Source organism: Shewanella sp. 10N.7 (genome assembly GCF_020806285.1).
GTDB lineage: Bacteria > Pseudomonadota > Gammaproteobacteria > Enterobacterales > Shewanellaceae > Shewanella > Shewanella electrodiphila.
This window is the reverse complement of sequence record NZ_JAJGZS010000010.1, coordinates 1-57,671: the sequence shown is the minus strand read 5'-3', so window position 1 is coordinate 57,671 and position 57,671 is coordinate 1. Positions and strand designations below refer to the sequence as shown.

Here is a 57,671-nt window from a genome sequence, read left to right as displayed (position 1 = left end):
ATGCTTAAGCCTGGTTGTGCCTATTTAGCGCCAGGTGGAATGCAGTTAATGGTTGAAAAAAGCGCTAGCTTAGGTCGCTTAAAAGTCATCGCCGGCAATGCTGATATGAACTATAAACCCAGTGTAGACATTACTTTTGCATCAGCATCAAAAGCTTTTGGTAGCGGTGTTATGGCGGTTGTGCTAACTGGCATGGGTGCAGATGGACGCGAAGGTGCTAGAATGTTAAAAACTGCAGGGGCAACTATTTGGGCTCAAGATGAAGCCAGTTGTGTTGTATATGGCATGCCTCAAGCTGTCGCATCAGCGGGTATTTCTAGTCATTCAATTGCATTAGAAAATATGGCAGAAGCGATTATAAAAGAGACGGCTCGTGGCTAGAGTAAAACAATCAATGACGACACAGCAAATGTTGCTGGTGTTTTTATTGGTTATTGCAGTGGTGTGCTTAGCGAGTTTATATTTTGATTTAGCGAAAAAAAACCGCGAACTTAATGCAGAAGTTATTGAATTAAAAGCATCCCAAGTATTGTTAATGGTACCGGATGAACAAGCAGAACAAATCGCGAATTGGTTAGCTAAATATCCTGAACAAACCAAAGCGATGGCCGCCAGAGCCGCAAAAGGTGAAGATATCACTATGGCATTTGGCCCTGGCACCGAGTTAATGAGTTCTGATACTGTTGAAAACTCTTCATCGAGTCATCAAGCATTAAATCCTGCACTTTCAAGTCAAGCTGTCACTGAAAATGCACAAGGTGTAAAAGTTATTACATTGCCACATGGTGGCATTAGGGTAACCACCCGAGAAACTGACACCGCTAATAAAAATAAATAGTGCGATTAATATTGAGTGGCGAGGCGTGATTTGAAAGTTTGGACAATAGCTAATCAAAAAGGTGGTGTGGGAAAAACCACGACAGTTGCCAGTCTTGCTGGTGCATTAGTTAAGCGTGGGAAGAGGGTATTGATGATTGATACTGACCCTCATGCTTCACTGGGTTATTATCTCGGTATTGATTCAGAGCAAGTTCCCAGCTCACTTTATGACATATTCCTGGCTCATAAAAACCTTACACTAGAAGGTGTTGAGAAACACATCGTGCCTACATCAATTGATGGGCTAGATTTAATTCCTGCTACCATGGCTTTAGCCACACTTGATAGAGCATTGGGACATCAAGAAGGAATGGGATTGGTACTTCGTAATGTCACCTTATTGCTTGAAGATAAATATGATGTTGCCATTATTGATTGCCCACCGATATTAGGCGTATTAATGGTTAACGCACTTGCAGCTAGCCAGCATATTATCATTCCTGTGCAAACAGAATTTCTAGCGATTAAAGGCTTAGAGCGTATGGTAAAAACAATGGGGCTAATGGGGCGTTCTAAAAAAACCTCTTATAGTTTTACTATTTTGCCAACGATGTTTGACCTACGCACAAAAGCTTCACCTACAGCGCTTAAGTCCTTAGAGGAAACTTATCCTGATACCTTATGGCCTGATGTTATTCCTGTGGATACTAAGTTTAGGGATGCCAGTTTAGCTCATGTGCCCGTATCTCACTTTTTCCCAAGCTCACGTGGTATGAAGGCGTACAACCGTTTATTGGATTTCTTGCTCGCGAAGGAGTTTAAGCATGTCAAAATCGGTTGACGAGACTGTTTTTGATTTTTTCTCTGTTCTACTACAAGAGCCCACTAAAGAGGTTCAAACACCGGCTGAAGATAAGCCAGTACCAATAGCGTCGAACAGTAATTCGGTTAGTTTAAAAAAACAACACAGTAAAACATTCAAAAAACCAAATATAAATAATAGCTTGGGTGCGGTGGTTAAAAAAGTGGCTCCTCAGCAGCAAGAAGTCAAAAAAGCGTTTGCTGAGCCTCAAGTCGATAAAGCTGCACTTTCCAAATTGTTGTCGGCTGTGTCAAAGCCAGAAGTTAAGCAATCTGAAAGCAAGCCTATACACATTGGCGAAGTCGATTCTGCGGCGTCTGATAAGTCGGCGCAACCAGTTCAAGATGAGATTAAATTAAAAGCTCAGCAGGTTAGATTGCAACTTGAGAAAGCCGTTGTTCAAGAGTCAGCGGTTGATGACGTTAAAATTATATCTTCGCAAAACAATAAAGAACCTGAAATATCAGCCGATATAAGCTTTGATAAAGCTGAAGTTAATGTCAGTGAAGTTGAGCTTAATGTTGAAGAACAACAGAAATCATCAGTACCACCCAGTATTACGGGAAATTTACAAGATGTCCTGGATGATGAGTTTCAAGTTTTATTTTTCAATGTTGCGGGGTTAACCCTAGCTGTACCATTGGTAAGTTTGGGTGGTATTGTTAAAATAGAACATATAAATCATTTGATTGGCCGCCCTAATTGGTTTTTAGGTGTGCAAACTCGACGTGAACAGAAAGTGAATGTTGTTGATAGTTGCCGCTGGGTAATGCCTGAAAAATATACTCAAGAATTGGCTGACAGTATAGATTATCAATATCTAGTGATGCTTGAAGACAGTAACTGGGGGCTCGCATGCGAATCCTTGGTGAATGCAGTAAGAATAGATAAATCACACGTAAATTGGCGTGAAAAACCTGGTAAGCGCCCTTGGCTTGCTGGTGTAGTAAAAGAACAAATGTGTGGTATTTTGAACGTGCAAGCGCTTATCGAAATGCTAGATGCAGGATTAGGTTGTCAAGATTCGATTGACTGAGGTTATTTATGACAGACTCAAGAAATGTTGCAGCTGTCGCTGCAGGTAAAGAAGATGTAGTACTACAATGGGTAACATTTAAGCTAGATAATGAAACCTATGGTATTAACGTAATGCAAGTTCAAGAAGTGTTACGTTATACCGAAATAGCGCCAGTGCCAGGTGCACCTTTATATGTACTAGGTATTATTAATCTTCGTGGTAATGTCGTTACCGTCATTGATACTCGTTCACGATTTGGATTAGATGCAGCAGAGGTTGATGATTCCTCAAGAATTGTAATCATTGAAGCTGAAAAACAAGTTATCGGTATTTTAGTCGATAGTGTTGCTGAAGTGGTTTATCTACGCCGTTCAGAGATTGATAATGCGCCAAATGTCGGTACTGAAGAAAGCGCTAAGTTTATCCAAGGTGTAAGCAATCGAGATAACGAACTATTGATTTTGGTCGATTTAGACAAGTTATTATCAGATGATGAATGGGCTGAAATTACCCAGTTATAATGATTTTTGATTGTCGATGAAAGCCAGCATTATTTTTTGCTGGCTTTTGTGTTTTAATACCTTAAATTAAATCCGTTTGATGGAATTGGTATTACTAAGGAAAATAAATGTCGCAAGAGTTGCTCATTGTTATCGCTGTTTATGTTGTTAGTTGTGCAGTCATTTGGATGTTCTTTAGTAAAAAGACAACAAAACTTCAGAGCAAAGTTGATGCGTTAACTGTATTAGTTAAAGAAAACGATCGACAACGTGAAACCGTCAAAAAGGAACTACAAGAATTGCGCAGTGGCACAATTGGTGTAGGCCGACGAGTGGTAGAGCTTGAACAGAAAATAGGTAAACAGTCAGAGTTAATTGAAGAGGCAAGCCAGCAAGACCCTCAGTCAAAAATGTACTCTAGAGCGCTTAAGATGGTTGGGTTAGGTGCTGGAATAGAAGAATTAATGCAAGAGTGTGAGCTACCAAAAGCTGAAGCTGAATTGATTATTCGTTTACATAAAAAATAATGCCATTAAGCAACTTATACATTAGTGAATTTAGGCTTTGTCGATAATTTTATGGTGTAAGTTGTTCCATTGCTCAGGGAATTTACCATCGAGCATATAAACAAATGCAATAAGCTCTGCAATTAACGTGTAGAGCTCTTCTGGGACTTCATCACCGAGTTCGAGTAACTGTAAAAAGTGACTGAGATGCTCATCTTGATGAATATATACCCCGGCTTCTTTAGCTAATGAGATAATTTCTTCAGCCACCAAATCTTTGCCTGTTGCTGTAATCGTTGGTGCACTATTACCATCAAAACTTAATGCTACAGCCTTTTTTACGTCAGTCATCTTAAATACCTTAAATATCAATTTGGTTAAGCATTGGTTTTGACCAAGTAATGATCGCCAGGTAAAAGAGTGGGGGGGACATGGTCAACCAAGGTCGATATTTCTCTTGCTTGTAACCCAGCTTGTTGGATTTTATCCATTAAAGAGGCTTGGAATTGCTCAACCTTAGATAATACTTGGGTGTCATTACCTGTGAATGTGAGGTCTAAGTATTCCCCTTGTTTATGCGCCATAACTAGAATAGGTCCTTGGGCTAAATTAAACTTCAGCTGCAGGCGCCAGTTTTGTTGTTTGTCTTCATTATCTTCACCTGGTTGTTTTTCGAACTTCCCTTCTAGCTGCTCGTCTCTTTGCCCTATTGAATAGGGTAAAGCAAAATACCAAGTTAAGTTTTGGTTAGCATCACTGCTTTGTTGATAAAGCGAAATGCTACTAGCCAGTTTTCCCATTGATTCAAGGCTGCCTGCTTTATCTAAAGCCGATAATAGCTGCGGCGCAAGTGATGCAGGCTTGGCTATCTTTTGTTGCAGTTTTGCCATGTATGACTGTAATCGCGGGCTTATGGATGTATTGTTTGCTGTTAGTTTAAAACCGAGTAAAAGCTGAAATAATGTGGTAATAGCACCACCAGAAAGGTTGATATTAGCTGGCGTGGTTTGAGCCAGATTTAAACTCGTCAGACTTTTGAGTTCAGCTTTAAGTAATGAAGGATTGGCAAGTTCAGTTAACGGCGATAGATTCAAACTTGGGATCAGTTTTATAAGTTGAGATGCTAGGTTTTGTTGAACTTCACTAGTTGCCTTTTGTATTGGCATCGCTCCAGCTTTAGATAAGTTTTGATTCAATACCTCAAAAGGTGATTTAACTGTCCCCCCAGGCTTACGTAACTCAGACGTAAGGGGGCTTGGGTTGAGTTTTGAGATGAGTAACTTAACTTCGTTTACTTGTTTCTCAGCCAATACACTTTCGGGTTTTAGTAAGTTTTGATTAACCAGTGTTTGTAATTGTTTAAACTGACTTTTAGTTAAGCTGTTATGGCCATTGTTTTGATGTGCCAATTGTTGAATAAGTTGCTGGCTTAATTGTTCAAGGCGTTGAGCTGTGAAAGGCTGTTGTACAAGCGCATTGATATTTTGTGGTAATTGACGATTCAACTCGCTGGCAATTGGCTTATTTTCTACTAAATACGGGCTTTTTTCATTAACCAAAGGGATGCGTTCAAGGTTTTTTAAATATTGCGTTAATAATTGAACAGGTTCGTGTTTACTGAACACCATATTACTCAATTGTGGTTTAACTTGTGTAACAGGAACATTGTTTGTAGGGCTTAGTGACACATTGTCGATTAACTTTATTGGGCTCAAGCTTAGTTGAAGTTGACCAGCTAATTGAGTCACTGTAGCAAGGTTAAGCCCTGATGGGAGTTTAGTTAAAGGCGACACAATCACATTCGTGCCATTCTCGAACATTAGCCGGTTTGCATTTAACTCAACTAAAGGTAATGGGTACCCTTGAGGGCGTGTGGCTAATGCTAACAGTTGTTGCGATGTTACCCCGTTTGATTGTGCTAAGTTAACAATCTCTGTGGGTAGATTTAACTTGATGGCTTGAGACACTAACACCAATTGAGCTGAAAGCTGCTGGCTAGAAGTATTAATTTTGTGAGAAACGATGTTTTGAAGCTGACTAATACTGTCAGTACTCAACAGCCCCTTAGCACCCGTTTGGATCAGTTTGATTATTTGCTCATTGGCTTTAAACTGAAAGTTATTGCCTTCAATAGTGATAGAGACGATTGCAGGTCTTTGGTTAAAGCTATCATCCGTTTTAGATAAGTTGGCCGAAGTGCTTGGCGTATTAATAAGCATTTTAACGGGTAATAATACTGCATTGGCTGGCAATGTACTTGAGTTATCTTTAACAGGCGATTGAGCTACAGATGTTTGTTCAGCGGGGCTAGATACATTTGAATTAGTCCCTTGATAGTTGAGCTGCGCTGTTTTGCTATTTGTATTCACTGTCGATTTTAAGACATGAGAAGCTTGCGAGTCTAACTTTGAGGCTTTAGACGCCGGTTTGTCTGTCGATGCTGGCAGTTTCATTGATGTCATTTTAAATCTACTATCACCTTTAAATATGTTCTATTACAAATTAATTGTTGATCTATCAAGCTTCAGCAGTATTCTTAGCGATAATTACTTAACAAGACTTCCTGAGTGTAATTCGCTTAATACCAACCTTTATCGACTTACAGTAATCAAGCTTTAACGTTTTGGGTTAATTACTATTATTTGCAACTTATGGTTTATAGGTTTGCTCTTGGGTTAATCATTGAATCAATTTTCTGTATTAGATAGTGATTCAGTAAAGTGGGTTAAACGTATTAGTACTATATTTATTGTAAAACGTTTACATAAATTGTTCCCGTAAAGAGAGATGTATGAAGTATAAATGGATGTTACTTTCTTTGTTGTTGGGTTGCTTTTCTGCATCAATTCATGCCGAAGAAATCGCTGCCAGTGAAGCGAGCCAAAAGCCTGCAGTAGAGATGGTCTATAATGACCCACGGGATCCGATTGAAGGGTTTAACCGTGCAATGTGGGACTTCAATTATCTTATTTTAGATAAGCATTTATTCCGCCCTATTGCTCATGGATACAATGATTATCTCCCATCACCTGTTAAGTCTGGCGTTAATAATTTTGTACGTAATTTTGAAGAACCTAGCTCATTAGTTAATAACGCTTTACAAGGTAAGTGGGGGTGGGCTGCCAATGCTGGTGGACGCTTTACTGTTAACACCACACTAGGACTATTAGGGGTTGTTGATGTCGCTGATATGATGGGCATGGTCAGAAAACAGGATGATTTCAATGAAGTCTTAGGCTATTACGGCGTGCCTAACGGGCCTTATTTTATGGCACCATTTTTTGGACCATATGTGACAAGAGAACTCGCGACAGATTGGGTTGATGGTCTATACTTTCCGTTATCAGAGTTCTTGTTGTGGCAATCTATTTTAAAATGGGGATTAAAGAATCTTGATTCCCGTGCTTCCGCTATTGATCAAGAACGCTTATTAGATAATGCGCTTGATCCATATACCTTTGTCAAAGAAGCTTATTTTCAACATATGGATTACAAAGTTTATGATGGCAATGTGCCAACTAAACAAGATGACGATGAGTTACTCGAAGAATATCTATCAGAACTTGAGTAACACTGCCGAAGCCTGACAACGTCTTCGGCAGTTAGCTGCCTAAGGAGTGGTATGGCATTAACAGATGTCTCAGTGCTTTTAGTTGAAGATGATTCAGTATTTAGACAATTATTGGCTGACTTTTTAATCCAACAAGGTGCGGTTGTATTCGAAGCTTGTGATGGCGACGAAGGGGTGAGTGAGTTTCAATCACATACCGTAGATGTTGTTATTGCCGATTTGAGTATGCCAAGGCTTGGTGGACTTGGCATGTTAAAACAAATTCTTAAAATAAACCCCGCAATCCCTTCGATTGTTATTTCTGGCAATAATGTTATGGCTGATGTTGTTGAAGCGCTGAGATACGGTGCGAGTGATTATCTGGTTAAACCTGTTGCAGATTTAAAAATTATTGAACAAGCAATAGAACAAGCTATCTCTCCAGCTAATACTGACTTAGGTGCTATCGATTTTAGTGATAGTCACGCTGTAATTAACTCCGCTGCCAATATGAGCCAAGATTTATCCTATCAAGAGTTAGCAGATAACTTTACCCTACTTGAACACAACGCAGAAGCGGCTAAAAGTGTTCAGCAGCAATTATTTCCAGCGTCTAATGTGAGTTATCCTACCGCTCAGACCCATTATAGCTTGTGTAAAAACAGTGAAGTCAGCGCTTATTTTATTGATTCAACCATGGTGGGTGATAACCATTTAATTATGTATATGGCGCATTTTCATCCTGAAGATAATCGCGCCGCATTTGGATGTGTATTACTCAGAAGCTTCGTTAATCAGAAGTTGAAACTGTTTCGTAATGGTTTGAGCACCACGTTAGTCGAACCATTTAGTATGTTGAGCTATCTCAATGACAGGATGGTTAACTCTGGTTTAAATCTCTATGTAGATATTGTGTATGTGGCTGTCGAGTTAACTCACTACAGAGCTGCGATAGGGCAGGCTGGTGGAGGTTTACGATGTTATTTGAGAAATGGCACAGGGTTGGCTCCGCTTGCTATTTCAGAGTCTTTACAGCTCGGTACAGTTGAGTGGAATAAACCTAGCATGCAGTTTAGAACCTTAATGCCAAATGAGAAAATTTGTATCGCCAGTAATATATCTCATCATCGTAACCGCTTAATGAATAACCAATTTGATGGTTTGTTTTATGATGAAGAATTACCTGCTGGTGGTTTTATTGAATTAGAATTCGTTTAATTATCTTCTTTTGATGGTTAAATGCCTGTACTTGATAGGGTTATTCTATTATCAAAGATAGCGTTAATAGGGTATTGGATAAAATCACAAACAATAATTCAAAAAAAACCTCGCAATTGCGAGGTTTTTTTAGTCAGCGTTAATCTAACAAGTTAGCTAGGTTTAATCGCTTCGTGCTCAGCAGTAACTGCAATTTCTTCAGCTAATGCTTCTTCTTCAGTTTCATTGTGCCCTTCAGCGCCATGCATCCAGTCAACAAGCTTGTCTGCCAAGAAGTAAAGAATGATACCTGATACAGCAGAGGTGATAGCAATACCAGCGAAGATAGCCATAGCATTTGCTAATTGTTCTTCTTTCTCACCACCATGTCCGATAAATGAACCGACGATACCACCTACTTTGTTTGCAATAGCAACGAATAGGAACCATGCGCCCATCATTAGCGAAGCAATACGCAGTGGAGCCAATTTAGTCACCATTGAAAGGCCGATTGGAGATAAACATAACTCACCCATTGTATGGAAGAAGTATGCACCGACTAACCACCACATGCTTGATTTAGCATCAGCGTCGCCGCCCATTTCAAGTACAGCGCCAATCATGAATAAGAAACCAATACCAAGCAGCACTAAACCGAGTGCAAACTTAACTGGCGAGTTAGGTTCATTTTTGCCAAGTCGAATCCAAATAGATGCGATAACAGGAGCAAAAATTACAATGAACATTGCGTTAAGAGACTGGAACCAAGTCGTTGGTACTTCCCAGCCGCCAATCATGCGGTCAGTAAAATCGTTAGTGAATAAGTTCATTAGACCACCGGCTTGTTCAAAACCAGCCCAGAAAATGATGGTGAATAAACCCATAACCATGATGACTTTAATACGGTCACGTTCGATTTTAGTTAAAGGTTCTTTACGTACTTCACCCAATTCTTGCTGTTTTTCTTTTTCAAGCTTAGCAGCAGGGTAACGACCAATGTCGCCTAATAACTTTTGCGCAAAAAGAAATTGGATAATAAGTGAAAGTACCATACCGATACCTGCACATAAGAAGCCCATTTGGAAGTTACCATCATAAGCTGCAACAACTGAGCCTACGATAATACCTGAGAGGAATGCACCAACGTTAATACCCATATAGAAAATAGTGAACGCGCCATCACGACGATGATCACCCTCTTCATACAAGTCACCAACCATAGTTGAGATGTTTGGCTTAAATAGACCATTACCAATAATTAGCGTACCAAGACCAATGTAAAATACCATGGTTTCAGAACCTGGGATCCAGCTGTGAGGCAGCGCTAGAATGAATTGACCCGCTGCCATTAAGGCACCACCAATCATAATCGCTTTACGTTGACCAAGATATGCATCAGCTAACCAACCACCAATGAGCGGGGTTAGATATACAAGACCAGTGAAAGTACCGTAAAGTGATATCGCATCACCTTGAGTCCAACCAAGACCGTGTCCACCTTCTGTTTGAACTTTATCTACTAGATATAGCACCAGAATGGCGCGCATTGCGTAATAACTGAATCTTTCCCAGAGTTCTGTTGTAAACAGCAGGAAAAGCCCCTTGGGATGACCAAGCATGGTCCCCTGTGGTTTTGCATTGCTCATTTAGTCTTCCACCTTAAGCTTGTGATTGCCTGCGGGACAAAGGTCGCCACAGAAATTGTTGTCTGCAATGGTAATTAATTTAAACGTATTGATATTTTCAGGCTGTGGCCTGTTATTGTTTCAATTTAGTTGCTATAAAATTAATCACTTTGTTGTTTATTTATTATATTAAATATCGTCTTTTTACAGTTTTAATCATTAAAACCATAAAAAGCTCACCTTATATACCCTTTAAAGCCCTTATAAGTCAATGGTAGTGGGGTATTCGGCGAACTAAATACTTGCTCTAAATCACCTTTGTTCGCAAAATTGTTGATACGTATGTTGAGGTTTGGGTTTTATTGTGAGTGTTAACCTTCAAGATAAAGTCGGGGTTAGATTTTTCATAAACGATTGAGAATAGGTGACTTCTACACAATTCATTAATTCGCGCGTTTCAGTATTGAACCTATACTCATGTAAGTTGTTGGTAAACGCTTTCAAAAGTGTTAACAAATCTATAAAATCTAACCCATTGGATTTATACTGCTAAAAGCTATCAAGGTTAAGATAATTAACTTTTGTGTAACCGTATGTTGGTTAAAAACTAATGAATTAGGGGCTGAATCATGCGAAAAATATTAGTCTTGTTCGTTTGTTTAAGTTTTATTAGCTCCAGTTACGCATGGGTAGATACTGATAGAGATGGTGTGCCAGATAAAAAAGATGCTTGTCCGGATACACCTCTAGGGGTATTGGTGTTAGCTAATGGGTGCCAAGACGTCACTGAACTAGCAATTGCCAATAATCCAATTGAACAAAATTCGGCGCAAAATAGCTCACTTAAAGTGTATTTTGACTTTGCTCAGGCAAATGTTCTACCAACTCAGTTGGCAGCGATAAAGCAAATGATACCTATTTTACAAAAAGGTAAAGGGCTTCTATTAGTTGGTCATACGGATGATATTGGATCTGAGCAAACTAATTTGAACCTGTCATTACAAAGAGCTGAGTCAGTAAAAAAAGTGTTAGTGGATGAATTTGCTTTTGAGCCTAGCTCGCTAGCAGTGCAGGGAAAGGGCAGCCTCGAACCCGTGGCTGACAATAAAACGGCTCAACAAAGACAATTAAATAGACGTGTAGAATTTAAAGTAGAAAAATAATTTTTATTAAGGGAGTAAGACAATGGAAAATATTGAAGGTTTGATGGCTCAAGCCCCTGAGTTTATCGTGACGTACGGCTTGAAAGTCGTTATGGCAATTGTGATATTTATTATTGGTAAATATTTATCAAACGTGGCTAAAAAATTAACCACGAAAGTGATGGTCGGTCGTAAGATTGATGAAACAGTGGCATCTTTTGTCGGCAATTTAGTTTGGGGATTGGTGTTTGTATTTACCATCATTGCAACTTTAGGGCAGATAGGCGTTCAAACTGCATCTCTGGTCGCTGTTATTGGTGCTGCTGGTCTTGCTGTTGGTTTGGCGCTTCAAGGTTCATTGTCAAATTTTGCAGCTGGTGTGTTGATGGTTATCTTCCGCCCTTGTCGTGTAGGTGATTTTGTTGAAGCCGCTGGTGTAGCAGGAGTGATTGAAGAAATTACTATTTTCTCTACTAAACTTCGCACAGGCGATAACAAGACCATTATTGCGCCAAACTCAGCGATGATGGATGGCACTATTACTAATTACTCGACTAAAGAAACACGTCGAGTTGATTTAGTTATCGGTGTGGGTTACACCTCAGATATCGCAGCAACCAAGAAAGTTATCTCTTCTGTATTAGACAATAATCAATACGTTCTTAAAGATCCTGCATACACTGTTGCACTAGGTGAACTAGCAGATTGTTCTATTAACTTTGTGGTTCGTCCATGGGTTAACACTGCCGATTACTGGCCAGCTCATTTTGAGTTACTAGAGCAGATTAAGAATGCTCTAGATGCTGCTAACATTGAGATTCCATTCCCGCAAATGGATCTACAAATTAAAAATATGCCAGCTCAGTAATATTGAATGAGCGGAAGAAAAGCCAGCATTAAATGCTGGCTTTTTTGTTTGCGAAATTTAACTCAACGCGGGTAATATTTTTTAAGGTAGAATGGCTTTCTTATAAATTTAAACTGCTTTTAAACGAGCTTGATGTAGTTGAGTATAAACATGATAGATTTTCGAAGTGATACTGTGACAAAACCAACTGATGCGATGCGAAAAGCCATGGCTCAAGCTGAAGTCGGTGATGATGTTTATGGCGACGATCCTACCGTTAATCGTTTACAGGATATGGCCGCAGAACGATTTGGTTTCGATAGCGCCTTATTTGTCAGCTCGGGTACTCAAGCAAACTTATTGGCCTTGATGAGTCATTGTGAGCGCGGAGACGAGTACTTGTGTGGCCAGCAAGCCCATAATTATAAGTTTGAAGGTGGTGGGGCAGCCGTGCTTGGAAGTATTCAACCACAGCCACTTAATAATCAGGCTGACGGCAGCATTTTACTGGCAGATATCGAAGCTGCGATTAAACCAGATGATGTTCATTTTGCCCATACGCGTTTATTAAGCATTGAAAATACTATTGGTGGTAAAGTGTTACCGCAGCAATACTTAGCAGATGCTCAGGCATTAGCCTTTAATCGCGGTTTGAAAATACATTTAGACGGAGCTCGAGTGGCAAATGCTGCCGTTGCTCAAAATGTGCAGATCAGTGAAATTACCCAATATTTTGATTCAGTGTCGATTTGTTTATCAAAAGGCTTAGCTGCGCCTATTGGCTCAATTTTATTGGGTGATGAGCGTTTAATTAACAAAGCGGTTCGTTGGCGTAAAATGTTGGGTGGTGGTATGCGTCAAGCTGGCATTATCGCTGCTGCAGCAGAACTGGCCATTACTGATCAAGTTGAAAGATTGGCTGAAGATCATGACAACGCAGCTTTACTCGCTCAACATTTAGCTGAGATGGCGGAATTTAATGTTGATGCTAAACAGGTTCAAACAAACATGGTGTTTGCTGAATTAGATAAGCGTTTTGATGTTAATCATTTAAGTTTATTACTATCTCAGCAGGGTATATTAATTAGCGCGACCTATTCACTTCGTTTTGTCACTCATAAAGATATCAGTCGACAGGATGTACTGACATTTGTTGATGTGCTTAAAAAATGTCTTCCTCAAGTAACAGTTCAGTAATGTCACGCTAAAAGAGACTTGTATCTTATTTGTGCGATGTTAGCAGGAAAGCTGCATCGTGCTTTTAATTGGTGCATTCAGTTGAGTTGTTGCCGTATTCTGGTTAGGTAATTCTTCTATATTTCTCTCCGTAAATTAATTTGTGCTTATTTTTCAATGACTTTTTATGTTGGCTTTGTTTTTGCTACCTCTTTAGAGGTATTCATAATGTAAGGATCAATATAATGGAATATTCAAGCCGTCATATTGTAAAACCTATTGATTTAAATTCTGAAAAAAATCTTTGTTGTGGCCAGTTATTGAATTGGCTAAATGAAGAAACATCTCTTTTTGCACGCTGTGAAATGCACAGTAAATTGCTAATGGCCAAACTAGTTTCTGAGATTAATTTTATGAGTCCAGCAAAGCTTGGCGATGTAATTGAATTTGGAATGGAAGTGATAAGCCTAGGGCAAAGTTCTATCACGTTACGTTGTAAAGTGCGAAATAGCTTTAATAATGCACCAGTGGCTTTTGTTGATAAGGTGGTGTTTGTTAATATTAACGAAAGAGGGTTACCTGTACCTCATGGTGTTAGAGCGAATGCTGCTTAATCAAGGATGTAAAAAGTATTAACGCTTGAGCATTGCTAAACACTGGTATAGCTAAATAAAAAGCCAGCTTCAACAAGTTTGAAGCTGGCTTTTTCATTTTAGATGCACATTGACGCTTAATGTAGTTTTAAATGCGGATGAATAATGCGTCCAATTCCTTTTGCTAGCATCATTAATGTGCCTTTGACTACTCCATGTAATTCAATCAAATGACGACGGTAAAGTGAAGTATATACAAAGCGTGCAATCTTACCTTCTACTAGTACACCGCCTCCCATGAATGACATTAAGTTACCTACAGTATGGAATTTAGATAAATTAACTAAAGAGCCCAAATCTTTATAAACGTACTCATTAGTTGGTGCTTTGCCTTCAAGCATCAAGATAATATTATCTGCTGTCATCAATGCCATTTGTCTTGCAGATTGACCACGAGGTGGCACCCAGCTTCCGTCAGCTTGTGGACATGCAGCGCAGTCGCCAATGGAGAAAATATTATCATCAAGGGTCGTTTGCATATTTTGCTTAACCATGACTTGATTGATTTGGTTGCTTTCAAGGCCACCAATATTATTTAAAAAGTCAGGTGCTTTTACCCCTGTTGACCAAATAACCATATCAGACGGTATTAGATTACCGCTTGTGGTGGTAAGTCCTTCAGGGCTAACTTCTGTGATACGGGTATTTGTCATCACATTAACACCCAGTTGCTTAAGCTCACGGGTGACAGAGTTTGAAATTTCTACTTTATCAACTTTAGGCAGAATACGTTCATCAGCTTCAATTAACGTGACTTCGAGTAAACTAGTATCAATTTTATAGCCAAAGCCACTGAGCTGTTCTACAGCGTGATGCATTTCAGCTGACATTTCTACGCCAGTTGCGCCCGCACCCACGACTGCAATTTTAATTTTTTCATCCAATTGGTGATGACTGGCATAGCGCATGAATTTATTCAGGAGAATCTTACGAATAGACATCGCTTGCTCGGTGTTATCTAAGAACAAACTATGCTCTTTAACACCTGGGATTTTAAAGTCATTTGCGACACTACCAATGGCGATGACAGCGTAATCGTAAGGGATTTTACGCGCAGGCAGTAGCTCTTGACCGTCTTCATCATTAATCGGTGCAAGAATGATATGCTTGTTTTTACGGTCAATATCAATCATTGCGCCTTGCTGAAAATGATAACCGTGATCAGATGCGTGACCGCGATAGCTTATCGCATCTAAACCAATATCCAGCGCGCCAGTTGCCACTTCATGGAGCAATGGTTTCCAAACATGGCTTTCTGCGCAATCAACTAAAGTGACTTTTGCTTTGCCTTTTTTACCTACTTTACGGCCTAACTTAGTGGCGATTTCCATGCCACCTGCGCCGCCGCCAATAATGACGATATTTGGAACTGCTTGCATCGCTTGATGCTCCTTACTTAAGGTTAAAAATAAAATGGGCAAACTCTGATACCAAGAACTAAAACCGAGTTCTGACTCGGCTTCTATTGAAATGGTCAACTATTATTGGCTGGATACATCGTTGAGTGTGGTTTTGATTTAAGTGGCTAATGCGCTCGAAAAAAATCAACAACCATAGTGCTTACACTAAAAGAAACCATTCTGTTTGCACTAAAAGTAATTAAAGTGTTAGTACTAAAAAATACATCAGTAAGTTGACTCAGCTGAAGCTGGATTTGATGTTATGTGGCGATTCAGAGTTATATGGAGATGTTTATATATTAAACAGTCACAATATGTCATTTTGAGATTGTTAAAGTGTGACCGAATATTAAAATAGAATTTAGAAATGCGAAATTGATCACTTTTTACATGATTCAGGATTGGATGTTACAAAAACAAACCGACAAGTAAAAACTTGTCGGTATGGACACTACAACATCGATTTAGGCTTTATGCTCTAGTCATTCAGTATATGGAAGAGGTTATGCCTGTGCTTTAGCAAGGCGACCATTATAGTCTTCAACTAGATGAGCAATAATTTTTTCAGGATCAGCATCCTGACAACATTTATCTAAGAATACTTTAAACGTAACTAAGGAGTGAGCATTATTGAACATTCGATCGCTTTGCATAGCGTAGTAAGTATCATCAGTATTAGATTTTCTTACAATGAATTCGCCATTTTTAAAAGCTTTGGTGCCTGGTTCATCATGCCACTTTGTGATTCTGTTTAATGCGATTTCACTAGATTGATTGACTTCGACATGATTCAACCAGCTTGCTGGTTGTTCATTTTCTTTGTAATGAGGACATCTTACCGTGTAGTTATACACGTGAGTGATTGCTGTCATAGCTTACCTACTTTTTTAAGAATGTAATTCATCATAGACCGCTAATTTAACTTTGGTCAATGGTTATTTGTAGAAGTTAGATCTAGTTAACAAATGTTATGTTGTTAACTTTTTTTGTTCAATTATATCAGTGACTTAATTTGTTTTTGTGAAGGCTGCTTGTATTGTAAATAGTTGGATATTTTATTGTCTAAATAATGCTCAAAATGAATGTTTCTCGATTATCCTAGCTTGCTTCAAGCCGTAATAATGACAAAATCAATAATATCTCATTTTAAAAATGACAAGAATTTGAGAGCCATTCACATAAGAGTGATTCATAGAAGAGCTATAAACATAAGAGCAAAACAAGCATTCAATATTCGCGAAATCACAGACAGACAATGGTCACTATGCACATGTAGAATAAAATGTGCATAGCCATTTCCAATTCATGCTATTACGCAATACTTACAATTTTAGTCACTTTCACATTTAGTCACTTTTACATTTGTCTATTTCACAACATTTTTGAAAGCGACTCTTATTGCTTATTTATAGTGCGTTGGTAAATATTTCGCAAATTTCAGCATGGGTAGCTTGTTTAGGATTGGTAAAGCCACAAGCATCTTTTAACGCATTGTCAGCAAGGACTGGAATATCTTCTGGGTTAACGCCAAGTTCAGTCAAGTTAGCTGGAATATTTACAGCGACAGACAAGGTTCGAATGGCATCAATTGCGGCTTCAGCGCCTTGCTCATCAGTTAACTGGGCAACATCGACTCCCATTGCTTTACCAATATCTTTAAGTTTAGCTGGCACAATTTTAGCGTTATAGGCTTGTACATGCGGCAGTAACAGCGCATTACAAACGCCATGTGGTAAATCGTAAAAACCGCCTAACTGATGCGCCATGGCGTGAACATAGCCTAGACTTGCATTATTAAATGCCATACCAGCTAAAAATTGTGCATAAGCCATTTGTTCGCGGGCATCAATATTGTCACCTTGTTCAACAGCGTTGATAAGGTTTGCTTGAATTAATTCAATGGCCTTTATCGCGCAAGCATCGGTGATTGGGGTTGCAGCGATAGACACGTAGGCTTCAATCGCATGGGTTAATGCGTCCATCCCCGTTGCAGCAGTCAATGCAGCAGGCTTTTCAATCATTAACTCAGGATCGTTTACTGATAAAATTGGTGTGGTATTTTTATCGACGATCGCCATTTTAATATGACGTTTTTCATCTGTGATGATACAAAAACGCGTCATCTCACTTGCTGTACCGGCAGTGGTATTTATTGCAACAAGTGGCATTTGTGGCTTAGCTGACATGTCTAAACCTTCATAGTCACAGATATTACCGCCATTGGTGGCTACTAACGCGATGCCTTTGGCGCAGTCATGAGGAGAGCCTCCGCCTAATGAAATAACGAAGTCACATTCGTGTGCTTTTAACAGACTTAAGCCTGCTTCAACATTGGCCGTTGTTGGGTTAGGTTGTACCCCATCAAATACAAATACAGCAATGTCATTTTCAATTAACTTACTAGTGACTTTTTCGACTAAGCCAATCTTGACTAAAGGCGTATCTGTTACGATTAATGCACGTTTAAAACCTAAGGTTTTAATGTCATTAATGGCCTCATCTACACCACCTTGACCGATAACATTGACACTTGGAATAAAAAATTTTGTAGCCATGATAAACCTCGTTAGTACTTAAAATTAATAAATATAAAATTCTTTTCTGTTGTTAAAGTAACAACCAAATGCGCTGCAGTTTGTGATGAAAATCATATATTCATACTTGTTTTGTTCGGTTTTGTAGTTTTAATACCAAAGAGGGATTTGGCGCAGATTTTACTGTTTAGGTTTGATCTAGAGCATATTTGAGCTGAATATAAAAAATGCCTATAACTAAATTAGTTATAGGCATTAAAGACTGTTTGAACGCTAAATTTTTATAGAAAAAATACGTTTACACTTGAGGGCAAGTCGATTCGGTGACGCTATTAATGATGATTTCGGTATCGGGAACGTCATTTCCACTTGTATCAGTAATATTGATTTGATCAACTACTTCCATTCCCGCGACGACTTGACCAAATACTGCATACCCTGGTGCGCTACTGCTGCTGTAATCAAGTTGAGGATTGTCTAAAGCGTTGATGTAAAACTGTGAGGTTGCTGAATTGGCTACATTCGTTCTCGCCATCGCAATGGTGCCACGAGCATTGGTTAATCCAGTGTTACTTTCAAGCTCAATAGGATCATTGCCTGGCTTGGCAACAAGCCCAGAGGTAAATCCTCCGGCTTGGGATACAAAGTTGTATATTACGCGGTGAAAAATGGTGCCGCTGTAATATTCCTCATCAACATAACTTTTGAAGTTTTCGCCAGTAATTGGTGTATTAGTGGTATCAATCGCTAAGGTGATATCGCCTAATGTCGTTGACATTAGATAGCAAATGTCAGCTTGTAATTCAGCCTCTTCAACTGGCGGGACAGGATCTACTGGTTCTGGAGAGCTTGAATCAGAACTGCCGCCACAAGCGGATAACGTGAGTGCGAATGCTAGAGGGTACAACAACTTCATTTTTGGCCTTTGTTTGTTTTGTTTTTGTAGCGCTTATGTTGCTCAAATGGTTTATTGAAAGCAACAGAAAAAAGCCAAAGATACAAACTGTTACTTTGATATCTGATTTTTAAAGTATGAGCCCCCAACATAAACAAACCATGAAGTGTAATTCTGCGATGGCGTTATTAGCTTTATCACAAGATTAAAGCCTGTGAATAAATCGCCAAATTAGGCCATAGCCGTTACAATGACGCCATTATTGGTAGTGTAAATTAGAGAAAAATATGACTTTTGATTCAATTGGCTTTTCACAGCCTATTTTAGATGCAGTAAAGGCTTGTGGTTATGACAGCATGACACCTGTACAGCAAGTTGTGATGCCGTTGGCCATTGATGGAAAAGACATCTTAGCCAGTGCCCAAACAGGTACAGGTAAGACGGCAGCTTTCTCTTTACCGCTCTTATCACTGTTAGAGCAACAGCTTGATGACCAAGACAATAAAACTGCTTGGCAACGTCTTAGGGTATTAATCATGACCCCAACACGCGAACTTGCGATTCAAATAGAACAAAATATTGTTAATTATGCGCAGTTTTTACCTTTTGAAAGCGTGGCTGTTTATGGCGGGGCAAGTATCAATCCTCAACGTAAAGCGTTAGCTAAAGGTGTTGATATTTTAGTGGCGACGCCAGGTCGACTTTTTGACGTCATTGGTCAACATGATTTGGATTTATCGTTTGTCACACATTTAGTCATTGATGAAGCAGATCGCATGTTGGATTTGGGGTTTGTTAAAGATATCGAAAAGGTGAAGCGATTAGTGAATCGCCAGCATCAAACGATGATGTTTTCGGCTACCTATTCAGAAGCGGTGAAAAGCTTAGCTGCAAAAATGCTTAATGAACCTGAGTTTGTTCATGTATCAAATCAAACAACGGCTGAAACGGTGTCACAATCTGTATTTCAGGTGGACAAAAGACGTAAAGCTGAGTTGTTATCAGAACTGATTGGCCGTAATAACTGGCAGCAAGTGATGGTATTTACCAGCATGAAAGAAACGGCTGAGCACTTATTAAAAGAATTAAAGTTAGATGGCATAAAAGCAGCGGTTTTTCATGGTGACAAAACTCAGGGAGCGCGTAACAGAGCACTAGAAGAGTTTAAGTCGGGCAAACTCAGGGTCATGATTGCTACCGATTTAGCAGCAAGAGGCTTGGATATCGAAGCACTGCCATTAGTGATTAATTTTGAGTTGCCACCAGAGCCTGAAGATTATGTGCACCGTATTGGTCGAACTGGCCGTGCAGGCTTAACGGGTCAAGCGATATCGTTAGTTGCGCAAAATGAAATGGATTTATTAAGTGACATTGAGTCTTTAATTAATACTCAAATTGATGTTCAGATACAGCCTGGTTATGAAGCGGGCGCGCCATTACCTGCAAGGTATCGTGAAGTGGAAGCGGAAAAACCTAAAAAGTCCTTCAAACATAAAAGAGCTAATGGCCCGCGTGGTAATGATAAGTCAAAGCCAACTAGGCAAGGTAAATACGCCAAAAAAGCGAAGTAACGTTTAACTCACCACAGCACCTCATTACAAGCTGACAAGGAAGAATCAGAGTGATCCTTAAACCCATTAATACTAATATTATTACCGGCTTTTTAGGCGCCGGTAAAACCAGCCTTATTTTGTCTCTGCTTAAGTTGAAGCCTGAAAATGAAACCTGGGCTGTATTGGTGAATGAGTTTGGAGAAATTGGTATTGATGCAGGTTTAATTGGTGGCAAAAATGCATCAAAGCAAATTGTCATTAAAGAAGTTGCTGGTGGTTGCTTATGTTGCGCAGCGGGTATTCCGACTCAAGTTGCGATTAACCAGCTTATTCAAAAAGCTAAACCAGACCGTTTATTCATTGAGCCAACGGGGTTGGGGCATCCAGCTGAAATTTTAAAAGTGCTCACTAATGAGTTTAATCAACAAGTACTGAACGTGAACCAGACAGTATGTGTGGTTGATGCACGTAAAATACAAGATGAGCGCTACAGTGAAAATGACAACTTTAACCAGCAAATCCAAATAGCTGATCTTGTGTATGCCAGTAAAGTGGATTTATATCAGCAACAAGAGCTTGTAAACCTTGAGCATTTCTTATCGCAGTTCAACCATACCAAATCAGTGATTCATTCAAGGAATGACAATGCGGTTGCGCGAGTCTTTGAGTCACTTAATCAGCCTCGAGCTCTGTTACAAAAGGTGCAACAAAGTGCTAGTTTAGCTCGTTCGATAAAACCTGCTTTGACTAGCCAAACAAGTTCTATTTTTTCAACAGGCTTTGGTATTGGTGCCAGTCAAGGCAAGGGTCAAGGCTTCGCTCCAGAAACGGATAAAGAGAATGAAGCCCAGGCCGTTGAGTTTAATCAACAAGGTTATTGGTTGAGAGAGAATCAAGGTGAAGGTGCTTATAGTGTGGGCTGGATATTTGAGCCTAGATTGTGTTTTGATTTTGATAAATTAATTGATTGGATTAACCAACTCATTGCTGAAGATATTGTTCGACTGAAAGCCGTGATGATAACTGAAGAGGGTATTGCGGGTTTTAATATGGTTGATGGCAAACTGTCTGTGATGGAGTTGGATGAAGCTATGGATTCGCGAATAGAAATCATAGCATTGGAACCATTAGCTGGCACAAAGCTCAGTGAACCGTTGCTGGCTTGCTTATTTGATGAGTAGTTAAGTCATTAGGCTAATGCCGATGATGCTATTGACTTTAAGGCTATTAACCATGAGATAAACCATATAGGTTAATCTCATGGTCGCTATCGATACCTCACTTTCTAACAGTGACTTCTCGCTATCGATTAAAACAGTTTGCTGCCCCAGCCCAACTTTGCACGTAACACGTTAAAGTAATTATGGCCTTTCGGGTGGATCATTCTTAATCTGTCTTCACTTCGACTAATCAGTATTTCATCACCTGGCAGTACAGATAAGTGCACATGGCCGTCACAACTGACTTCTAAGTTTTCACCGTTATCAGGTGATACCACTAGCTTGATCGTACTACTCGCATCGACAACAATAGGCCTACAAGACAATGTATGTGGAAACATTGGCACTAAAATAAGAGCTTGAAGGTTTGGGGTCAAAATAGAGCCGCCAGCTGACAATGAGTAAGCAGTTGAACCTGTAGGGGTTGAAACAATCATTCCGTCAGCACGTTGGCTATACATGAACTGGTCGTCAATATAGACCTCAAACTGGATCATGTGCGCCACTTTACCTGGATGTAATACGGCTTCATTAACAGCGGTATTGCTGGCTTTAAGCATGCCATGACGATGTACTTCAGCTTCGAGTAAAAAACGGTATTCAGTATCGTATTGACCATCTAACACTTTAGATAAGGATTCTTCAAAATTATCTGGGGGTAAATCAGTCAAAAAACCTAGATTGCCACGGTTAACTCCAATAACTGCAATATCAAATCTCGCTAGTACTCTTGCAGCACCTAACATATTACCGTCACCACCGACAACAATAGCCAAGTCGCAGCGCTCACCTAATTCAGTTAAATCAACGGATTCAATATCAACTTTGAGTTCAGAAGCGACACGTTCTTCGGCTAATATCTCGAAGCCTTGCATAGACAACCAATGATGCAAACGCTTCAAAGTGAGGTTTGTTCCTTGGTGATGTGGTTTGCCGATAAGGCCAATTGTTTGAAACTTTTTGGTCATATTAGTATTTGATTTGCTCAAAGGCTTGAAACAACGAAATTGATCCCCATAATATGCCCATAGTAATCAGAAACAAAGCATTTTTAGCTGGAGTGAAAATGAGCAACGAGTCGAATAAAGTAGATCAAGAAGTAATTGATGCAGAAGCAACCACTGAAATTGAAACAGAAGTTGAAGCTGAAGCAACACAAGAAGTTGATGAGTTAACTCAAGCTAATCTTAAAATTGAAGCATTAGAACAACAACTTGCAGAGTCACAAGCAGCATTAGCTGAACGTAAAGATGTTGAAATTCGCGCAGCAGCAGAGACGGCGAATATCCGTACTCGCGCCGCTAAAGACGTTGAAAAAGCACGTGCTTTCGCTTTAGAGAAGTTTGTGAACGAGCTTTTACCTGTGTTAGACAACATGGAACGCGCGTTAACGGGTGTTAATCCTGAAGATGAAGCAACGAAAGCGATTGTTGAAGGTGTTGATTTAACCATGAAAGGTTTCTTAAGTTCTGTTGAGAAATTTGGCGTGGTACAAGTTAATCCATTAGGTGATGCATTTAATCCTGAGCATCATCAGGCTATTGGTATGCAACCAAGTGCTGAATACCCGAAAGACACAGTGATGTTAGTGATGCAAAAAGGTTATACCTTGAACGCACGTTTATTGCGTCCGGCTATGGTTATGGTTTCGCAAGGCGGACCAAGCGTAGATACTCAAGCATAAGTCATTAAGACTGAGCGTTTAGGTTTAGCACTTAGATTTAGTACTTGGATTTAGTACTTAGATTTAGCACTTAGATTTAGCACTTAGGCTCCCAAGTTTACGCATTATCATAATGCCTAAACTTGAGGCTGAATAATTGAAGGTGGTTAATAGATATTAATCAAACCTCAAGTATAAAAAAGGACTGCAATTGCAGTCCTTTTTTTGTGTTTTGCTAATAATATTGAAGCTTAGTCAATATATTGCTTAATCTGCTCTAACACGCCAGCGCCATCAAGCTTTAATTCTTGAATAATTTCATCAGGCGCACCATGTTTGATGAACTCATCAGGTAGGCCGATTTGCAGAACTGGTTTAATGATTTTCATTTTCTGTAATGCTTCAATCACACCACTACCTGCACCGCCCATAATGGCGTTCTCTTCAAGCGTGACGATAATATCATGACTATTGGCAAGTTCAGCCAGTAGCGCTTCATCTAGAGGCTTAACAAAGCGCATGTCTGCAACGGTAGCATCTAAGGCTTCTGCAGCTTCAAGAGCAGCAGCTAAAGTGGTTCCGAAGTTTACAATGGCAATACTGGCTTTTTTGCTTGTGCTTTGAACATCAGTGCCTTGTCGTTTAATGACACCTTTACCGATGGGGATTTCAGTCATCACTTCAGTTTGCTCGATACCTGTGGCACTACCGCGAGGGTAACGAACAGCTGTAGGACCTGCTTTATAACGATAACCTGTATATAGCATTTGACGACATTCATCTTCATCAGACGGTGCCATTATCACCATGTTAGGTACGCAGCGTAAGAAACTTAAATCAAATGCGCCTTGGTGGGTTGGGCCATCAGCGCCAACGATACCGCCACGGTCAATGGCGAATAATACCGGTAAACGTTGTAAGGCCACATCATGAATGATTTGGTCATAACCACGTTGCAAGAAGGTAGAATAAATGGCCACAACAGCATTAAAGCCTTCACAAGCAAATCCCGCACCTAAGGTAACAGCATGTTGCTCAGCAATCGCGGCATCAAAGTATTGTTTAGGGAATTTTTGAGAAAACTCAACCATTCCTGAACCTTCACGCATGGCAGGTGTAATGGCTAACAGCTTTTCATCTTCCTTAGCTACGTCACAAAGCCACTTACCAAACACTTGTGAGAAGGTCGGTGAGCTAGGTTTCGCTTTAGGTTTTCTAAACTGAGTGTGGTCAAATTTGGGTACTGCGTGCCAGCCAATAGGATCTTTCTCTGCTGGCTCATAACCACGACCTTTCTTGGTCATGATATGTAATATTTGTGGTCCTTTAAGATCACGCATATTGCGTAAGGTTTCAACTAAAGAATCAACATCATGACCGTCAATTGGGCCAATATAGTTGAAGCCAAGTTCTTCAAATAAAGTCCCTGGTACAACCATGCCTTTAAGGTGTTCTTCAGTGCGCTTTGCCATTTCTTTGATGACAGGCATGCCCTTAAGCACTTTTTTACTACCTTCACGAATGGTGGTGTAAAAACGGCCTGACATCAATTGGGCTAAATGGTTGTTTAATGCACCGACGTTTTCAGAGATTGACATCTCGTTGTCATTTAACACAACTAACATGTCATTGTGTAAGTCACCTGCGTGGTTCATGGCTTCAAATACCATGCCGCCAGTCATTGCACCGTCACCGATAACAGCAACGACTTTACGATCTTTCTGCTCTTTTTCAGCAGCAACAGCCATGGCTAATGCCGCACTGACAGAAGTGCCAGAGTGACCAACACTGAATGTGTCATATTCACTTTCTTCGCGCCAAGGAAAAGGATGCAATCCATTTTTTTGACGAATAGTGTGCATCTGGTCTCGACGACCCGTTAAGATTTTATGTGGGTAAGCTTGATGTCCTACATCCCAAACCACGCGATCAAATGGCGTGTTGTAGACATAGTGAAGCGCTACTGTTAATTCAACAGTACCCAAGCCTGAAGCAAAATGGCCACTCGAGTTGCTGACTGATTTTAGCAAGAATTGTCTTAACTCATCAGACAGTTGTGGCAGCATGCCTTGAGGCAGCTTTTTTAAATCTTCAGGCGTATTAGCTTGTGCCAATACCGGAAATTGAGAATTATCGAAACTCATAAGGAGATAAACTGTCTCTTTTATAATCTTCGCGCAATGATATAGCGGGCGAAGTCTGCAATTAACTGGCTATTGTAGGTTAAATTTGCCAGCGCTGATAGTGCATCGTTAATTAGTTGCTCGGCACATTCATTTGCACCTTGCAGTCCAAGCAAGCGAGGAAAAGTACTCTTGTTCGCTTCTTCATCACTGCCTTGGGGCTTACCTAACTCTTCTGTGCTAGATGTGATGTCTAGAATGTCATCTTGAACTTGAAAAGCTAAGCCGATATTAGCGGCGAACTCTCTAATAATCCGTTGTTCTTTTTGACTTGCATTAGCAGCAATTAAAGCCAACTCTGCAGCACAACTGATCAGCGCACCGGTTTTTTTATTATGTAATTGGGTTAACTGTTCAAGGTTGATACGTTTGTCTGTTGAGCTGAGATCAATTGCTTGACCGCCACACATACCACTATAACCTGATGCTTTTGCTAACGCGGTGACCATTGCTAATTGTTGCTGCGCCGATATGTTGTCATTTGGCTGGCATATCAGTTCAAAAGCCAATGTTTGTAATGCATCGCCAGCAAGAATGGCTGTGGCTTCATCAAAAGCGATATGAACAGTGGGTTTGCCTCTGCGAAGGGCATCATCATCCATCGCAGGTAAGTCATCATGAATTAATGAGTAAGCATGGATACATTCGATGGCTGCAGCTGCATTATCTAGTAAAGCTAAATCTGCGCCTAACATTTCGCCAATGCTGTAAACCATAAAAGGGCGAATTCGTTTGCCGCCTAATAAAGCCCCATGGCTCATCGCTGCTTTTAATTCAGGGGCACTATCGTCGAGTTCTGCAAGTTTATTTCTCAGAACGTTATCGACGCGTTGTTGATACTTTTCAATTGCTTGGGCTAACACTTATTCGCCTTCAACGGTAAATGGGCTCAGGTTAGTATCATCTTCATCTAATAAGATGGATACTTTCTGTTGTGCTTGTTCAAGCTTGGATTGGCTTTGGCGAACCAACTTTATTCCACGCTCAAATTGTTTGAGGGCACTGTCTAATGTGACTTCACCTTGCTCAAGATCTGCAACAATGTTTTCAAGCTCCGATAAGGACTCTTCAAAACTAAGATTCTCAGGTTTTTTTGCCACAATAATGTTTCCTTATGTTGTGCGCAGGACAAAGTATATCAGGGCGAGCTAAGGGTCAAATTGAGTCGTAGTTTATTTGCTCAATAGCACGCTTTGTGACTGAAAAATTATACAATGAGTAAAATAACTCTAAACTTGGGCTAAGTTTGACCGATAACTATAACGAATGCCAGTTTCCTTCATCGACAAGTATTATTCATAACTTATATTGAAAATGCTTTTTATACCGTGGAATTGATTGATTTTTTTACACCACTGGCTATTTTTTAAAGAATGCTGGCTATCGAGTGTTTTTTTAGTAATTGAACTATTATCACTGACACTCAGGGTGTTACATTAATATCGATAAGACGGTTAACCATTTTACGGTTTTAATCAGTAGGCAGCATTATAAGACTGCAATCAAGGAGACATTGTGGATTTAGCAACCCTAATAGGTTTAATCGGAGCCTTTGCTTTTATTATTGGGTCTATGGTCAGCAGTGGTGGTATTTCAATATTTGTTGATGTGCCATCAGTGATGATTGTATTTATTGGTTCATTGTTCGTTGTAATGATGAAGTACAATTTAAAGCAGTTTCTGGGTGCTGTTAAAATTGGCGCTAAAGCTTTTATGTTTAAAATCGATAAGCCAGAAGATTTAATCGAACAATCGGTTAATATGGCTGATGCTGCCCGTAAAGGTGGATTTTTGGCATTAGAAGAGGCTCAAATCACTAATAGCTTTATGCAGAAAGCCGTTGATATGTTGGTCGATGGCCATGATGGCGATGTGGTTCGTGAAGCCTTAGAAAAAGATATTGCACTTACTGAAGAACGTCATAAAACCGGTGTTGGTATATTTAAGTCTCTAGGTGATGTTGCGCCAGCAATGGGGATGATCGGTACCTTGATTGGCCTCGTTGCCATGTTATCTAATATGGATGATCCTAAATCGATTGGTCCATCAATGGCCGTTGCTTTGTTAACAACGCTTTATGGCGCAATAATTGCGAACATGATTGCGATCCCGATTGCCGATAAACTTCAATTAAGAATGAGTGAAGAATTGCTCAACCGTAATTTGATTATGGATGCCGTATTAGCGATTCAAGATGGCCAAAACCCGCGTGTAATCGAAGGTTTCCTTAAAAACTACTTATCTGAAAAATCACGTCAAATTGATACAACGGACGGAGAATAACTCATGGCTAAGAAGGCCAAGTGTGATTGTCCACCGCCCGGAGCACCATTGTGGTTAGCGACATTTGCTGACCTAATGTCGTTGTTGATGTGTTTCTTCGTTCTACTGCTAGCATTCTCTGAAATGGATGTGATGAAGTTCAAGCAAATCGCTGGCTCGATGAAGTACGCATTTGGCGTACAAAATAAAGTGGAAGTAAAAGATATTCCTAAAGGAACTTCAGTCATCGCATTGGAGTTTCGACCTGGTAAACCTGATCCGACACCGATTGAAATTATTAATCAGCAAACCAATGAAATGACCCAACAAACCATTGAGTATCAAGCGGGTGATGATGCCAGTGCGGGCGGTGTGCAAAAACAACAAGGTGAAAACAGAGGCGGTAATGCAGCTGCTACAGCACAACAGCAAGCTCAAGCTCAAGAATCTCAGTCATCATCAGAGCAAGAAAACATTAACGAGCAAGTTAAAAAGATGGCCGAGAAACTCAACGAAGAGATTGTTGATGGTGCGATTGAAATCGAATCATTAGGTCAACAAATCATAATTCGAATTCGAGAGAAAGGTTCATTTGCCTCAGGCTCTGGTTTCTTACAGCCGCGGTTTAAACCTGTTGTCCGCTCTATTGGTGACTTGCTCAAAGATGTTCCGGGGATCATTACTGTCTCAGGTCATACCGATGGCATGCATATCAGTAATGAGCTTTATAGTTCTAACTGGGATTTATCGAGTAAGCGTGCGGTTGCTGTGGCTCACGAACTTGCTAAAGTGAAAGGTTTTGATGAGGCGAGAATGAGAGTGGTTGGCATGGCATCAAACTCGCCACTAGTCCCCAATGACTCTAATCAAAATCGCAGTAGAAATCGCCGCGTTGAGATTTCTATTGAGCAAGGTAAAGCAAAAGAGTCGAGAGAAATTGAAGCTATCCCGCAGCAATAAAGGGCGCGGATTAATCAATTTTATCAGTTTACAATCGGATGTTTTTCGAGTTCGTTTTTGTTGATTTAAATGATTTTAAAAGAGTTTTACGCAGACGATAAAAGGCCGTTTTAATAATTGTGATTCACTTTTATTAACGCGGCTTTTTTTATGTTTTCTAGTTTATAAACCGAAACGCGCTCTAGTCTAGGTATTGCTATTTAATGTGTTTGGTTAATAGTCAATTTTTGCTATAATCCCGCCCTTAAATGGCTGGTCACTGTCCAGCCATCGTTTTTTATGCCTTTTTAGTCAGTAATATGAATGCCATAAGCGTCTTTTTGCCGAGATAATATTACTGCTTAATAAGGCTTATACCGAATCAGATGCCCGCGGAAATCCAATGAAGTTTATCGTAAAGCTATACCCAGAAATCATGATGAAAAGTAAAACCGTTAGAATGCGTTTTACTAAAATCCTTGAAACTAACATTCGCAATGTACTTAAAAAAGTTGATGAAGACGTAAGAGTACAGCGCCAATGGGATCGCATTATGATCCACGTAGCTAGCGATGAACAAGCCAGAGTTGATGCAATTTCTGCACGTCTAGAGTGTATTCCTGGTATTGCCCATGTTATTCAAGTAGATGAATACAGCTTCGATTCTATTGATGATATTTATCAGCAAGTGCTACCTGTTTATAAAGACGAATTGGCAGGCAAAACGTTCTGTGTTCGTGTAAAACGTACAGGTAAGCATGACTTTAATTCGATTGAGGTTGAGCGTTATGTGGGTGGCGGATTAAATCAGCACACTGAAGCCGCAGGCGTTAAGCTTAAAAATCCTGATATGACAGTCAATTTAGAAATTGATCACGAGAAACTGTATATGGTTGTTCGTCGTATTGAAGGTTTGGGTGGATTCCCAATGGCCACTCAAGAAGACGTGTTATCACTTATCTCTGGTGGTTTTGATTCAGGTGTTTCTAGCTACCAATTTATTAAGAAAGGTGCACGTACCCATTACTGCTTCTTTAACTTGGGCGGCGCTCAACACGAAATCGGTGTGAAGCAGGTTGCTTATCATCTATGGCAGAAATACGGTGAGTCTCACAAAGTTCGTTTCATCACTGTGCCATTTGAACCTGTTGTTGAAGAAATTTTAGAAAGAATCGATAACGGTCAAATGGGGGTTATCTTAAAACGTGTCATGATGCGCGCCGCAACTAAAATTGCTGACAAGTATGGTATCCAAGCATTGGTGACTGGCGAAAGTTTAGGTCAAGTATCTAGCCAAACTCTCACTAATCTTAACGTAATTGACCGTTGTACTGATCTGTTAATCTTGCGCCCGCTTATTACAATGGATAAGCAAGACATTATTAACGAAAGCCGCAAAATTGGTACCGAAGATTTTGCTAAGGCAATACCTGAATATTGTGGTGTTATTTCGCAAAAGCCAACAGTTAAAGCTGTGCTAGCTAAGATTGAAGCTGAAGAGCTTAAATTTACTGAAGACTTAATTGATCGCGTCGTAAATGATGCAGTGGTTATCGATATTAAGCAAATCGCTGAAAAAGTAGAGACTACGGTCAGTGAAACAGAAACCGTTGAAGCAATTGATAATGGTGATATCGTTATTGATATCCGTGCTCAAGACGAAGAAGAGCAAAATCCGCTGAGTATCGAAGGTACTGAAATTTTAAAAATTCCTTTCTTTAAGTTAGCGACTCAGTTTGCTGATTTAGATAAAGAGAAAACTTACCTTTTATATTGTGACCGCGGTGTGATGAGTAAACTGCAAGCGCTTTACTTAACAGAGCAAGGTTATAGCAACGTAAAAGTGTACCGCCCATAAACAATACACATCTTGGTAAGCGATACAGATATTGTGGCGCGTTGATATTACTGAGGTTTGTTATTTCTGAGGCTTGAAATTGCAGATCATTGAAGTTGCAGTAATAACGGTTTAAAACTTATTAAAAAATAGCTAGTGGTGTATACCGCTAGCTATTTTTTTATCTTCTATTCTCGAGGTTTGCCGTTAGCTACTTTAAGTTGAACCCATATTGTGGTTTTCTATAAAAAATGGCCATAAAAAAACCGCATCACCATTAATTTGGCTAATGCGGTTTTTTTGAATCTGTTTTTACAGTAGATTATTCAGCAATGCGAACTTCTGCTGTGGTCACTGTTGTTTGATCTTCTTTCTCAGCAACTAATGAGCTTTTAACATCGACATCAACGTTGTTCTGCATTTCTGTCATACTTTGCTCAAATTCAGCGTTCATTGACGCTTGCAGGTCGCTGATATCAATTGTTGAATCTGTAGCGTTAGCTGCAAAAGCGAAAGTAGAAAGTAAAGTTACAGTTGCTAGGGTTTTTAAGTTAAACATAAAGGGTCGCCTCCGGGCTGACAAATCATACTGTCGGACACTCCCTCTTTTCCATATTGAGATTGTCCAACTCACTAAATTTCAATGGTTATAATTTAAACGAATACAGTGTTCTTTACAAACGACAAAAAATAACGATAATCATTAGAAAAACTAATTAAAAAACGAGAGATTGATCACTATGTCGAGAAGATTGCCACCTTTGAACGCGGTCAAAGCTTTCGAAGCCGCTGCCAGACACTTGAGTTTTACCCGTGCGGCAGAAGAACTTTTTGTGACTCAAGCGGCGGTGAGTCATCAAATTAAAGCATTAGAAGATTTTTTAGGTTTAAAACTATTTCGCCGTAAAAACCGCTCGTTATTATTAACGGAAGAAGGCCAGAGTTATTTTCTCGATATCAAAGATATCTTTATCCAACTTGGGGAATCTACGGACCGCCTTTTAGCAAGAAGTGCGATAGGTTCATTAACGGTAAGTATGTCTCCAAGCTTTGCAATTCAATGGCTTGTGCCTCGATTGGCGAAGTTCAGTGAAAAAAATCCAGACATTGATGTGCGGATTAAAGCCGTAGACAGTGAAGCTGATTCATTAACTGATGACGTCGATGTTGCTATCTATTATGGTCAAGGCAATTGGCCAGGACTTCGCGCTGATAAGTTACGTAATGAAGTGCTTATTCCAGTTTGTTCACCCTTGTTACTCAATGGCCCTAAACCATTAGAGAAACCCAGTGATTTAAAAAATCACACCTTATTGCATGACTCAAGTCGCCATGATTGGCAAGCTTGGTTTAGACAATGCGGGATTAGTGAAATTAATGTTAACTCGGGGCCGATATTCAGTCATTCGTCATTGGTTTTACAAGCAGCAGCTCATGGACAAGGTGTGGCATTAGGTTATAGCGTGCTTGCTCGACCTGATATTAAGGCGGGGCGATTAGTGTGTCCTTTCTCAGAAGTATTAGTGAGTAAAGATGCTTACTACTTGGTTTGTCAGCAAAATCATTCCGAACTCGGTAAAGTTGCCGCGTTTAGAGAGTGGATGGTTGACATGTTTGCCGAAGAATCACGTAGTGAGTTACTTGCTGGTTAAGCTCGGCGAGGTGCAATTTGCTTCGCCTAATATTATGTCTACATGATTACTGATAAGCCCAATAATGACAAAACTTGAAAATAGACTAACACCAGTGCCTGAAATAGACATTGAATCGATTTTATTAGGCAAGCCCAGTAAAACTTTGGTGGTTTTTGCCCACGGCGCCGGCGCTAATATGCATTCCGACTTTATGGAGCAAGTGGCAAACGATCTTGCACAAACTGGCGTGCAAGTTTTACGGTTTAACTTCTTATATATGCAAGCCAACATGCAAGACGGTAAGCGTAGACCACCCGATAGAGCGCCTAAGTTACTTAATTACTACCAACAAGTGCTAGTTGATATTGAACATCAAATCAAACAGGGCAGCTTAATTACGGAAAATATTATCCTCATGGGGAAATCCATGGGGGGAAGAATGTCAGCGATTATTACAACGCCTGAATTAAGTGATATCGCCAAAGTTGAAATACACCCTGAGTTTGAGCAAGTAAAAAAGCGAATCAAGGCAGTAATGTGTTTAGGTTATCCATTTGTGCCGCTAAAAGGGGGAGAGCCCCGTTTATCGCCGATAAATGATGCCTCAGTGCCTGTGATGGTGTTACAGGGAGAGCGTGATAAGTTTGGTGGCAAAACAGAAATACCACTTTGGCCACTAAGCGATGCCATTAGATTAGGCTGGATTACTGATGGCGATCATAGTTTTAAGCCAAGAAAGTCGTCAGGTGCCACTTTAGAGGCTAATCTGCAAGATTGTGTTGAGCAATGTAAGCAGTTTATCGATTTACACGTTTAATAATTTTTGATGATAGTTGAATTTTTAAAGGCAATGAAATGAAAAAAGGCTTGTTACTATTAGCTGCATTGAGTGGTTTTCTTGCGGTTGGTTTAGGCGCATTTGGCGCTCATGGACTTAAAAATATTGCTCCTCCTGAACTTGTAGCTATTTTTAAGCTGGGAGTGGATTATCATTTCTACCATACCTTTGCGATTATTGCGGTCGCTTTTGCTGGGCATTGGATATCTTCAAAATTACTTAATTGGGCAGCAGGCCTATTCTTTGTTGGGATATTACTGTTCTCTGGCTCGCTATATGTTTATGCATTCACAGGGGCTAAATGGATTGGCCCGATAACGCCAATGGGCGGCCTTTGTATGTTATTAGGTTGGTTACTGTTTGCGCTTGCTATCTTTAAGCATGAAGATAAAGTCTAGAATCACTTTGGATTAATAGCGTCAACTTAATATCGTTTGATGTTTGATGATTAATATTGCTACAGAGCCGCACAAAGGCAACTTTTTGCGGCTTTGTTGTTTTCGCTTTTTATATCTTCAATTCACACAGTGTCTGTAAAGTTGCGTATAATGCAGCTCAATATTGTATTTTTAATTGTACTGACTAACGACACTCAATCTTGAGTCTCGTTTTGAAGCTTAAGGTTCACCATGAAAAACCTATTTTTGTTCTGCCGTGCAGGTTATGAAAAAGATTGTGCTGCAGAAATTCAACAGCGAGCAGCTGACTTGAATATTGGTGGTTTTGTTAAAACCAATACCAACGATGCCTATGTTATTTACCAATGCTTTGAAGAAGATGGTGGTGAGCAGCTAGCCAAGAAAATCGAACTGAACTCGTTAGTCTTTGCCAGACAAATGTTTGCAGCTAATGACTTATTAAAGGGCTTGCCTGAAACTGACCGTGTTTCACCCGTTGTGGCGGCATTGTCAGGTGTCACTAAAGCAGGTGAATTAAGAGTCGAAACGCCTGATACCAATGAAGCTAAAGAATTATCTGGATTCTGTCGTAAGTTCACCGTGCCATTGCGCCAGGGGCTAAAAAAGTCAGGTTCATTACTTGCTCAAGAAAATGACAGAAGACCGATTATTCATGTTTGCTTTGTGGCGCCAGGTCAGGCTTATGTGGGTTACTCATTAACAAACAACAGCTCGCCTCATTTTATGGGTATTCCACGCCTCAAAATGGCTGCAGATGCGCCAAGTCGTTCAAGTTTAAAGTTGGATGAAGCTTTTGGGCATTTCTTAACAAAGGAAGAGCAAGAGCAACGTTGTCGTTCAGGCCTGCATTCTGTTGATTTAGGCGCTTGTCCAGGAGGCTGGACTTATCAGCTAGTTCGCCGTGGTATGTTTGTGGCAGCTGTTGATAATGGACCTATGGATCAAAAGCTAATGGATACAGGACAAGTACGTCATTATCGTGCTGACGGTTTTCGTTTTGAGCCACCAAGAAAGAACATTTATTGGCTAGTGTGTGACATGGTAGAAAAGCCATCACGTGTTGCTGAGTTAATGGAAGCTTGGGCCATTAATGGTTGGTTTAAAGAAGCTATCTTTAATCTTAAACTCCCAATGAAGAGTCGCTATAAAGAAGTTAAACAAATTCTTGATACCATGGCTGTGATTTTAAAAGAAAATGAAATTGATGACTTTAAAATCCAATGTAAACATCTTTACCATGACCGTGATGAAGTGACGGTACATTTATGGGTTAAGCCTAATACAGCCTGGAATTTTCACGATTAAGTAGCAAACAGGCATAGCGAGTAAAAACAGATATTAAAAAGCCCTTAGTGAATCACTAAGGGCTTTTTGTTAAAGCTTTTTAATTATTTACCGACTGATTGTCAGGTAAATTAACCTAAACGGTCAATAACAGCTTGGGTGAAGTCAGTAGTACCATGAGTACCGCCTAAATCACGAGTAGTACGGTCGCCTTCTTCGATCACTGCAGATACTGCTGCGCGGATCATTTCAGCTTTGTCAGCCATACCTAAGTATTCAAGCATCTGGATAGAAGCAAGAATAACAGACGTTGGGTTAGCTAAGTTTTTACCCGCGATATCAGGTGCGCTACCATGAACAGCTTCGAAAATAGCAGCATCTTTACCGATGTTAGCACCAGGTGCCATGCCTAAACCGCCAACTAGACCTGCACATAAGTCAGATAAGATATCGCCGAATAAGTTAGTGGTGACCAAAACGTCGAAATTTTCTGGATTCATAACCAACTTCATACAAGTTGCGTCAACAATCATTTCTTCTGTTTCGATATCTGGGTAACGTTCACTTACTTCACGTGCCACTTTCAAGAATAAACCTGAAGTTGATTTCATGATGTTAGCTTTATGAACGATAGTCACTTTTTTACGGTTTTCTTTACGCGCTAGTTCGTAGGCAAATGTTGTGATTTGCTCAGCGCCTTGGCGTGTAATGATACTGGTGGCTTCTGCTGTCGCGCCGTCATCAGACACTTTTTGACCTAAACCTGAGTACATACCTTCCGTGTTCTCACGAACGGTAATGATATCAATGTTGTCGTAACGTGCTTGAGTACCGTTAAATGAAAGTACTGGGCGTACGTTTGCGTATAGGCTGAATTTTTTACGTAAGCTCACGTTAATTGAAGTGAAGCCTTCTCCAACAGGTGTTGTTAAAGGTCCTTTCAATGTAATACGGTTTTTTTCGATTAGGTCTAAGGTACGCTGTGGTACTAATTCACCTTGCTTTTCTAGTGCGGCTAAACCGGCGTCTGCAAATTCATATTCAAAGTCGCAACCAGCTTTGTCGAGAATCTTTAAAGCGGAATCGATAATGCTTGGTCCAATCCCGTCACCTGGGATTACGGTTATAGTACGTTTTGGCATGGATAGTCCTTCCACTTAGTGGTTACTGCATTTTCCTGTCAGTGTTAATAACACTGTTACGGGACGATTAACTAACGGTTCTGTTGCGGCGCATTTTAACGAATTTTGAAATTTTTTTACAGGATTTAGTGAGATAAATCACATATTTTTTAAGTTTTTTAAGTTAATCCTCAGCTGATTGCTTTAAGATATTCACAACAGCTTAAATTAAAGCTTCAATATGCGTCATATTTAGACCGTGATTGTTGCTGATTCGTTAATTGGTTCGGTTAATTTACCAAGATAGCTTATTGAGATTAGATTTTTTGAACAGACGACTTTGGTCTAGCAGTTTAAAAAATAAACTTAATTATTGTTTTTGCTAAAAAGAGAACAGAATTATACATTGATGGTAAACGATCTATTTCCACTCATGTAAAATATGTCGTTTCTTATGCTTAAGCGTTAGGATGAGTCTTCAAGACTTAGCCGTTTAAAAATAATAAATATAACGAGGATGACTTTGAAGTTACATAAACTTATTCCCTTGACGTTATTCACAGCGTCAATGTCGCTTGCTGCGGCTGAACAACCCACTTCATTATCGCTAAATGACATTATGCATTTTGAAACGCTTAAGCAGCCAGTGATTTCTGATAATGGAAAGACCATCGCTGTTGAAGCAATGCCTGATAGAGGTGATAGCCGGGCACTGATCAATATTGTTGAATCTAAGAAGCAGTTTGTTATTGCTGGCGGCTCAGATGTTAAGCTTAACAGCCAAGGCAGTTTTGCCATTGCGACGCTTAATCCGACGTTATTAGAAAAGAAGACATTAAAAAAATCGGAACTGCATTCAGGGCTTGCATTATTCAACACCGAAACGGCTGAACAACAAAACTTCGAGAAAGTGAAACATGCAGAGTTTAGCCAGGATGGGCTCTTTTTAGCGATTTGGTTTGAAGTTGAAGAAGCCGAGGGTGATGAAGATAAAGACGCACCTAGTATCAATGAAAAAGACATTGGCAGTGCAATAAAACTGATTCAATTAGCTGACAACTCAAGCCACGACTTTGACAATGTGACTCAATTTAGTTTTGATCGCGTCGGTAAAAACTTTGTTGTTGCTATTAATGATATCAAAACAAATCAACACCTCATTAAAAAAGTTAACTTAACCAATAATACCCTTAAGCAAGTGTTTAAAAACATTGATAGCCAGGTTGGAGAGCTAAGTTTATCTGATGATGGTCAATGGCTCGCTTTCACTCAAGGTGACGCTAAAGTCGAACGTGATGAGCGTGAATATCAGCTTTCACTATTAAACTTAACCACATTTAAATTGAAAGAAACGCCACTGGATGATGACTGGACATTAAACCAATATTCTAAAGTGTTTTTCTCTGAAGACAGTTTGCGACTATTTATTGGCCGCGTACCTCAGGTTGATAAAGTGGTTTCGTTAGCAGAGATCGAGTCTGAAGCTGACTTATATGATACCAGTGTGGTTACAGGTCTTCGTAATTTGAAAGTGTGGCATGGCGATGACCCAAAGATAAAGCCTCATGAAGTTAAGCAATATTCAAAAGAGCAACAACGCACTTATTTATCTGTACTGCATGTAAAAGCAAATCGCATAGTCCAACTTGCTGATGAAGCGATTCCAGATGTGCAATATGGAGAGCAGCAACGTTATCTACTGGCGACCTCAGATGTGCCATATCAGAAAATGATCACTTGGGCGGGTTTTTACCAAGACGTTTATCTGGTTGATTTAAATACTGGTAGAAAGTTGCAGTTACTGACTCAGCATCCATCTAATGAAATGCCAACATTATCGCCTAATGCACGCTTTGTTGCTTATTATCAACAAGGCCAGCTATTTATGTACGATATTGCAGGCGTGAGAAGACACACCATCTCAAAAGATATTAGCGTCAGTTTTGCCAATGAAGATCATGATTATCCAGGTAATGCACCGAGCTATGGTTTCGGTTCTTGGTTAGCAGATGGCTCAGGCATTATTGCCTATGACAAATATGACATTTGGCAGTTCAACTCGTCATCTTTTGACGGCTTTATGTTGTCAAAAGGGGAAGGGCGTAAGACTAAAACGCAACTGCGTATAGAAGGGCAATACGAAGACGGCGATGTGCCTGCTGTTGTCACACAAGATCAATCATTGCTGATTCATGGTTATAACGAAACCACTAAAGCCGACAGTCTTTATAGTGCTACAGTTGGCGTTTCTAGTTTGACCGAATTAGTTGATAGTAACGCTAAACTGAAAATCTTAGCGCGCAGTAAAAATGCAGATACTATCGTGTATTCGAAAGAGCGTTATGATTTGTTTCCAGATCTTTATACCGCTAGCGTGAACTCACCAAATGATGCTGTAAAACAAACTGATTTAGACAAGCAACGTGATGGCTTTGATTGGGCAAGTGCTGAGTTGGTTCAGTGGAGCGATGCTGATGGTCGTAAAACTGATGGCGTATTGATTAAACCCACTCATTATCAAGAAGGTAAGCAATACCCTGTCATGGTGTATTTTTACCGCTTTATGAGCGACCGTTTACATTCATTCCCGCATATGGCGATAAACCATCGTCCTAACTTTGCTTGGTATGCTGACAATGGCTACGCTATTTTCTTACCTGATATCCGTTTTGAAGTAGGTTATCCTGGGGCATCAGCAGTTAAAGGCTTAACTTCTGGCGTCCAAAAGCTTATCGATATGGGTATCGCCGATCCTGACGCTGTGGGGATTCAAGGGCATTCTTGGGGCGGCTATCAAACTGCTTTTGCGGTGACCCAGACAAATATATTTAAAGCTGCAGTAACAGGCGCCCCCGTATCGAACATGACCAGTGCATATAGTGGCATTCGTCATGGTTCAGGTTTAGCGCGTCAGTTCCAATACGAAACAGGCCAAAGCCGTATTGCTGAAAGCTTGTTTCAATCACCACAGAAATATATAGAAAACTCACCAGTGTTTTATGCTGAACGTATTCAAACCCCGATGATGATTATGTTTGGTGATAAAGATGATGCGGTGCCTTGGGAACAAGGTGTTGAATTATATCTGGCGATGCGCCGTACGGGGAAAGATGTGGTGTTCTTACAATATGAAGACGAACCACATCACTTGAAAAAGTACCCAAATAAATTAGATTACACGATTAGAATGAAGCAGTATTTTGACCATTACCTAAAGGGTGCAGATGCGCCAAAGTGGTTGGAAAAAGGCGAAGCTTATAAAGAATATAAGTAGCTACCTATATTCATTTAATCGAGCTAAATTGACTCTGTTAAGTCCAATAAAAATGCCACATTAAGTGGCATTTTTTATGTTTGCATGACGCTGGGTTCATTGAATAATACAACACGTTTAGCAAAATCAGTTCAGTGATTAGGCAAGCCTTTTAGTGTTACTTCAGGGTATCGCTTGTGGCTTCCGCTTCTACAGCTGGTAACACAGCGGTTGTAGAGGTCACAGGCTCTACAATGTTATTTAAAATTGGGATCTGCAAGAACTGGTCATAAGTTTCTTGCCCCCATGCAATCAGCTGCTCATCTTTAAACAACAAAGGTGTACACTCATCTTTGGTGGTTTTACCATCGGATTTTACGTGGTGCGTTCGATAAAACATAATTTGAAAGTTTGCGCTATCGGTAGCTTTGGCTTCGGTAAAGTCAGCGCGGCCCATCTGTTGACGAATGCTTTGAATACTTTGCCCAATGGTTATTTCGCTCAGCATCCTATGGTTAAACTCTTGTCTTTCTTGCCAGCTTCTATCTTCAGGACGAGGCTCATAAATGATGACAACGGTGATTGCGAATACGACATAAGCGATAAACATTGATGCAATAAGCATGGAGAGGGAAGGTTTCATTGCTTAAGCATTCCTTTCGTTTTGGGCTGGGACTCTAAATTGTTTCAGATTGATATTAAGTGGCATATGGCATTGTAGCTGTGCCAGTTTATAACTTACCCGTGCCATATCTTTGCCATCTAATAATTTTTGAGCTTGCTTTGCCCCAAGGTTATCGATTGATTTATATAAGTTGGCGAGGCTACGAAATTTATTTAATAAGTCTGCAGCTGATTTGGGGCCAATGCCAGCAATCCCTGGTACTTTATTGCCAGAATCACCTGCTAGAGCGATAAAGTCTAATATTTGATTTTGCTGAACGGCTAACTTCTTTTCGTATTCTTTTATCTCAAAATACTGTTGTTTGAAGTGGTCCCAGATATCGATATTCGATTGGCTAATTTGACCAAAACCTTTGTCCGTCGACACTATGATTGCTTTGCCATTATTTTCGGCGATTTTTGTGGCTAAGGTTGCAATGACATCATCAGCTTCTGAGGCAGCATCATGTGAATGTATGTTGGCTTCTGCTAAGGCAACTTTAATATCAGCTAATCCAGATTTTAACGCTGCAGGCATGGGCTTGCGGCCTTTTTTATAATCTGGGTATAAGCGCTTTCGCCAGGATTCTTCATCGCCGTCCCACACTACAATCGCATGAGTGGGTTTATGGTGGTTTAGGAGCTTTTTTGACGCAGATATTGTGCGCTCTTTGACACTGGCAATATCATTTTCATCTGGTAATACAGCATGAATACGTCTAACAAGATTGAGACCATCAATGATCAATAGTTTATTCATGTTTTATCTTTTCGTTGCTGGTGGCACAACTCAAGTGAGTCGTTGCAGGGAATATTTTATTATTAATATCACAGAGAAAGTCTATTTCATGTGACGCAAATTGTGATGACTAATCATATAGCTATTTAACGTGATATTAAACAACGCCCTGCATTTTACTTGGTCAAAGTGGCTTCTAGTCATCAGGGGTAACAATTTGATAGCAAGGGACATAAGCGCTACCTGGTAGCTTCATTCTTTGTTGCTTAACAAAAGCGTTTAGCAATTTATCCATCATCGTCATTAGTTGTTTATCACCACGGATTTCAAAGGGGCCAAACTCGTCGATTAATTTGATGGTATCGCTTTTTACATTACCAGCCACAATACCTGAAAATGCGCGCCTAAGTGTTGCGGCAAGCTCTGCTTTGTTTGGTTGAAAGTATAAATGCAAGTTCCCCATCACATCATGAGTAGGCTCAAAAGGTAGTTGAAATTCAGGCTCTATTTTTAATGACCACTGAAATTGATAGGCATCGCCTAAACTTTTACGCATCTCTTTTACCTTCAGCATGCCTTGTTTCATTATGCGGCCGACAGCGACGGGATCATCAATAACGATTTCATACTTGTCCTGTGCTTCTTGACCTAGCGTTGCGCCAATAAAGGCATCAATTTCTATGAAATAGTCAGCGCTCTCTTTGGGACCAGTTAGAATGAGCGGGAAGGGTAAATCTTGGTTTGCATGATTGAGTAAAATCCCCAGAATATACAGTAATTCCTCAGCTGTCCCTGCTCCGCCAGGAAAGATAACGATACCGTGCCCTAAGCGAACAAAGGCTTCTAAACGTTTTTCGATATCAGGCAATATGACTAATTCATTGACGATTTGATTTGGAGGCTCAGCGGCTATAATACTGGGTTCTGTTAAGCCGATATAACGTGCATTACTGACTCGCTGTTTTGCGTGTCCAATCGCAGCGCCTTTCATCGGGCCTTCCATCGCGCCAGGGCCACAACCGGTACAGATATCTAAGCCTCTTAATCCCAACTCGTAGCCGACTTCACGGGTGTATTGATATTCAATGGGGTTAATACTGTGACCGCCCCAACAAACAACCACATTGGGATCTTTCATCGGAGAAATGACTCTGGCATTACGCAGAATATCGAACACCACATTGGTGATGTGACTGGCATTGGTCAGGTTGATATGCTTTAAATTATCATATTTATTGTCGATATAGACAATGTCTCGTAAGACTGCAAATAGATGCTCTTGAATGCCCGCAATAATTTCTCCGTCGACAAAGGCCTGCTCTGGAGGGTTGATTAATTCAATTAATAGGCCCCGCTCACGCTGTAGTACATTGATATCAAAATTGGCGTAAGTGTCAAATAGGGTTTCTGAGTTATCACTTTGCAAACCGGAGGCGAGGACAGCAAGGGAGCAGTTTCTTAGCAGTTGGTAAAGTTCACTTTTAGCGCTTTGCTTTAAACGATTAACTTCCATTTGAGACAGTTGATCTAAACTGCCTCTAGGGCTAATTTTTACAATCATATGCAACTCCTCTTAGAGATGAGTTGCCTATGATATTAGATATCAATCACGACTCTATCTCTGCCATTATTTTTGGCTTTGTATAGGGCAGCATCGGCACGCTCGAAGGTTTCTTCAATACGCTCGTTGTTCATAACTTGCGCTGCACCAATGGATAATGTGACGGTAATACGCTGATTCTTAAATTTAAATGGGATGTTCTTAATTTTTTCCCGTACACGGTTTAATAATAAACCAATATTGTCTTGATTGATTTCTGGAAGCAATAAAACAAACTCTTCACCGCCATAACGGGCAACAAATTCACTTTCTCGTAAAGAGTTTTTTAATGCCATAGCAATCACTTGCAAGGTTTTATCACCGGTGCTATGGCCAAAGTTATCATTAACAGATTTAAAATAGTCAATGTCTGTTACTGCAACCCATAGCGGCGTATCAAAACGTTTATGATTTCTAAATTCTTGCTCCATTCTGTCTTCAAGCGCTGCACGATTTGGCAATTGAGTCAGTGGATCAAGTAAGTTCAGTTTTTGGTGTTCAAACAGCTTTTCTTTATAACTATTAGCTTCTTTAGTGATGCTGGTGAGTTCTTTGCGCATTGACTCAATGGATTTACGCAATAGTGCTTGTTCACGACTTTCTAATGCTTCCTTACGACTTAAGGCATCTTTTAATGATGAAAGCTGCACGGTAAGCGCTGTCTTTAATGCCATTAAATCATCAGACTCAATTAAAATGCCGTCAGCATTATCCACTCGTAAGTTAATTTCTTTATTAAGTTGAGTCTTAATTTGCTGTGAGCGGTCATTGTTATTGGCTGTATTTGTGACTACATCACGTACAACACTAATGGCATCATTGAGTGCATATAAAAAGTCTTGAGATGCCGTTTTCTCACGTGCGATATTATTAAGTAATAAGCTTAGAATCGTTTGATACGACTCAAGTAATGTATTCAGTTTGATGTCACCCATCAAGACTTCTTTCATCACTAAGATTTGATCACGCTGTTCTTTTCTAAATTCTATTTCTGAAATTTTATGGGCAAGCTCTTTCGCTAAAATGAGGTGTTGCGGCAAAATGACATGATCATCAGTGCCAGCAAACTCTTTTTGTAAAATATGCTCGTAGAAGCTAATCACTTGCTCTACTTTTGGAATGTATTCCCAAATGGTATGGATGGGCTTATTAAGATCTTTTTTAAAGTAATTGATTTCTTTTTTGATTTCATCAGGCGCAGAATCAACTCTTTGTATCTGACTGATGACCCGAGAAAGGCTAGTGCGACTTTCTTCAAGGCGCGTCATAGTATGGTTGTATTGGCCTTTTAATAACCGTTCAATTTCTACTAATTCAGGTAGCGCTTCATTGATTTGATCGTAACCTTGAAGGTGGTGACGCAATTTGGCTAAACGGTTATCGAGCTCAAGATTTTGTCCTTTGCAGGCTAGACTCAAATGCCCTAAGAATTGAATTAAAGTACGTAACTTTTCATTACGATCTTCATGGATTTCTTCGAGTGCCAACTTAGCCGAATTAAGCTTCTGTTTTAATAATGAAACTTGTGAGACTGCAGTTGAAGAATCTTTCATGCTTATAGGTTTCCTAAGATAAACAAATAACTAATAACATCAATAATCTAGCCGATTGAATAGTCCATAATTATACTTTAAAAAAAGTATATTTAATAATGCTATCAATTAACTATACACCTATATCGGCCAATATGAATGAAAGCTTAGCCAATCGGGCTTTAGTGATTAATTTTTAGGCCATTTGATATCGGAAATGGCTCGATTACTTTCGGCCCGAATAATGCCCCTTTGCAGCGCATGAGTTAAATTTAAATATAATGGCTTGAAGAAAATGGCTGCTGGAGCAAAGTTTAGGGTTCTAATACTGACGTAAGTATGGCCTACATTAATACTTTTTGCTGCAGCTAAAGCGTACTGCACTGTTTCAAACTGTAATTCTGTAGTGAGCCTTATGTCAGGATTCGCCAAAAGCGGCAAGTTTATATGGCCAAGTACACACTCAAGCTCAAGCCTGTTTAGCGCCGAGAAGTGAGGGACATTGTCATTAATTGCTAATGCTTGATGAGATAAAGCATCGGAGATTTGAGCCAAGGTTTGTTCTGGGGTTAATACTTCTTTAAAGCAAAAAGCAAGCTCGCCAGGTTTCATTAGGTATACTTTACTGTTTAATTGTTCTTCAAATTGCCTGATTAAGTTCTCAGTGATGGCATTCGATTCTGTTAATCCAAATTCAATGTCTAACTCACTTAGTAAGCTAATACTCACCAAGGCAATGGTTTTAGGGGATTCATCATTAGACATACAGCAAAGTAATCCCTGATAACCCTTAAGCTGTGTTTGTGGCTCTTGTAATACTTGTTTAGTCAGTAAAGCTTTTTGTTGTTTCACACTATTGAGGCGTTTTAAGCTATAAAGCCATACAAAAGATAATATGAAAATCGTCGCAAGTAGGATGATAATAGCCATTTGCTGATCTTTGCTGCTTTCAATATATTTCCCCAATTTATGTTGAAAGATATTGATTTCAAACTTTAATTTTTCTTCAGTTAAGTTTGATGTAAGTGTTTCTTCAACAGGCTTTTCTTCGGTGCTTTGTTGCATTTGGACTAATCTTTCCATCATATCTAATGCCGCTGGGTAATTACGTTCTTCTCTGTATGCTTTGGCTAAATATTCAAGAGCTTCCTTTTGTGCATTAGGTAATTGCTTTGAATCGGCTATGATTAATGCGGCAACCCCATGAGTTATTGTTTCTTTCCATAATGACTGCTCTGACAATGCTTGGGCAAATAGCAACTCATTATAAACAAGATAATGCATGATCCCTTTTTCTTTAAATATATCATTAGCCATTTGTAAGTAATTCATAGCAGACGGGTAATTACTTAAATGAAGATACGCTTCGCCAATATTATGGAAATTAAGCCCTTGGCTTATTCTTCGATTATGCTTTTCATCTAATTGCTGTGCATTAAGGTAATAGTCAATGGCTTTATTCCACTGTTCTTGATTTGCATAGATCATCGCAATGACAGTCATCGTTTTAGATTGAGATGCATCTCGCCCCAGTTTTTGATAACTGATTGCGGCTTCATTGGCATTCTTGAGGGCTTCATCCCATTGACCTAAGTCGCGGTAAGCACGAGATAACTGAAACTGCGTTTGCGCTTGAATGACTGGGTAGCTTAAACGATTCGAAATTCTATAGGCTTCACTATGATGCTGCAGTGCTTTAGCTAATTGATTACGCCCAGTGTAATAAATGCCTATTGCTGTTTCAGATTGAGCAATGAAGTAATCATTACGCAGTCGATAAGCAATTTCTCGGTAGCGTTTGTAATGATATAAAGCTTGCGTGTCTTGTTTCACTAAAGTGTGTAAGGAGCTTAAATTTTGATGCAGTATAAATTGCAAATTTAAACTTTGGTTATCGTTGATATTGCTTATTTTATTAAGGGCTTCTTTGAATAAAATGATGGACTGTTTGTACTGTTGATCTTCAAGGCCTCTAATTCTCCCCTCGAGTAGTAAAATAATTGCTTCATGCATTGGCGTTTCAGCAAGAGTTTCAAGTTGTTGTGTCAGTAATCGGGCTTTATTAATTTTGTCCTCAGCTTTCAGTGCTGTTTCTAGAAAAAGTCGCGCCAAAATCTCTAAATCAGCATGTAATTCATCCGGATGATATTTTAAAGAGTCCGCAATGGCGTCAAATTCAGCGCGATCATTAAATGACAGAGGGAATTGAGTACGAGTTGATAATTGCTCAAACAATACATTGGGCGTTTCATTAAATTCAATTTCTCGCTGCTGATAACGGTCTGCATGAGCAGGAAAGGCGATTATTAATAGCAATAGTACGTAACTGCTTAGAATGATTTTTTGCATGAATGATTAACGGCCTTATTATTATTTTGTAAGCTTTTGTTGGAAGTCGGTGGGCGAATAATGCCGCTTGTTATATTATCATTTCCATTGAGGTAAACTTTTTTCAAAGAATTTGTATGATGTTGAAAACAAATAACTACAATAAACAAAAATTATAACAAGAATAATAACAGAAGGAATGTAGAGTGAAAGTCTCAAAACTGGCTATTTTTACTGCAGGAGTATTTTTTTCGGCTAATAGCTTAGCTGAAGTAAATTACCAAATCGATTTAACCCAACCACAACACCACTTAGCAAAAGTACAAGTGAGCTTTCCTAAATCTTCAGCAGAGATATTAACGGTCAATTTACCTGTATGGCGTACAGGCAAGTATGCGGTACTGCCACTAGCTGATGGAATACGACTCTTTGAAGCGACAGACAGCAAAGGAAAACCGTTAACCTGGCAAAGAAGTGCTACAGGCGAATGGCAGATTAATCTGACGCAACCCACTGAAGTTAACGTATCTTACCAACTTTATGCTAATGATTTAGGCACTCGTGTGCGCCATATTGACAACTCCCATGCTTATTTAGACGCCAGTGGCGTGTTTATGTATAGCCCTGAATTTAGGGGCGATGAAGTCAAGGTTTCAATGAAGGTACCTAAGGGCTGGCAGAGCCATTCGGGTATGGAGCAAGGACGGAAATCGCATTCATTTATTGCGGATAACTATGATGTATTAATCGATTCACCGATTGAAACTGGAATTAATACTCACTATGCCTTTGAAGCCGATGGCAGAGATTATGAGCTAGTGTTTTGGGGAGAGGGTAATTACGACGCTGAACAAGTGGTTAAAGACTTAACAAAAATCAGTAGTACAGCAAGTGTCATTTGGGATGACTATCCATTTGAGCGTTATGTTTATATGGTACATGCCACGAGCGGTGCACGCGGTGCTACAGAGCATTTAAATTCTACCATTATTCAGCTGCCACGCTTTAATTTCAGAGAGCGCAAAGATTACCTTCGTTTTATCAGTACAGCATCACATGAGTTCATTCACACTTGGAATGTTAAAGCATACCGTCCACAGGGTTTGGTTCCTTACGATTATCAACAAGCCAGTATGACGCAGTTACTTTGGATGGCTGAAGGGTCTACCAGTTATTTCCAAAATCAGTTGTTGCTTCGTGCTGATGTGATTACCCCGAAAGAATTTTTTGCTGATTTAGCAAAACGGGTGAATAACAATATACACAAACCAGGCCGTGAAATTCAGTCTGTTTCAGAAGCCAGCTTAAATGAGTGGACCAATAAAGGTGGGGATTATGCGATAAACCACGGGGTGAATATCTACTCAGAAGGTTATTTGGCCTCTTTATCATTAGATTTTAATTTATTAAAAGATACTGAGTTAGCACATTCTTATCGCGATGTTCATCGTCAGTTATATCGTGATTTTAAGTTACCTAAAGGCTATAACGTTGATGATGTAAAAGGGATTTTAAAAAGCTTATCAGGAAAAGATTATCAATCTTGGTGGCAGCAGCATATTACCTCACCTTTTAGCTTAGATTTTGATTCATTGCTAGCGCAAACGGGCTTAGTGATAACTTATGGGAAGAAAGATGAGTCGACAATTTATAGCGGTTTAAGGTTAAGCGGGGATCATAAAGACTTAACACTAGCCCATGTCAGTCGTAACAGCCCAGCTTGGACTGCTGGGATAGCAGCTGGCGATGAAATTGTTGCTATTAACGGTCTTAAAGTGACAGCGGCAGGATTTAAAAAACGCCTAGAGGATTTTACACCTGGTGACAAAATTACAGTGTCATTTTTTAAAAACGACCAACTCATTAAAGTGCCACTCACGTTAGCAAAGCAGCCTAAAGGTGACTTAACGATTCAAGGTGTTAAAACGCCAAGTGTTGAACAAAAGGCCTTCTTAAAAGCGTGGCTTGGGATTGATTGGCCATTTGATGAAGCAGGAAAGTTTATTAACTAATTTTCTAACTTAGTTTATAAATATTTGTTAAGTGCTAATAAAAAGCCCCAATAACCGAAAGTTATTGGGGCTTTTTAATCAAATCGATTAAATATTTTCTTCGATTGGACCAAGTGCTTGTTTAAGCGAGTTAATAAAGGCAACAAGCTCGCCGCCCATTAACGCAAAATCAGCATCGAGTTTCGCTAATGGATCTTCAGTGCCAACATCATCAGTTGCAGCTCTAAATTCTTCAGAGAATTTTAAGCGTTTCACGCTTGCATCTGATTGCATTAAAAAGGCGATTGATTGGCCAAAGTGAAGTGCTAATTTATGAACTTGTTTACCTGTCGCTAAGTGAGCAAGAACCTCATCTTCCTGAAGTACTTGTTGCTTAAAGCGTACAATGCCACCTTCATCTGAATCAGATTTAAGCTCAGCTTCATCTTGCATTTCAAATGGCTGCGGAGAAGCGCCATTTCTAAGCCACTCAGTCAGCGTGGTTTCAATCGGCGTAGTAAAGTGCAAAGGCACCACTGGCAAACTGCCTAATGCTTTACGTAATAATGCTAATAATTCTTCTGCTTTTGCTGCACTAGAGCTGTCGACTAAGATCATTTCAAGTTCAGGCATGATAAGCGCATGAGTTTGACTACGGCGAGAAAATGCTCGTGGCAGTAGCGTCATGGTTATCTCTTCTTTCATCGCATCTTTTTCTTTCTTGGTCACTTTGCGACTTTCTTGATCTTCAATCATCGCCACTTTTTCATCGATGGCTTCTTTGATGACTTGACCAGGCAGAATCTTTTCTTCTTTAGTCACACAAATCAAATGACGGTTTTCTGCAGTATGAACTAAGGCTTGGCCTTTTTTTCCTAACGCATTTGAAAAACCAAACTTACTAATATCTTGGCTTGAGCATGGTGAGAAGGTGAAGTCTTCTAACGCTGTTTCGAGTGCCTCGGTATCGGTAGTGAAAGGCTTATTGAAACGATAAAGGGTGAGATTTTTAAACCACATAAAAAGGCGCTCATCAAAAATTAAAAATGCAGTTTACGGTATCACGGGGCTGGGGTAAACCATCAGGTTCATCAGTGTTGATTGTCGCTAAAACAGAATTCATTAAACTGTCATATTTGTGCTTTTTAGGTTAATTCCATTTATTATCAACGTCTTATTTGTTCTTTTTGGTAGTTAATTTAGCGAGAGCTAAATAAAATTAACGGATTGAAATATTTCTGCAACAAAAGGCGTGCAGAATTCGCCTCGTTCCCAAGCTATTGGTTAACAGTAACCTGTTAGTTCCAACCAAATAACAGCAAAAATTAGGTGTGAAACACCAACAAATAATGTCTAAAGGATGAAATGATGAACGCTTTTTATAAAACTCTAGTTGCTTCAGCTATTGCTACTGCTACGCTTTCAACTGCTCACGCTGCAGAACCACTTGAAGTATATGGTAAGTTAAATGTTACTGTTCAATCTAACGATGAAGGTGATGGTTCAGTTACAGAAATTCAAAGTAATGCGTCTCGTTTCGGTGTTAAAGGCGGATTTGAATTAAGCGACTCTTTAGAAGCGTTCTACACAATCGAGTACCAAGTTGATACTGGTAACTCAAGCTCTGATAACTTCACTGCTCGTAACCAGTTCGTTGGTTTAAAAGGCAACTTTGGTTCTTTTGCTGTGGGTCGTAACGACACAATGCTTAAGAAGTCACAAGGTAAAGTAGACTTATTTAACGACTACTCAGGTGACTTAAAAAGTCTTTTTAAAGGTGAGAACCGTTTAGCACAAACAGCAACTTACTTAACGCCAAAGTTTGGTGACTTCCAAGTGGGTGTAACTTACGCAGCAGAAGGCGATAGCAAGCAAGAAGAAAAAGATGGTTTCAGCATCGCAGCTATGTACGGTGACTCAGGTCTTAAGAAAAGCCCTGTTTACGCAGCTCTTGCTTATGATTCTGAAGTAGCAGGCTACGACATCGTTCGTGGTACTGTTCAAGGTAAAATTGCTGGTTTTGTACTAGGTGGTATGTACCAGCAAGAAGAAGCAGTTGATAGTGGAAACAGCATCGATGGTTACTTACTAAGTGCAGCATACAAAATTGAACAAGTAACATTAAAAGCACAATATCAAGACATGGAAGACAAAGGTGATTCATGGTCTATTGGTGCTGATTACGCATTAGGTAAGCCAACTAAATTATTTGCTTTCTACACTGATCGTACTTCAATGGGTACAGTTGAAGATGATGAAGGCAATGATTTAGACATCTCAATCGACGAAAGTTACTTCGCTGTGGGTATTGAACACAAGTTCTAATTAATCGTTTCATCAAAGGTTAACTTAGATAGCGAATAATTGAAGGAGGCGTGAGTCTCCTTTATTTTTTGATGAGTTAAGTGTTTTAAGCAAGAATCATTAAGCTATTAATGTAAAGAATGATAGATTTATGACAATAATATGATTTTGTAGCCGTTATTGGCACTGAGATCATATTTCTGTAATAAAACTGACCAATAATACTCATGCGGCAAATTAATCACAGAAAATATTATGACAGCGAAGATTTTAATTGTAGAAGATGAATCAGCCATCCGTGAGATGCTGACCTTTGTTATGGAACAACACGGTTTTACCACATCGGCGGCCGAAGATTTCGATTCTGCCATCGATCTACTGCAGGAGCCTTACCCGGATTTAATCCTATTGGATTGGATGTTTCCAGGTGGAAGCGGTATACAATTAGCTAAGCGTTTAAAGCAAGATGAGTTTACTCGCCAAATCCCTATTATCATGCTCACAGCACGTGGTGAAGAAGAAGATAAGGTGAAGGGTTTAGAAGTCGGGGCTGATGATTACATTACCAAGCCTTTTTCTCCTAAAGAACTTGTTGCTCGTATTAAAGCTGTCTTACGTCGTAGTGCACCTACGCGTCTAGAAGAGACTATTGATGTTCAGGGCTTGTTACTTGACCCTGTCAGCCATCGTGTCTCAGTGGGCGAGTCAGTGCTTGATATGGGGCCGACAGAATTTAGATTATTACACTTCTTTATGACTCACCCTGAGCGAGTCTATAGTCGCGAACAGTTACTAGATAACGTTTGGGGTACTAACGTGTATGTAGAAGATAGAACTGTTGATGTGCATATTCGTCGCTTACGCAAAGCGGTTGAAGACTCAGGCCATGATAAGTTGATTCAGACTGTACGTGGTGCTGGATACCGCTTCTCGACGAGAATGTAATCACAGACATCGCCGCGCTAAGAAAACCGCCGAGTAATATGCGTTTGAATTTAGACCCACGATGGGTGTTGTTTTAAATTCACAATTATTCGGCAGTTTTTTAACAAAAGGCTATAGTCAGTGATATCATTTTAAGCTATCTTGTGAGCCATTATTTCCTACCAATAATTAGGTAATAACCTGCTAAAGGTTTATTTACATTAATTTTTTAGGCTGCCTATGTTTCGATCTTATTCAGGTTCCAGATTGCTATTACGCCTCGTTGGAATACTGTTCGCTTTTGCCCTTGTTGGCATCATCATTGATCAAATCACCCTCGCTATTATCATAGGTTGTGTTGCCTTATTAGGATGGCATTACCGTCAAATTAGCCGACTTAATTTTTGGTTATGGAAAGACCGTAAATTAACCCCGCCTCAAGGCACTGGTTCTTGGGAAGGTATCTTTAATGGTATCTATCGTTTGCAGGGTAAAAATCGCCGCAGAGTAGGTCAGTTGGCTTCATTACTGAGTCGTTTCAGGCAAGGCGCAGAAGCACTGCCCGATGCTGCAGTTGTATTAGACTCTGAACATAATATCTTATGGTGTAATAAGCTTGCACAACTAATATTAGGCTTTGTATGGCCTCAAGATAATGGCCAACGAATAGATAATCTTATCAGGCACCCTGACTTTTCTGAGTACCTTAAAAAGGGTGAGTTTAAAGAGCCATTAGAGTTAGCTTCACCGATATCTGACCAGCGTTTATTAGAAGTTCGCTTAATGAGCTATGGTGATCGCCAACTGCTTCTCATTGCCCGTGACATTACTCGAATCAATCAGTTAGAAGGGATGCGTAAAGAGTTTGTTGCCAATGTATCCCATGAGCTCAAAACGCCGCTCACAGTATTACAGGGCTATTTAGAAATCATGCAAAGTATGGAAGAGCCTGACAGCATGAATCACAAGCCTTTAAATCTAATGCAGCAGCAAACAAGGCGAATGCAATCAATGGTCGAGCAGCTTTTAGCTTTATCGCGCATTGAAGATGGCGCTGATATCGATTTAGAGCAAACAATTAATATGACAGCCATGCTCGATATATTAAAAGACGAAGCGTCTGCATTAGCATTAGATCAGTATGAGTTAACTTTTTTTGCCGAAGATAATCTAGATTGTCACGGAAACGAAGTGCAATTACGCAGTGCTTGCACAAACTTAATCTCTAATGCGATTCGATACACAGAGCCTGGCGGTAAGATAAGCGTTAGATGGGAATTGGTACCTACTGGCGCAAGATTCAGTGTGACCGATACAGGTTTAGGTATTGCGCCGCAACATATTAATCGATTAACAGAGCGCTTTTATCGGGTTGATAATGCTCGCTCGAGTAAAACCGGTGGTAGCGGATTAGGCTTAGCTATTGTAAAACATGCGTTGAATCATCACTACAGTGAACTAACTATTACCAGTGAACCTAATAAGGGGAGTTGTTTTAGCTTTATTATCCCAATTCACTTGGTGGTAAAGTGAAGTTAGTTATCGTTTAATTTACCTTTGTATTTAATATTCGTATTGTTAAGTGCCTGTTTATTTCAACATAGACAGGCATTTTTTATAATGGAATATACCCGCCTTTCAAACCCTTAATGCTGTGATGGAGTTAACAAGCTTTAACTTTGATGACCAGAATGAGTGTATTCAATTTCTGCATGTGTTTTACAATATGTATCAGAGCTCATATTGCTTAATTTAATACTTTTCTTTGAGTTCTAATGCTTATCAGGCACTAATTCATTGAATTAAATCTTGTGTACTTTCCCCTAAATACAATTTCAGAACTATGATTAACGACTTAAATAACATATCAAAGACAAGACGTTCCATGACTAAAAGCCTATTAAGTTTACCCCTGTGCTTTTTCCTCACTTACAGCCTCTCAAGTCATGCGGCAGAGCCTGATGTGCAGGCTGCTGTTAACCAGCTAACTAAACCCGCCCATTGGAGCGGTTTACCTTTATTAGCAGATGAAGCAACTAAGAGAGGGCATGACTTACCTTTGCCAATTGGTGTGAGCTTGTTTTATAACAATATCGATGCAGATTATGTTGCTGATAATGATTTTCAAGTTCAAGTGGACGGAGGCCTGTTAGGTTTTCGTGGGCCTAATGATTATGTAGTGCCTGCTGAAGATGTCAGTATTACAGGAAGCGACAGAAGTGTGCAGTTGAAAATTGATGCTTGGATATTACCTTTTTGGAATGTTTATGCGTTACTGGGCTACACCGAAGGGCGTAAAGACATTAGAGCAAAGCTGGATAATGTTGAAGGCTTACCTTGTGATGATGCGTGTAATGGCATTGTATTGCCTATCCCAATTGAGTATACCGCTAAAAATTACGGTATTGGAACTGTGCTCGCAGGGCAGATAGATCCTATTATCGGCGATACCCCTGTAATAGTCATGGCAGTGGGAGCCATAGTGAATGCGAATACTGATACAACGGATAGCGTGATTAAAACTAAGCTTGCCTCGATAAGAGTCGGTCAGCGATATGATATCGGCAGTGATAAGCTTGCTTGGTTTTTAGGATTTAGCCATCAAAGTGTGAATCAGAATGTGACTGGAGACTATTCTTTTGTAGGCACTGATTTAGCCCCGCTGATGGAAGAGGTCAAATTTGATATTGATCTTGCTAAGAAAGAGACCAAGAATATGTCCGTGAGTATTAATTATGATTTTGGTCCAAGGAACGAATGGAACCTATATACAGAATACGGTTTTTTAAATTGGCAGCATTTGATTATTGGTGTTGGGCGTCGTTTTTAATCGAATTGAACAGTTTTTGTCATAATTAAGTTATTGGTAATGTATGTATTTTTATTGCCTTAGTTATTTATTACGGCTTAATTTATTGTTTTTGTGAGGCTTTTTATTTGGTTGCGTATTCTGGAAAGATTGTGGCGTAAATGTTTCAAATGTTGATTGTCATACAACTGTCATATATTAGTCATAGACTTGTCATCGAAGCAATTGATACTGAGCGTGTCTTAAATAACAACGCTTATAATACCGGAGCATTACAATGAAACTTAAACAGCTAGTTGGCACTATCGCCTTTGCAGCAGCTGGTGTTTTTTCAGCAACATCGATGGCAGCAATTGATAAAACATTACCTGTATATGAAAAGACAAGTGGTGTTTCAGGTAACTTGTCATCAGTTGGTTCAGACACGTTAGCAAACATGATGACGTTATGGGCTGAAGACTTCAAACACATTTACCCTAACGTAAATATCCAAATTCAAGCTGCAGGTTCTTCTACTGCGCCACCAGCTTTGACTGAAGGTACTTCACAATTCGGCCCAATGAGTCGTCAAATGAAGCCTAACGAAGTTGAAGCTTTTGAAAAGCATTACGGCTACAAACCAACTGCTATTCGTGTTGCAATTGATGCACTCGCAGTATTTGTACATAAAGATAACCCAATTGAAGGGTTAAGCATTGACCAAATCGACTCAATCTTTTCTTCTACTAAAAAATGTGGCGGAAATGATGTAAATCGTTGGGGTGATGTTGGTCTTGATGGTAACTGGTCTAAGAAAGATATCCAATTATACGGTCGTAACTCAGTGTCTGGTACATACGGTTACTTCAAAAAGAAAGCACTGTGTAAAGGTGACTTCAAAGCAAACGTAAATGAGCAACCAGGTTCTGCATCTGTAGTTCAATCAGTTTCTCAAGGTCTTAACGCTATCGGTTATTCTGGTATCGGATATAAGACTGCTGGTGTTAAAGCTGTAGCTATTTCTAAGAAAGGCACTAAATACATTGATGCAACTGCTGCTAACGCTGCAAGTGGTACTTACCCATTATCACGTTACCTATACGTTTACATCAACAAGCACCCTAACAAAGATTTATCACCAATGGATCGTGAGTTCATCCGTTACGTGTTATCTAAACAAGGTCAACAAATCGTAGAAAAAGACGGTTATGTACCACTACCACGTAGTGTTGTTGCTAAAGACCTAGAAAAAGCGGGTATCAAGCTGTAATAGCTTAATTTACCTCGACACTAAAAGCCTCATTCGTGAGGCTTTTTTGTGTCTGAAATTAATCGAATCATAAGCCCCCCTTATTTAATGTGAAGCACTCATAACCTCGATGAATTGATGGTATTGAGTTAACATAGCTGCAGAATAATATAGATAAGGATGTGATGTGGCTGAACAATTTGATTTTAATAATGATTACCACTCGGTTGCTAATACAGATGACATGAAAGTGCATCATATGGTGTTGGCGTTAAATGTGGATTTTGACAAGCAGCAGCTTCAAGGCTCAGTCAAATTATTATTTAAACGCCTTTCGGATTCGACACAATTGGTACTCGATGGACGGGATATTAGTATTGATGAAGTATCAGATATTTATGGGAATCAACTTGAATTCACTCAGCAACATGTTAGTGCACTGCAAGGTGAGAGAATTGTCATTGAAGTGGGCGGTGAAATAACACAAGTCGTGCTTCATTATTGCACTTCAAAGGATGCACAGGGGTTACAGTGGCTAACGCCAGTACAAACCCTAGGAAAACAGTCTCCTTATTTATTCAGCCAATCACAGCCAGTCAATGCACGTAGTTGGATCCCGCTGCAAGATAGCCCTAAGGCTAGAATTACTTTTAGCGCTTCAATTCAAGTTAATAACGGCTTAAGAGCTGTGATGAGCGCGGCTAACTCTGCCGAAATGCCAGCAGATGGCTTATTCACTTTTGAGATGGAAAAGCCGATACCGACGCATTTATTAGCATTAGCTGTGGGCGATCTCGCCTATGGTGAGGTAAGCGAGCGCTGCGCAATTTACACAGAGCCTGCCATGCTCGAAAAAGCCCTTATAGAATTTGAAGACACCGAATCAATGATTGTAGCTGCCGAGTCATTACTCGGTCCGTATCCATGGGGGCGTTACGACATGATAGTACTGCCGCCAAGCTTTCCATTTGGCGGGATGGAAAATCCAAGATTGGCCTTTATCACACCCACATTGATCGCGGGTGATAAAAGTTTAGTGTCTACAGTGGCGCACGAGTTAGCGCATTCTTGGACAGGCAACTTGGTGAGTAATGCGACCTGGCGAGATTTATGGCTTAACGAAGGCTTTACGACTTATTTTACTAATCGCTTAGTGGAGAACATTTACGGCAAAGAACAAGCTGACTTGGAGTGGGTTATTGAGTATGGCCGCTTACAAGAAGAAATGCAGTCATTGCCAATGACGTCACAAACACTACCTGCCAATGTTCAACATCAGGATGCCAACGATGCTTTCAATCGTTTCACCTATGATAAAGCGTCGATGTTTGTACATGAGTTAGAGGCACGATTAGGACGAGAGGCTTTTGATAAATTTCTTTATCAGTATGTTCAGCATTTTAAATTCGAAGCCATTACCACAGAAACCTTTATCGACTATGCCAAACAAACCTTGCTGGTGGATCATGTGGATGTGATTTCCGAATCGGAATTGATGACCTGGGTTTATGGTGAGGGTTTACCTGAATGGTTTATAGCGCCTACATCTTCCAGTTTGGATAAGGTGAAGTTAGCGTTAAAGCAGTTCACTGAAGGGGTCAATGCAGCCAAATTGCAAGTTGAAGCTTGGCGAGTGCATCATTGGCAATTTTTTATCACTCAGTTACCTTTTCAGTTAACTCAAGTGCAATTAAAAGATCTGGATATGACATTTAGTTTTACAGATAGTCAAAATGCAGAACTTGCTTGTGATTGGTTTAGAGTCGCTATCAGAAACCACTATGAAATTGTAATGCCCAAAGTTGGGTTGTTTTTAGCCCATATTGGCCGAGCTAAATTTGTAAAGCCGCTTTATAGCGAAATGCTCATTGCAGGTTATCAAACCCAAGCCATAGAGATATATCAGCAAGCGAGAGAGGGTTACCACCCTTCATTGCAAGTGCAGTTAGATGCGATGTTTAAAAACACATAAGTATCATTACTGATTATATGTACTTTATTGGTTTTTTTAGATTTTTAATCGAAAACCTTGAGGCAAAAAAAATGGCAACCCAATGGGTTGCCAGAAGTATCTCTGTGGGACATGGCTAATAATGCGCTAGCGTATTAACTCGTTCCCAAATAAGGGGGATGATGATGAAACTTAAAACGCTGAAACAGTCTGAAAACTAATTCGGTTAGCACTGGCTGATGAGGCCATGTCGATAAGTGTATTTACTTTGAATAACCCGTGATGAAGGGGCTATACGTTGGAGATAAATAACATTACCAACTCGCTACAGTTACTATGAGTACCTTGGTAAGAAAAGGTTCAATCAGTTCGATAAAAAATTATTTTTTTATCGCTTTTTTATTAAATTAATTCTAACTCACCGTTTATTTGTGCACTTATTCGTGCATTTATTAAAGCATCCTGCGGCTTTTAACTGCATTAACTCTGCGTAAAAATGCGTTTATAGCACTCTAAATATCAAATCAAATCACTTAACCAATGCTTGCTTTGCACAATTGGGTTTCTGTCATTCCTATGCCGTCATTCCTTTGTCGTCACTTCACAGTCAAAGACATGCAAAAAAAATGGCAACCCAATGGGTTGCCAGAAGTATCTCTGCGGGACATGGCT

Annotated in this window: 49 protein-coding genes (1 of these 49 running past the window's edge); 30 read left to right on the top strand and 19 right to left on the bottom strand. The window is 39.8% G+C overall.

The genetic code is table 11. The features are described from left to right. From LMH66_RS08280 to LMH66_RS08255, 6 genes are all read left to right on the top strand, one after another. Nucleotides 1–381: the end of a protein-glutamate methylesterase/protein-glutamine glutaminase gene (locus LMH66_RS08280; protein WP_229369231.1), read on the top strand. Its footprint begins 798 nt before the window's first position; 381 of the gene's 1,179 nt are visible here — the last part of the coding sequence; the start codon falls outside the window, past its left edge; the stop codon is at nt 379–381. Then, on the top strand, nt 374–838 hold the full coding sequence (locus tag LMH66_RS08275) for a membrane anchored protein in chemotaxis locus (protein WP_229369229.1): 465 nt from the start codon (nt 374–376) through the stop codon (nt 836–838). The genes LMH66_RS08280 and LMH66_RS08275 overlap by 8 nt, the downstream gene beginning before the upstream one ends. Before the next feature lie 30 nt (nt 839–868). Then, on the top strand, nt 869–1,660 hold the full coding sequence (locus LMH66_RS08270; RefSeq protein ID WP_229369227.1) for a ParA family protein: 792 nt from the start codon (nt 869–871) through the stop codon (nt 1,658–1,660). Next, nucleotides 1,644–2,717: a chemotaxis protein CheW gene (locus LMH66_RS08265; RefSeq protein ID WP_229369225.1), complete on the top strand. Its 1,074-nt coding sequence runs from the start codon at nt 1,644–1,646 to the stop codon at nt 2,715–2,717. Before LMH66_RS08270 ends, LMH66_RS08265 begins: the two co-directional genes overlap by 17 nt. An 8-nt stretch (nt 2,718–2,725) precedes the next feature. Then, nucleotides 2,726–3,220 (top strand): chemotaxis protein CheW, encoded by a 495-nt coding sequence (locus LMH66_RS08260; protein WP_102529032.1) that lies wholly within the window; start codon nt 2,726–2,728, stop codon nt 3,218–3,220. 107 nt (nt 3,221–3,327) lie between these two features. Continuing rightward, a complete protein-coding gene (locus tag LMH66_RS08255) occupies nt 3,328–3,726 on the top strand; it encodes a DUF2802 domain-containing protein (protein WP_229369224.1) in 399 nt (132 codons plus the stop codon). Between the two features lie 30 nt (nt 3,727–3,756). On the opposite strand, the gene LMH66_RS08250 is transcribed toward LMH66_RS08255, so the two are convergent. Next, complete coding sequence (locus LMH66_RS08250; RefSeq protein WP_102529034.1) at nt 3,757–4,056, bottom strand: EscU/YscU/HrcU family type III secretion system export apparatus switch protein; 300 nt, start codon at nt 4,054–4,056, stop codon at nt 3,757–3,759. A 26-nt stretch (nt 4,057–4,082) separates the two neighbouring features. Beyond that, the gene (locus LMH66_RS08245; RefSeq protein WP_229369223.1) at nt 4,083–6,167 is read right to left on the bottom strand and encodes a hypothetical protein; all 2,085 of its coding nucleotides are present in this window, start codon (nt 6,165–6,167) and stop codon (nt 4,083–4,085) included. A gap of 329 nt (nt 6,168–6,496) precedes the next feature. On the opposite strand from LMH66_RS08245, the gene LMH66_RS08240 reads away from it, so the two are divergent. Next, a complete protein-coding gene (locus LMH66_RS08240) occupies nt 6,497–7,276 on the top strand; it encodes a VacJ family lipoprotein (RefSeq protein WP_229369222.1) in 780 nt (259 codons plus the stop codon). 51 nt (nt 7,277–7,327) lie between these two features. Next, nucleotides 7,328–8,473, top strand: a complete 1,146-nt coding sequence (locus tag LMH66_RS08235) for a response regulator (RefSeq protein ID WP_229369221.1) — start codon at nt 7,328–7,330, stop codon at nt 8,471–8,473. A 152-nt stretch (nt 8,474–8,625) separates the two neighbouring features. Here LMH66_RS08235 and LMH66_RS08230 read toward each other — a convergent pair whose 3' ends face one another. Beyond that, nucleotides 8,626–10,098: a peptide MFS transporter gene (locus LMH66_RS08230; protein WP_102529038.1), complete on the bottom strand. Its 1,473-nt coding sequence runs from the start codon at nt 10,096–10,098 to the stop codon at nt 8,626–8,628. A gap of 608 nt (nt 10,099–10,706) precedes the next feature. Here LMH66_RS08230 and LMH66_RS08225 point away from each other — a divergent pair. From LMH66_RS08225 to LMH66_RS08210, 4 genes are all read left to right on the top strand, one after another. Further along, nucleotides 10,707–11,240, top strand: coding sequence for an OmpA family protein (locus LMH66_RS08225; protein ID WP_102529039.1), 534 nt, complete (start codon nt 10,707–10,709; stop codon nt 11,238–11,240). Between the two features lie 22 nt (nt 11,241–11,262). Beyond that, nucleotides 11,263–12,087: a mechanosensitive ion channel family protein gene (locus tag LMH66_RS08220; RefSeq protein WP_102529040.1), complete on the top strand. Its 825-nt coding sequence runs from the start codon at nt 11,263–11,265 to the stop codon at nt 12,085–12,087. A gap of 150 nt (nt 12,088–12,237) precedes the next feature. Continuing rightward, on the top strand, nt 12,238–13,263 hold the full coding sequence (gene ltaE / locus LMH66_RS08215) for a low-specificity L-threonine aldolase (RefSeq protein WP_229369220.1): 1,026 nt from the start codon (nt 12,238–12,240) through the stop codon (nt 13,261–13,263). Between the two features lie 224 nt (nt 13,264–13,487). Next, entirely contained in the window at nt 13,488–13,856 is a 369-nt protein-coding gene (locus LMH66_RS08210; protein WP_102529042.1) for a hotdog domain-containing protein, read from the top strand. 116 nt (nt 13,857–13,972) lie between these two features. Here the strand turns inward: LMH66_RS08210 and LMH66_RS08205 are convergent, their stop codons facing one another. The 4 genes from LMH66_RS08205 to LMH66_RS08190 all read right to left on the bottom strand — a co-directional run bounded on the left by LMH66_RS08205 (nt 13,973) and on the right by LMH66_RS08190 (nt 18,745). Beyond that, nucleotides 13,973–15,274, bottom strand: coding sequence for an NAD(P)/FAD-dependent oxidoreductase (locus tag LMH66_RS08205; protein ID WP_229369219.1), 1,302 nt, complete (start codon nt 15,272–15,274; stop codon nt 13,973–13,975). Between the two features lie 524 nt (nt 15,275–15,798). Further along, the gene (locus LMH66_RS08200) at nt 15,799–16,167 is read right to left on the bottom strand and encodes a cytoplasmic protein (protein WP_102529044.1); all 369 of its coding nucleotides are present in this window, start codon (nt 16,165–16,167) and stop codon (nt 15,799–15,801) included. Nucleotides 16,168–16,701: 534 nt separating this feature from the next. Further along, nucleotides 16,702–17,850 (bottom strand): L-threonine dehydrogenase, encoded by a 1,149-nt coding sequence (gene yiaY / locus LMH66_RS08195; RefSeq protein WP_102529045.1) that lies wholly within the window; start codon nt 17,848–17,850, stop codon nt 16,702–16,704. A 277-nt stretch (nt 17,851–18,127) separates the two neighbouring features. Beyond that, entirely contained in the window at nt 18,128–18,745 is a 618-nt protein-coding gene (locus tag LMH66_RS08190; protein ID WP_102529046.1) for a peptidylprolyl isomerase, read from the bottom strand. Between the two features lie 266 nt (nt 18,746–19,011). Between LMH66_RS08190 and LMH66_RS08185 the strand changes: the two genes are divergently transcribed. Further along, nucleotides 19,012–20,295, top strand: a complete 1,284-nt coding sequence (locus LMH66_RS08185) for a DEAD/DEAH box helicase (protein ID WP_229369218.1) — start codon at nt 19,012–19,014, stop codon at nt 20,293–20,295. 50 nt (nt 20,296–20,345) lie between these two features. Further along, complete coding sequence (locus LMH66_RS08180; protein ID WP_229369217.1) at nt 20,346–21,458, top strand: CobW family GTP-binding protein; 1,113 nt, start codon at nt 20,346–20,348, stop codon at nt 21,456–21,458. Between the two features lie 128 nt (nt 21,459–21,586). Here LMH66_RS08180 and nadK read toward each other — a convergent pair whose 3' ends face one another. Further along, nucleotides 21,587–22,465, bottom strand: coding sequence for an NAD(+) kinase (nadK, locus tag LMH66_RS08175; protein WP_102529049.1), 879 nt, complete (start codon nt 22,463–22,465; stop codon nt 21,587–21,589). 98 nt (nt 22,466–22,563) lie between these two features. On the opposite strand from nadK, the gene grpE reads away from it, so the two are divergent. Continuing rightward, complete coding sequence (grpE, locus tag LMH66_RS08170) at nt 22,564–23,181, top strand: nucleotide exchange factor GrpE (RefSeq protein WP_102529050.1); 618 nt, start codon at nt 22,564–22,566, stop codon at nt 23,179–23,181. Nucleotides 23,182–23,411: 230 nt separating this feature from the next. Here the strand turns inward: grpE and dxs are convergent, their stop codons facing one another. From dxs to xseB, 3 genes are read right to left on the bottom strand one after another with little or no spacing between them, the layout of a single operon-like run. After that, entirely contained in the window at nt 23,412–25,304 is a 1,893-nt protein-coding gene (gene dxs / locus LMH66_RS08165; protein WP_229369215.1) for a 1-deoxy-D-xylulose-5-phosphate synthase, read from the bottom strand. A 20-nt stretch (nt 25,305–25,324) separates the two neighbouring features. After that, a complete protein-coding gene (ispA, locus tag LMH66_RS08160) occupies nt 25,325–26,206 on the bottom strand; it encodes a (2E,6E)-farnesyl diphosphate synthase (RefSeq protein ID WP_102529052.1) in 882 nt (293 codons plus the stop codon). Beyond that, complete coding sequence (gene xseB / locus LMH66_RS08155; RefSeq protein ID WP_102529053.1) at nt 26,207–26,443, bottom strand: exodeoxyribonuclease VII small subunit; 237 nt, start codon at nt 26,441–26,443, stop codon at nt 26,207–26,209. Between the two features lie 415 nt (nt 26,444–26,858). On the opposite strand from xseB, the gene pomA reads away from it, so the two are divergent. The 3 genes from pomA (at nt 26,859) to thiI (ending at nt 30,402) form a co-directional block, all read left to right on the top strand. Then, nucleotides 26,859–27,626 carry a flagellar motor protein PomA gene (gene pomA / locus LMH66_RS08150; protein ID WP_102529054.1) on the top strand — a complete coding sequence of 256 codons (768 nt, stop codon included), beginning with the start codon at nt 26,859–26,861 and terminating at the stop codon, nt 27,624–27,626. Between the two features lie 3 nt (nt 27,627–27,629). Next, a complete protein-coding gene (locus LMH66_RS08145) occupies nt 27,630–28,565 on the top strand; it encodes a flagellar motor protein MotB (protein WP_229369213.1) in 936 nt (311 codons plus the stop codon). A 382-nt stretch (nt 28,566–28,947) separates the two neighbouring features. Next, nucleotides 28,948–30,402 (top strand): tRNA uracil 4-sulfurtransferase ThiI, encoded by a 1,455-nt coding sequence (thiI, locus tag LMH66_RS08140; RefSeq protein ID WP_229369211.1) that lies wholly within the window; start codon nt 28,948–28,950, stop codon nt 30,400–30,402. A 301-nt stretch (nt 30,403–30,703) separates the two neighbouring features. Here thiI and LMH66_RS08135 read toward each other — a convergent pair whose 3' ends face one another. After that, entirely contained in the window at nt 30,704–30,940 is a 237-nt protein-coding gene (locus LMH66_RS08135) for a hypothetical protein (RefSeq protein WP_229369209.1), read from the bottom strand. Between the two features lie 181 nt (nt 30,941–31,121). Between LMH66_RS08135 and LMH66_RS08130 the strand changes: the two genes are divergently transcribed. The 4 genes from LMH66_RS08130 to rlmM all read left to right on the top strand — a co-directional run bounded on the left by LMH66_RS08130 (nt 31,122) and on the right by rlmM (nt 34,577). Continuing rightward, nucleotides 31,122–32,033, top strand: coding sequence for a transcriptional regulator GcvA (locus tag LMH66_RS08130; protein WP_102529058.1), 912 nt, complete (start codon nt 31,122–31,124; stop codon nt 32,031–32,033). 64 nt (nt 32,034–32,097) lie between these two features. After that, a complete protein-coding gene (locus LMH66_RS08125; protein ID WP_229369207.1) occupies nt 32,098–32,832 on the top strand; it encodes an alpha/beta family hydrolase in 735 nt (244 codons plus the stop codon). 38 nt (nt 32,833–32,870) lie between these two features. Beyond that, nucleotides 32,871–33,251 carry a DUF423 domain-containing protein gene (locus LMH66_RS08120; RefSeq protein ID WP_102529060.1) on the top strand — a complete coding sequence of 127 codons (381 nt, stop codon included), beginning with the start codon at nt 32,871–32,873 and terminating at the stop codon, nt 33,249–33,251. Nucleotides 33,252–33,482: 231 nt separating this feature from the next. Beyond that, a complete protein-coding gene (rlmM, locus tag LMH66_RS08115; protein WP_102529061.1) occupies nt 33,483–34,577 on the top strand; it encodes a 23S rRNA (cytidine(2498)-2'-O)-methyltransferase RlmM in 1,095 nt (364 codons plus the stop codon). 110 nt (nt 34,578–34,687) lie between these two features. On the opposite strand, the gene LMH66_RS08110 is transcribed toward rlmM, so the two are convergent. Continuing rightward, on the bottom strand, nt 34,688–35,698 hold the full coding sequence (locus tag LMH66_RS08110; RefSeq protein WP_102529062.1) for an isocitrate dehydrogenase: 1,011 nt from the start codon (nt 35,696–35,698) through the stop codon (nt 34,688–34,690). Nucleotides 35,699–36,194: 496 nt separating this feature from the next. On the opposite strand from LMH66_RS08110, the gene LMH66_RS08105 reads away from it, so the two are divergent. Then, nucleotides 36,195–38,951, top strand: a complete 2,757-nt coding sequence (locus tag LMH66_RS08105) for a S9 family peptidase (RefSeq protein WP_229369206.1) — start codon at nt 36,195–36,197, stop codon at nt 38,949–38,951. Nucleotides 38,952–39,108: 157 nt separating this feature from the next. Here LMH66_RS08105 and LMH66_RS08100 read toward each other — a convergent pair whose 3' ends face one another. The 5 genes from LMH66_RS08100 to LMH66_RS08080 all read right to left on the bottom strand — a co-directional run bounded on the left by LMH66_RS08100 (nt 39,109) and on the right by LMH66_RS08080 (nt 45,813). After that, the gene (locus tag LMH66_RS08100) at nt 39,109–39,573 is read right to left on the bottom strand and encodes a DUF3192 domain-containing protein (protein ID WP_229369205.1); all 465 of its coding nucleotides are present in this window, start codon (nt 39,571–39,573) and stop codon (nt 39,109–39,111) included. Nucleotides 39,574–39,576: 3 nt separating this feature from the next. Then, entirely contained in the window at nt 39,577–40,353 is a 777-nt protein-coding gene (gene xni / locus LMH66_RS08095) for a flap endonuclease Xni (RefSeq protein WP_102529065.1), read from the bottom strand. A 175-nt stretch (nt 40,354–40,528) separates the two neighbouring features. Then, nucleotides 40,529–41,893, bottom strand: coding sequence for a nucleotide 5'-monophosphate nucleosidase PpnN (ppnN, locus tag LMH66_RS08090; protein WP_229369204.1), 1,365 nt, complete (start codon nt 41,891–41,893; stop codon nt 40,529–40,531). A 35-nt stretch (nt 41,894–41,928) separates the two neighbouring features. Continuing rightward, complete coding sequence (locus LMH66_RS08085; RefSeq protein ID WP_229369203.1) at nt 41,929–43,485, bottom strand: GGDEF domain-containing protein; 1,557 nt, start codon at nt 43,483–43,485, stop codon at nt 41,929–41,931. A gap of 168 nt (nt 43,486–43,653) precedes the next feature. Then, on the bottom strand, nt 43,654–45,813 hold the full coding sequence (locus tag LMH66_RS08080; protein WP_229369202.1) for a tetratricopeptide repeat protein: 2,160 nt from the start codon (nt 45,811–45,813) through the stop codon (nt 43,654–43,656). 185 nt (nt 45,814–45,998) lie between these two features. Between LMH66_RS08080 and LMH66_RS08075 the strand changes: the two genes are divergently transcribed. Beyond that, the gene (locus LMH66_RS08075) at nt 45,999–47,804 is read left to right on the top strand and encodes a M61 family metallopeptidase (RefSeq protein WP_229369201.1); all 1,806 of its coding nucleotides are present in this window, start codon (nt 45,999–46,001) and stop codon (nt 47,802–47,804) included. Between the two features lie 87 nt (nt 47,805–47,891). On the opposite strand, the gene rdgC is transcribed toward LMH66_RS08075, so the two are convergent. Beyond that, the gene (rdgC, locus tag LMH66_RS08070) at nt 47,892–48,803 is read right to left on the bottom strand and encodes a recombination-associated protein RdgC (RefSeq protein ID WP_102529070.1); all 912 of its coding nucleotides are present in this window, start codon (nt 48,801–48,803) and stop codon (nt 47,892–47,894) included. A 345-nt stretch (nt 48,804–49,148) separates the two neighbouring features. Here rdgC and LMH66_RS08065 point away from each other — a divergent pair, with 345 nt between their 5' ends. The 6 genes from LMH66_RS08065 (at nt 49,149) to LMH66_RS08040 (ending at nt 57,020) form a co-directional block, all read left to right on the top strand. Next, nucleotides 49,149–50,108: a porin gene (locus LMH66_RS08065; RefSeq protein WP_102529071.1), complete on the top strand. Its 960-nt coding sequence runs from the start codon at nt 49,149–49,151 to the stop codon at nt 50,106–50,108. 234 nt (nt 50,109–50,342) lie between these two features. Continuing rightward, entirely contained in the window at nt 50,343–51,032 is a 690-nt protein-coding gene (gene phoB / locus LMH66_RS08060; protein WP_102529072.1) for a phosphate regulon transcriptional regulator PhoB, read from the top strand. 219 nt (nt 51,033–51,251) lie between these two features. After that, a complete protein-coding gene (gene phoR / locus LMH66_RS08055; RefSeq protein ID WP_229369200.1) occupies nt 51,252–52,544 on the top strand; it encodes a phosphate regulon sensor histidine kinase PhoR in 1,293 nt (430 codons plus the stop codon). A 352-nt stretch (nt 52,545–52,896) separates the two neighbouring features. Then, nucleotides 52,897–53,841: a hypothetical protein gene (locus LMH66_RS08050; protein ID WP_229369199.1), complete on the top strand. Its 945-nt coding sequence runs from the start codon at nt 52,897–52,899 to the stop codon at nt 53,839–53,841. A gap of 256 nt (nt 53,842–54,097) precedes the next feature. Then, complete coding sequence (locus LMH66_RS08045; protein WP_102529075.1) at nt 54,098–55,069, top strand: PstS family phosphate ABC transporter substrate-binding protein; 972 nt, start codon at nt 54,098–54,100, stop codon at nt 55,067–55,069. Between the two features lie 223 nt (nt 55,070–55,292). Further along, entirely contained in the window at nt 55,293–57,020 is a 1,728-nt protein-coding gene (locus LMH66_RS08040; RefSeq protein WP_229369332.1) for a M1 family metallopeptidase, read from the top strand. Nucleotides 57,021–57,671: the final 651 nt, after the last annotated feature.

Bases quoted from the DNA above. Each gene is read 5' to 3' on its own strand.
- LMH66_RS08265 (WP_229369225.1), top strand. From the start codon at position 1,644: ATGTCAAAATCGGTTGACGAGACTGTTTTTGATTTTTTCTCTGTTCTA.
- LMH66_RS08260 (WP_102529032.1), top strand. From the start codon at position 2,726: ATGACAGACTCAAGAAATGTTGCAGCTGTCGCTGCAGGTAAAGAAGAT.
- LMH66_RS08255 (WP_229369224.1), top strand. From the start codon at position 3,328: ATGTCGCAAGAGTTGCTCATTGTTATCGCTGTTTATGTTGTTAGTTGT.
- LMH66_RS08250 (WP_102529034.1), bottom strand. From the start codon at position 4,056: ATGACTGACGTAAAAAAGGCTGTAGCATTAAGTTTTGATGGTAATAGT.
- LMH66_RS08245 (WP_229369223.1), bottom strand. From the start codon at position 6,167: ATGACATCAATGAAACTGCCAGCATCGACAGACAAACCGGCGTCTAAA.
- LMH66_RS08240 (WP_229369222.1), top strand. From the start codon at position 6,497: ATGAAGTATAAATGGATGTTACTTTCTTTGTTGTTGGGTTGCTTTTCT.
- LMH66_RS08235 (WP_229369221.1), top strand. From the start codon at position 7,328: ATGGCATTAACAGATGTCTCAGTGCTTTTAGTTGAAGATGATTCAGTA.
- LMH66_RS08230 (WP_102529038.1), bottom strand. From the start codon at position 10,098: ATGAGCAATGCAAAACCACAGGGGACCATGCTTGGTCATCCCAAGGGG.
- LMH66_RS08225 (WP_102529039.1), top strand. From the start codon at position 10,707: ATGCGAAAAATATTAGTCTTGTTCGTTTGTTTAAGTTTTATTAGCTCC.
- LMH66_RS08220 (WP_102529040.1), top strand. From the start codon at position 11,263: ATGGAAAATATTGAAGGTTTGATGGCTCAAGCCCCTGAGTTTATCGTG.
- ltaE (WP_229369220.1), top strand. From the start codon at position 12,238: ATGATAGATTTTCGAAGTGATACTGTGACAAAACCAACTGATGCGATG.
- LMH66_RS08210 (WP_102529042.1), top strand. From the start codon at position 13,488: ATGGAATATTCAAGCCGTCATATTGTAAAACCTATTGATTTAAATTCT.
- LMH66_RS08205 (WP_229369219.1), bottom strand. From the start codon at position 15,274: ATGCAAGCAGTTCCAAATATCGTCATTATTGGCGGCGGCGCAGGTGGC.
- LMH66_RS08200 (WP_102529044.1), bottom strand. From the start codon at position 16,167: ATGACAGCAATCACTCACGTGTATAACTACACGGTAAGATGTCCTCAT.
- yiaY (WP_102529045.1), bottom strand. From the start codon at position 17,850: ATGGCTACAAAATTTTTTATTCCAAGTGTCAATGTTATCGGTCAAGGT.
- LMH66_RS08190 (WP_102529046.1), bottom strand. From the start codon at position 18,745: ATGAAGTTGTTGTACCCTCTAGCATTCGCACTCACGTTATCCGCTTGT.
- LMH66_RS08185 (WP_229369218.1), top strand. From the start codon at position 19,012: ATGACTTTTGATTCAATTGGCTTTTCACAGCCTATTTTAGATGCAGTA.
- nadK (WP_102529049.1), bottom strand. From the start codon at position 22,465: ATGACCAAAAAGTTTCAAACAATTGGCCTTATCGGCAAACCACATCAC.
- grpE (WP_102529050.1), top strand. From the start codon at position 22,564: ATGAGCAACGAGTCGAATAAAGTAGATCAAGAAGTAATTGATGCAGAA.
- dxs (WP_229369215.1), bottom strand. From the start codon at position 25,304: ATGAGTTTCGATAATTCTCAATTTCCGGTATTGGCACAAGCTAATACG.
- LMH66_RS08145 (WP_229369213.1), top strand. From the start codon at position 27,630: ATGGCTAAGAAGGCCAAGTGTGATTGTCCACCGCCCGGAGCACCATTG.
- thiI (WP_229369211.1), top strand. From the start codon at position 28,948: ATGAAGTTTATCGTAAAGCTATACCCAGAAATCATGATGAAAAGTAAA.
- LMH66_RS08135 (WP_229369209.1), bottom strand. From the start codon at position 30,940: ATGTTTAACTTAAAAACCCTAGCAACTGTAACTTTACTTTCTACTTTC.
- LMH66_RS08130 (WP_102529058.1), top strand. From the start codon at position 31,122: ATGTCGAGAAGATTGCCACCTTTGAACGCGGTCAAAGCTTTCGAAGCC.
- LMH66_RS08125 (WP_229369207.1), top strand. From the start codon at position 32,098: ATGACAAAACTTGAAAATAGACTAACACCAGTGCCTGAAATAGACATT.
- LMH66_RS08120 (WP_102529060.1), top strand. From the start codon at position 32,871: ATGAAAAAAGGCTTGTTACTATTAGCTGCATTGAGTGGTTTTCTTGCG.
- rlmM (WP_102529061.1), top strand. From the start codon at position 33,483: ATGAAAAACCTATTTTTGTTCTGCCGTGCAGGTTATGAAAAAGATTGT.
- LMH66_RS08110 (WP_102529062.1), bottom strand. From the start codon at position 35,698: ATGCCAAAACGTACTATAACCGTAATCCCAGGTGACGGGATTGGACCA.
- LMH66_RS08105 (WP_229369206.1), top strand. From the start codon at position 36,195: ATGACTTTGAAGTTACATAAACTTATTCCCTTGACGTTATTCACAGCG.
- LMH66_RS08100 (WP_229369205.1), bottom strand. From the start codon at position 39,573: ATGAAACCTTCCCTCTCCATGCTTATTGCATCAATGTTTATCGCTTAT.
- xni (WP_102529065.1), bottom strand. From the start codon at position 40,353: ATGAATAAACTATTGATCATTGATGGTCTCAATCTTGTTAGACGTATT.
- ppnN (WP_229369204.1), bottom strand. From the start codon at position 41,893: ATGATTGTAAAAATTAGCCCTAGAGGCAGTTTAGATCAACTGTCTCAA.
- LMH66_RS08085 (WP_229369203.1), bottom strand. From the start codon at position 43,485: ATGAAAGATTCTTCAACTGCAGTCTCACAAGTTTCATTATTAAAACAG.
- LMH66_RS08080 (WP_229369202.1), bottom strand. From the start codon at position 45,813: ATGCAAAAAATCATTCTAAGCAGTTACGTACTATTGCTATTAATAATC.
- rdgC (WP_102529070.1), bottom strand. From the start codon at position 48,803: ATGTGGTTTAAAAATCTCACCCTTTATCGTTTCAATAAGCCTTTCACT.
- LMH66_RS08065 (WP_102529071.1), top strand. From the start codon at position 49,149: ATGATGAACGCTTTTTATAAAACTCTAGTTGCTTCAGCTATTGCTACT.
- phoB (WP_102529072.1), top strand. From the start codon at position 50,343: ATGACAGCGAAGATTTTAATTGTAGAAGATGAATCAGCCATCCGTGAG.
- phoR (WP_229369200.1), top strand. From the start codon at position 51,252: ATGTTTCGATCTTATTCAGGTTCCAGATTGCTATTACGCCTCGTTGGA.
- LMH66_RS08050 (WP_229369199.1), top strand. From the start codon at position 52,897: ATGACTAAAAGCCTATTAAGTTTACCCCTGTGCTTTTTCCTCACTTAC.
- LMH66_RS08045 (WP_102529075.1), top strand. From the start codon at position 54,098: ATGAAACTTAAACAGCTAGTTGGCACTATCGCCTTTGCAGCAGCTGGT.
- LMH66_RS08040 (WP_229369332.1), top strand. From the start codon at position 55,293: ATGAAAGTGCATCATATGGTGTTGGCGTTAAATGTGGATTTTGACAAG.